54 protein-coding genes and 1 pseudogene are annotated in these 56,347 nt (G+C 70.6%); 22 read left to right on the top strand and 33 right to left on the bottom strand.

Features of this window, described 5'->3' with window-relative positions; genetic code table 11:
• The first annotated feature begins 43 nt into the window (after positions 1-43).
• The 4 genes from KLK06_RS41795 to KLK06_RS41780 all read left to right on the top strand — a co-directional run bounded on the left by KLK06_RS41795 (position 44) and on the right by KLK06_RS41780 (position 2,809).
• Positions 44-922, top strand: coding sequence for an alpha/beta fold hydrolase (locus KLK06_RS41795; RefSeq protein ID WP_214641242.1), 879 nt, complete (start codon positions 44-46; stop codon positions 920-922).
• A 48-nt stretch (positions 923-970) separates the two neighbouring features.
• The gene (locus KLK06_RS41790) at positions 971-1,282 is read left to right on the top strand and encodes a PadR family transcriptional regulator (RefSeq protein ID WP_214641355.1); all 312 of its coding nucleotides are present in this window, start codon (positions 971-973) and stop codon (positions 1,280-1,282) included.
• Entirely contained in the window at positions 1,279-2,136 is an 858-nt protein-coding gene (locus KLK06_RS41785) for a hypothetical protein (protein ID WP_214641241.1), read from the top strand. Before KLK06_RS41790 ends, KLK06_RS41785 begins: the two co-directional genes overlap by 4 nt.
• Positions 2,137-2,203: 67 nt before the next feature.
• Positions 2,204-2,809: a TetR/AcrR family transcriptional regulator gene (locus KLK06_RS41780; protein ID WP_308168695.1), complete on the top strand. Its 606-nt coding sequence runs from the start codon at positions 2,204-2,206 to the stop codon at positions 2,807-2,809.
• A gap of 8 nt (positions 2,810-2,817) precedes the next feature.
• On the opposite strand, the gene KLK06_RS41775 is transcribed toward KLK06_RS41780, so the two are convergent.
• Both KLK06_RS41775 and KLK06_RS41770 read right to left on the bottom strand, forming a co-directional pair.
• Positions 2,818-3,474, bottom strand: a complete 657-nt coding sequence (locus KLK06_RS41775) for a response regulator transcription factor (protein WP_214641240.1) — start codon at positions 3,472-3,474, stop codon at positions 2,818-2,820.
• Positions 3,471-4,655, bottom strand: coding sequence for a cell wall metabolism sensor histidine kinase WalK (locus KLK06_RS41770; protein ID WP_214641239.1), 1,185 nt, complete (start codon positions 4,653-4,655; stop codon positions 3,471-3,473). The genes KLK06_RS41775 and KLK06_RS41770 overlap by 4 nt, the downstream gene beginning before the upstream one ends.
• A gap of 109 nt (positions 4,656-4,764) precedes the next feature.
• Here KLK06_RS41770 and KLK06_RS41765 point away from each other — a divergent pair, with 109 nt between their 5' ends.
• The 3 genes from KLK06_RS41765 to KLK06_RS41755 are packed head-to-tail and all read left to right on the top strand — an operon-like array spanning position 4,765 to position 8,008.
• Positions 4,765-5,694, top strand: a complete 930-nt coding sequence (locus KLK06_RS41765; RefSeq protein WP_214641238.1) for an ATP-binding cassette domain-containing protein — start codon at positions 4,765-4,767, stop codon at positions 5,692-5,694.
• Entirely contained in the window at positions 5,691-7,235 is a 1,545-nt protein-coding gene (locus KLK06_RS41760; protein ID WP_214641237.1) for an ABC transporter permease subunit, read from the top strand. The genes KLK06_RS41765 and KLK06_RS41760 overlap by 4 nt, the downstream gene beginning before the upstream one ends.
• A complete protein-coding gene (locus KLK06_RS41755; RefSeq protein ID WP_214641236.1) occupies positions 7,232-8,008 on the top strand; it encodes an ABC transporter permease in 777 nt (258 codons plus the stop codon). The genes KLK06_RS41760 and KLK06_RS41755 overlap by 4 nt, the downstream gene beginning before the upstream one ends.
• Before the next feature lie 15 nt (positions 8,009-8,023).
• Here the strand turns inward: KLK06_RS41755 and KLK06_RS41750 are convergent, their stop codons facing one another.
• From KLK06_RS41750 to KLK06_RS41725, 6 genes are all read right to left on the bottom strand, one after another.
• Positions 8,024-9,115, bottom strand: a complete 1,092-nt coding sequence (locus KLK06_RS41750) for a hypothetical protein (RefSeq protein ID WP_214641235.1) — start codon at positions 9,113-9,115, stop codon at positions 8,024-8,026.
• The gene (locus KLK06_RS41745) at positions 9,112-9,630 is read right to left on the bottom strand and encodes a SigE family RNA polymerase sigma factor (protein WP_214641234.1); all 519 of its coding nucleotides are present in this window, start codon (positions 9,628-9,630) and stop codon (positions 9,112-9,114) included. Before KLK06_RS41745 ends, KLK06_RS41750 begins: the two co-directional genes overlap by 4 nt.
• Positions 9,631-9,726: 96 nt before the next feature.
• The gene (locus tag KLK06_RS41740; RefSeq protein ID WP_214641233.1) at positions 9,727-10,287 is read right to left on the bottom strand and encodes a GNAT family N-acetyltransferase; all 561 of its coding nucleotides are present in this window, start codon (positions 10,285-10,287) and stop codon (positions 9,727-9,729) included.
• A 24-nt stretch (positions 10,288-10,311) separates the two neighbouring features.
• Entirely contained in the window at positions 10,312-11,478 is a 1,167-nt protein-coding gene (locus KLK06_RS41735; RefSeq protein WP_308168694.1) for an alpha/beta hydrolase, read from the bottom strand.
• A gap of 75 nt (positions 11,479-11,553) precedes the next feature.
• On the bottom strand, positions 11,554-11,877 hold the full coding sequence (locus KLK06_RS41730) for a hypothetical protein (protein ID WP_214641232.1): 324 nt from the start codon (positions 11,875-11,877) through the stop codon (positions 11,554-11,556).
• 101 nt (positions 11,878-11,978) lie between these two features.
• Positions 11,979-12,596, bottom strand: a complete 618-nt coding sequence (locus KLK06_RS41725) for a TetR/AcrR family transcriptional regulator (protein WP_250906833.1) — start codon at positions 12,594-12,596, stop codon at positions 11,979-11,981.
• A gap of 156 nt (positions 12,597-12,752) precedes the next feature.
• On the opposite strand from KLK06_RS41725, the gene KLK06_RS41720 reads away from it, so the two are divergent.
• From KLK06_RS41720 to KLK06_RS41710, 3 genes are all read left to right on the top strand, one after another.
• Complete coding sequence (locus tag KLK06_RS41720) at positions 12,753-13,700, top strand: NAD(P)-dependent alcohol dehydrogenase (RefSeq protein ID WP_214641352.1); 948 nt, start codon at positions 12,753-12,755, stop codon at positions 13,698-13,700.
• 118 nt (positions 13,701-13,818) lie between these two features.
• Positions 13,819-14,664 (top strand): universal stress protein, encoded by an 846-nt coding sequence (locus KLK06_RS41715; protein ID WP_214641230.1) that lies wholly within the window; start codon positions 13,819-13,821, stop codon positions 14,662-14,664.
• The gene (locus KLK06_RS41710; RefSeq protein WP_250906832.1) at positions 14,661-15,134 is read left to right on the top strand and encodes an HPP family protein; all 474 of its coding nucleotides are present in this window, start codon (positions 14,661-14,663) and stop codon (positions 15,132-15,134) included. Before KLK06_RS41715 ends, KLK06_RS41710 begins: the two co-directional genes overlap by 4 nt.
• A 4-nt stretch (positions 15,135-15,138) precedes the next feature.
• Here the strand turns inward: KLK06_RS41710 and KLK06_RS41705 are convergent, their stop codons facing one another.
• Positions 15,139-16,179, bottom strand: a complete 1,041-nt coding sequence (locus KLK06_RS41705; protein ID WP_214641229.1) for an amidohydrolase family protein — start codon at positions 16,177-16,179, stop codon at positions 15,139-15,141.
• 86 nt (positions 16,180-16,265) lie between these two features.
• Between KLK06_RS41705 and KLK06_RS41700 the strand changes: the two genes are divergently transcribed.
• From KLK06_RS41700 to KLK06_RS60575, 3 genes and pseudogenes are all read left to right on the top strand, one after another.
• On the top strand, positions 16,266-16,994 hold the full coding sequence (locus KLK06_RS41700; protein ID WP_214641228.1) for a TetR/AcrR family transcriptional regulator: 729 nt from the start codon (positions 16,266-16,268) through the stop codon (positions 16,992-16,994).
• A gap of 100 nt (positions 16,995-17,094) precedes the next feature.
• A pseudogene (locus KLK06_RS60580) lies at positions 17,095-17,253 on the top strand (hypothetical protein); the annotation flags it as partial.
• Positions 17,228-17,620, top strand: coding sequence for a hypothetical protein (locus KLK06_RS60575; protein ID WP_374197187.1), 393 nt, complete (start codon positions 17,228-17,230; stop codon positions 17,618-17,620). The pseudogene KLK06_RS60580 and the gene KLK06_RS60575, both read left to right, overlap by 26 nt.
• 55 nt (positions 17,621-17,675) lie before the next feature.
• On the opposite strand, the gene KLK06_RS41690 is transcribed toward KLK06_RS60575, so the two are convergent.
• Positions 17,676-18,170: an FBP domain-containing protein gene (locus KLK06_RS41690; protein ID WP_214641226.1), complete on the bottom strand. Its 495-nt coding sequence runs from the start codon at positions 18,168-18,170 to the stop codon at positions 17,676-17,678.
• Between the two features lie 74 nt (positions 18,171-18,244).
• Between KLK06_RS41690 and KLK06_RS41685 the strand changes: the two genes are divergently transcribed.
• A complete protein-coding gene (locus KLK06_RS41685) occupies positions 18,245-18,820 on the top strand; it encodes a TetR/AcrR family transcriptional regulator (protein WP_214641225.1) in 576 nt (191 codons plus the stop codon).
• Between the two features lie 28 nt (positions 18,821-18,848).
• On the opposite strand, the gene KLK06_RS41680 is transcribed toward KLK06_RS41685, so the two are convergent.
• Complete coding sequence (locus KLK06_RS41680; protein WP_308168693.1) at positions 18,849-19,700, bottom strand: NAD-dependent protein deacetylase; 852 nt, start codon at positions 19,698-19,700, stop codon at positions 18,849-18,851.
• Between the two features lie 101 nt (positions 19,701-19,801).
• Between KLK06_RS41680 and KLK06_RS41675 the strand changes: the two genes are divergently transcribed.
• Entirely contained in the window at positions 19,802-21,361 is a 1,560-nt protein-coding gene (locus tag KLK06_RS41675) for a PucR family transcriptional regulator (RefSeq protein WP_214641223.1), read from the top strand.
• Between the two features lie 2 nt (positions 21,362-21,363).
• Here KLK06_RS41675 and KLK06_RS41670 read toward each other — a convergent pair whose 3' ends face one another.
• From KLK06_RS41670 to KLK06_RS41585, 18 genes are all read right to left on the bottom strand, one after another.
• Positions 21,364-22,494, bottom strand: coding sequence for a tRNA-dihydrouridine synthase (locus KLK06_RS41670; protein ID WP_214641222.1), 1,131 nt, complete (start codon positions 22,492-22,494; stop codon positions 21,364-21,366).
• Positions 22,495-22,501: 7 nt separating this feature from the next.
• Complete coding sequence (locus tag KLK06_RS41665; RefSeq protein ID WP_250906831.1) at positions 22,502-23,095, bottom strand: DUF1989 domain-containing protein; 594 nt, start codon at positions 23,093-23,095, stop codon at positions 22,502-22,504.
• Positions 23,096-23,238: 143 nt separating this feature from the next.
• The gene (locus tag KLK06_RS62660; RefSeq protein ID WP_214641221.1) at positions 23,239-24,774 is read right to left on the bottom strand and encodes a GMC family oxidoreductase; all 1,536 of its coding nucleotides are present in this window, start codon (positions 24,772-24,774) and stop codon (positions 23,239-23,241) included.
• Complete coding sequence (locus KLK06_RS41655; RefSeq protein ID WP_214641220.1) at positions 24,771-26,267, bottom strand: aldehyde dehydrogenase; 1,497 nt, start codon at positions 26,265-26,267, stop codon at positions 24,771-24,773. The genes KLK06_RS62660 and KLK06_RS41655 overlap by 4 nt, the downstream gene beginning before the upstream one ends.
• Positions 26,268-26,299: 32 nt before the next feature.
• The gene (locus tag KLK06_RS41650; RefSeq protein WP_214641219.1) at positions 26,300-27,733 is read right to left on the bottom strand and encodes an aldehyde dehydrogenase; all 1,434 of its coding nucleotides are present in this window, start codon (positions 27,731-27,733) and stop codon (positions 26,300-26,302) included.
• Positions 27,730-28,632, bottom strand: coding sequence for an NAD(P)-dependent oxidoreductase (locus KLK06_RS41645; protein ID WP_308168692.1), 903 nt, complete (start codon positions 28,630-28,632; stop codon positions 27,730-27,732). Before KLK06_RS41645 ends, KLK06_RS41650 begins: the two co-directional genes overlap by 4 nt.
• Positions 28,629-29,012 (bottom strand): carboxymuconolactone decarboxylase family protein, encoded by a 384-nt coding sequence (locus KLK06_RS41640; protein ID WP_214641217.1) that lies wholly within the window; start codon positions 29,010-29,012, stop codon positions 28,629-28,631. The genes KLK06_RS41645 and KLK06_RS41640 overlap by 4 nt, the downstream gene beginning before the upstream one ends.
• A 27-nt stretch (positions 29,013-29,039) precedes the next feature.
• Complete coding sequence (locus KLK06_RS41635) at positions 29,040-29,954, bottom strand: MBL fold metallo-hydrolase (RefSeq protein WP_308168691.1); 915 nt, start codon at positions 29,952-29,954, stop codon at positions 29,040-29,042.
• A complete protein-coding gene (locus KLK06_RS41630; RefSeq protein WP_214641216.1) occupies positions 29,948-31,108 on the bottom strand; it encodes an NAD(P)/FAD-dependent oxidoreductase in 1,161 nt (386 codons plus the stop codon). The genes KLK06_RS41635 and KLK06_RS41630 overlap by 7 nt, the downstream gene beginning before the upstream one ends.
• Positions 31,109-31,137: 29 nt before the next feature.
• Positions 31,138-31,665 carry a YbhB/YbcL family Raf kinase inhibitor-like protein gene (locus tag KLK06_RS41625; RefSeq protein WP_214641215.1) on the bottom strand — a complete coding sequence of 176 codons (528 nt, stop codon included), beginning with the start codon at positions 31,663-31,665 and terminating at the stop codon, positions 31,138-31,140.
• Positions 31,662-32,423: a cupin domain-containing protein gene (locus KLK06_RS41620; RefSeq protein WP_214641214.1), complete on the bottom strand. Its 762-nt coding sequence runs from the start codon at positions 32,421-32,423 to the stop codon at positions 31,662-31,664. The genes KLK06_RS41625 and KLK06_RS41620 overlap by 4 nt, the downstream gene beginning before the upstream one ends.
• Positions 32,420-33,319 (bottom strand): amidohydrolase family protein, encoded by a 900-nt coding sequence (locus KLK06_RS41615; RefSeq protein WP_214641213.1) that lies wholly within the window; start codon positions 33,317-33,319, stop codon positions 32,420-32,422. Before KLK06_RS41615 ends, KLK06_RS41620 begins: the two co-directional genes overlap by 4 nt.
• 5 nt (positions 33,320-33,324) lie before the next feature.
• A complete protein-coding gene (locus KLK06_RS41610; RefSeq protein WP_214641212.1) occupies positions 33,325-34,425 on the bottom strand; it encodes an ABC transporter permease in 1,101 nt (366 codons plus the stop codon).
• 1 nt (position 34,426) lies between these two features.
• Positions 34,427-35,521, bottom strand: coding sequence for an ABC transporter permease (locus KLK06_RS41605; protein ID WP_214641211.1), 1,095 nt, complete (start codon positions 35,519-35,521; stop codon positions 34,427-34,429).
• Positions 35,518-37,077 carry an ABC transporter ATP-binding protein gene (locus KLK06_RS41600; protein ID WP_214641210.1) on the bottom strand — a complete coding sequence of 520 codons (1,560 nt, stop codon included), beginning with the start codon at positions 37,075-37,077 and terminating at the stop codon, positions 35,518-35,520. The genes KLK06_RS41605 and KLK06_RS41600 overlap by 4 nt, the downstream gene beginning before the upstream one ends.
• A gap of 10 nt (positions 37,078-37,087) precedes the next feature.
• On the bottom strand, positions 37,088-38,143 hold the full coding sequence (locus KLK06_RS41595; RefSeq protein WP_214641209.1) for a BMP family protein: 1,056 nt from the start codon (positions 38,141-38,143) through the stop codon (positions 37,088-37,090).
• Positions 38,144-38,551: 408 nt separating this feature from the next.
• Positions 38,552-39,196 carry a GntR family transcriptional regulator gene (locus KLK06_RS41590; protein ID WP_214641208.1) on the bottom strand — a complete coding sequence of 215 codons (645 nt, stop codon included), beginning with the start codon at positions 39,194-39,196 and terminating at the stop codon, positions 38,552-38,554.
• A 249-nt stretch (positions 39,197-39,445) separates the two neighbouring features.
• Positions 39,446-40,402 (bottom strand): hypothetical protein, encoded by a 957-nt coding sequence (locus tag KLK06_RS41585; protein WP_214641207.1) that lies wholly within the window; start codon positions 40,400-40,402, stop codon positions 39,446-39,448.
• Between the two features lie 234 nt (positions 40,403-40,636).
• Between KLK06_RS41585 and KLK06_RS41580 the strand changes: the two genes are divergently transcribed.
• Positions 40,637-42,844, top strand: a complete 2,208-nt coding sequence (locus KLK06_RS41580) for an NACHT domain-containing NTPase (RefSeq protein ID WP_214641206.1) — start codon at positions 40,637-40,639, stop codon at positions 42,842-42,844.
• 8 nt (positions 42,845-42,852) lie between these two features.
• On the opposite strand, the gene KLK06_RS41575 is transcribed toward KLK06_RS41580, so the two are convergent.
• A complete protein-coding gene (locus tag KLK06_RS41575; protein WP_214641205.1) occupies positions 42,853-43,713 on the bottom strand; it encodes a hypothetical protein in 861 nt (286 codons plus the stop codon).
• Positions 43,714-44,357: 644 nt separating this feature from the next.
• Here KLK06_RS41575 and KLK06_RS41570 point away from each other — a divergent pair.
• On the top strand, positions 44,358-44,906 hold the full coding sequence (locus tag KLK06_RS41570; protein ID WP_214641204.1) for a MerR family transcriptional regulator: 549 nt from the start codon (positions 44,358-44,360) through the stop codon (positions 44,904-44,906).
• Between the two features lie 12 nt (positions 44,907-44,918).
• On the opposite strand, the gene KLK06_RS41565 is transcribed toward KLK06_RS41570, so the two are convergent.
• A complete protein-coding gene (locus tag KLK06_RS41565) occupies positions 44,919-45,950 on the bottom strand; it encodes a trans-acting enoyl reductase family protein (protein ID WP_214641203.1) in 1,032 nt (343 codons plus the stop codon).
• Positions 45,951-46,051: 101 nt separating this feature from the next.
• Between KLK06_RS41565 and KLK06_RS41560 the strand changes: the two genes are divergently transcribed.
• Entirely contained in the window at positions 46,052-47,035 is a 984-nt protein-coding gene (locus tag KLK06_RS41560; protein WP_214641202.1) for a helix-turn-helix domain-containing protein, read from the top strand.
• A 21-nt stretch (positions 47,036-47,056) separates the two neighbouring features.
• Here KLK06_RS41560 and KLK06_RS61940 read toward each other — a convergent pair whose 3' ends face one another.
• On the bottom strand, positions 47,057-47,401 hold the full coding sequence (locus tag KLK06_RS61940) for an SDR family oxidoreductase (RefSeq protein ID WP_214641201.1): 345 nt from the start codon (positions 47,399-47,401) through the stop codon (positions 47,057-47,059).
• A gap of 316 nt (positions 47,402-47,717) precedes the next feature.
• Between KLK06_RS61940 and KLK06_RS41550 the strand changes: the two genes are divergently transcribed.
• Positions 47,718-53,207 (top strand): biotin carboxylase N-terminal domain-containing protein, encoded by a 5,490-nt coding sequence (locus KLK06_RS41550; RefSeq protein ID WP_214641200.1) that lies wholly within the window; start codon positions 47,718-47,720, stop codon positions 53,205-53,207.
• 33 nt (positions 53,208-53,240) lie between these two features.
• Here the strand turns inward: KLK06_RS41550 and KLK06_RS41545 are convergent, their stop codons facing one another.
• Complete coding sequence (locus tag KLK06_RS41545; protein WP_214641199.1) at positions 53,241-54,245, bottom strand: hypothetical protein; 1,005 nt, start codon at positions 54,243-54,245, stop codon at positions 53,241-53,243.
• On the opposite strand from KLK06_RS41545, the gene KLK06_RS41540 reads away from it, so the two are divergent.
• The 3 genes from KLK06_RS41540 to KLK06_RS41530 all read left to right on the top strand — a co-directional run bounded on the left by KLK06_RS41540 (position 54,244) and on the right by KLK06_RS41530 (position 56,271).
• Positions 54,244-54,447: a hypothetical protein gene (locus KLK06_RS41540; RefSeq protein WP_214641198.1), complete on the top strand. Its 204-nt coding sequence runs from the start codon at positions 54,244-54,246 to the stop codon at positions 54,445-54,447. The genes KLK06_RS41545 and KLK06_RS41540 overlap by 2 nt on opposite strands.
• 136 nt (positions 54,448-54,583) lie before the next feature.
• Complete coding sequence (locus KLK06_RS41535) at positions 54,584-55,135, top strand: I66 family serine proteinase inhibitor (RefSeq protein ID WP_214641197.1); 552 nt, start codon at positions 54,584-54,586, stop codon at positions 55,133-55,135.
• Between the two features lie 311 nt (positions 55,136-55,446).
• Positions 55,447-56,271 (top strand): hypothetical protein, encoded by an 825-nt coding sequence (locus tag KLK06_RS41530; protein WP_250906829.1) that lies wholly within the window; start codon positions 55,447-55,449, stop codon positions 56,269-56,271.
• Positions 56,272-56,347 lie beyond the last annotated feature (76 nt).

Genomic DNA, 56,347 nt, shown 5'->3' with positions numbered 1-56,347 from the left:
GGCAGTCTGGGGACACCCGCTCACCTACGGAAAGGGCTCGACCATGACGCCTGCCATCGCCGGCTTCGACTACCGGCGCGTCCCCGTCGCCGACGGCGTGGCCCTGAACGCGGCCGTCGCCGGCTCGGGCACGCCGATCGTACTGCTGCACGGCTTCCCGCAGACCCACCTGATGTGGCGGCACGTCGCCGCCGACCTCGCGGCCGACCACACCGTGATCTGCCCCGACCTGCGCGGCTACGGCGCCAGCGACAAACCCGCCGAGACCGACGGCACCACCTACGCCAAGCGGACCATGGCCGCCGACGTCGTCGCCCTGGCCCGCGCGCTGGGACATGAGCGCTTCGCGCTGGCCGGGCACGACCGCGGCGCCCTGGTCGCCTTCCGCGCCGCCCTCGATCACCCCGAGGCGATCACGCACCTGGCCTGCCTCGACGTCCTGCCGACCCTGGACATGTGGGACGTGATGCACGGCACCAGTGCCGCCGTCGGCTTCCACCTCTACCTGATGGCCCAGCCGCCGGGCCTGCCCGAGAAGCTGATCGCCGCCGGCTCGGACGCCTTCTTCGGCCACTTCCTCGACATCTGGGCCACCGACCCGCGGGCGATCCCCGCCGAGGTCCGGGCCGCCTACCTGGCCGCCTGCCGCGACGCGGTCCCCTCGATCGTGGCCGACTACCGCGCCTCCGCCGGCATCGACGTCATCCACGACCAGGCCGACCGGGACGCCGGCCACCGGCTGCGGATGCCGGTCACCGTGGTCCAGCAGGACTGGGGCGCCGCCCTCGGCTTCGACGCGGCCGCCCGGTGGCGCGCCTGGGCGCCCGACCTGCGACATGACACGGTCACCTGCGGTCACTTCATGGCCGAAGAAGCCCCCGCCGACATCACCAAGGTCCTCCGCGACCTCCTCCTCCGCTAAACGGCCGATATATTTCGACGCTCGATATATGCTGTCCGCGTGACCAAGATGACAGAGGCGACGTATTTCATCCTCGCCGCACTGCTGGAGAAGCCGCTCCACGGCTACGGGATCATCAAGCGCGCGGGCGAGCAGTCCTCGGGACGCATGAAGCTCGCCGTCGGCACCCTGTACGGCGCGCTCGATCGGCTCGCCGAGGCCGGACTGGTGGTGATCGACCGCGAGGAGATCGTCGACGGGCGGGCCAGACGCTACTACCGGATCACCGAAGAGGGCACCGCCGCGGTGCGCGCGGAGGCCGTGCGGCTCCAGAGCGCCGCGGCCGTCGTGACCAGCCAGATCATGGTGATGGGCACGTGAACGACTCCGCCACGCTCGAACAACGCTACCGCCGCCTGCTGAGGGCCTATCCCCGGACCTACCGGGAGCAGCACGGCGAGGAACTCCTCAGCACGCTGATGGAGGCAGCCGACCCGGAGACCCGCCGGCCGGCGATCCGCGAAGCGCTCCCGCTCCTGGCCGGCGGCTTCGCCGCCCACGCCAGAGACGCCAGGTCCCGCGCGCCCTGGTGGGTGGACGGCCTGCATCTCGGTGTGCTGGCCGTGGCGACGACCACCTACGCCATGAAGGTCGACGTCCTGCCCCACCTGATCCGGCCGATCTGGATCGCGCTCGCGATCCTGCTGCTGGTGGCGCTCACCCGAGGCTGGCTGCGGCTGGCGCTGCCGCTCGCGATCGTGGCCGTCGTCCAGGCCAGCGGCCTCGCGGCCCGGATGGGCGTCCCCCGTTTCGGGCCGGCCTACGTCGAGACGTCGAACGTGGTCCCCCACGTGGTGATCGTGGCCGGGCTGGCCATCCTCGCCATAGGACGGCGTGGGAAGGCGCTGCCCGCGCGGTCGTGGTTGTGGCTGCTCATCCCGGTGTCCTGCTGGATGCTGCAGTTCGTGGACTTCTCCTTCGAGGAGGAACTGCCCTGGTTGCTGTTCCGCTCGGGCGTGGAGGTGCTGGCGCTGAGCGCCGTGCTCTGGGCCACCGTGGCGGCCAAGGACGCCAGGTGGTCTCTCGCCGCCGCCATCTATATGATCCCGGGCCTGGCCTATTTGGCGGAGAACCTGCCCGCGCACGGCAGGAAGGGCTTCGCCTACTGGGGGCTGCTCACCCTGCTGGTGGTCGCTTCGGCGGTGGCGGCCCGCCGTACCAGACGCAGGATCTGACAGCGGTCCCGCACCTGTCTGCGCGGCAGGGGGTGGACCTTGCCGCCCAGCGCCTATAGTTAGTTAGGTGACTGACTCGAAAAACTCCCGGGTGCAGGCCGCGTCCGCCAAGCGGCAGCGGCTGATGGCCGCCGCCGCCCGGGTCGTGCACCAGCAGGGCGCGGAACGCACCACCATCGCCGACATCGCCCACGCCGCCGACGTCCCGGTGGGCAACGTGTACTACTACTTCAAGACCAAGGACGATCTGGTCGCGGCCGCGCTCACCGAGCACGTCCGGCAACTGGGCCTGCTCACCGGCCACCTGGACAATCTTGGCGACCCGAGGGAGCGGCTCAAGGGGCTCGTGGAGGCATGGGCCGGTCAGCGCGAGCTCGCGGCCCGCTACGGCTGCCCGACCGGGACGCTGGCCGCCGAGCTGGACAAGCGCACCGAGGGCGGCCTGGACGTGGCGGCGGGCAAGGCCATCCGGGTGCTGCTGGACTGGGCCGAACGCCAGTTCCGCGAGCTCGGGCTGCCTGATCCCGACGGGCTCGCCCTGACCCTGGTGGGCGCCTACCAGGGCATGTCGTTGCTGGCCAACGCCCTGCGCGACCCCGACATCATGACGCGGCAGTGCGCCCGCCTGGTCGGCTGGCTGGACTCCCTGTCCGCCGACGGCTCCCAAGGGTGAAGCGACGCCTAACCGATGCGGTAACCCACGCCGGGGGTGGTGGTGATGATCGGGGGGTTGCCGAGTTTGCGGCGCAGGCGGCCGATGGTGACGGTCACGGTGTTGGTGAACGGGTCGGCGTGCTCGTCCCACACCTGTTCCAGCAGGTCCTCGGTGCTGAGGAAGGCCGGGGTGGCGCGCAGGAGGGCTTCGAGGAGGGCGAACTCCTTGACCGACAGGTCGAGCCGGTTGCCGTCGCGGGTGGCCGTACGGCGCAGGGGGTCGAGTTCGAGGCCCGCCGCGCGCAGGACGCGGGCGCGGGCGGCGGGCCGGCGGCGGGCCAGGGAGCGGATGCGCAGGACCAGTTCGGGGAAGTGGAACGGCTTGGCGAGGTAGTCGTCGGCGCCCAGGGTCAGGCCGCTGACCCGGTCGCCGGGCGCGCCGGCCGCGGTCAGCATGAGGACCATGACGCGGTCGTCGCGTTCGGTGATCATCTGGCAGAGGGTGTCGCCGTGGATCCCCGGCAGGTCCCGGTCGAGCACGACCACGTCGTAGGTGTTGAGGTCGAGTTTGGCCGCCGCCTCCAGCCCGTCGTACGCCACGTCCACGGCCATGCCCTGATCACCCAGGCCCTCGACCAGGACGGCGGCGAGGGAGCGCGCGTCCTCGACCACCAGCACCCTCACGCCGCGACCCCCGCCCGCGCGGATGCCAGAGGCAGGGAGATGGCGACCCGGAGGCCGCCCTCGGGCCGGGCACGCAGGTCCAGGCCGCCGCCGTGGGCCGCGGCGATGGCCGCGACGATCGACAGCCCCAGCCCGGAGCCGTTGCTGGAGCCGGTCCGGTCCGTGCCGAGCCGCTGGAACGGCTGGGCCAGCCGCGCGACCTGCTCCTGATCGAGCACCGGACCGCCCGTCTCCACCACCAGCAGCGCGGTCGCGCCGTCGGCCGTGGTGGTCAGCCGGATCCAGCCGCCGTCGTGGTTGTGGGTGATCGCGTTGTCGATCACGTTGTCGGCCATGCGGGTCAGGAGTGTCCGGCTGCCTTGCGTCCAGGCGCCGTCATGGACGTCGTCGTCGTGGACGGTCAGGTTCTTGGCCGTGATGTCGGCGGCCCGGGCGATCAGGGCCGCGGCCACCACCCGGCCGAGCGAGAGCCTCGCCCGGTCGGACAGGGCGCCGTGCTGGGTGCGGGCGAGCATGAGGAAGCCTTCCAGAAGCCGGTCCACCTGGTCGAGTTCGGTGCGGATCCGGCCGGCCAGCGCGATCGTCTGCGCCGGTACGGGCTCCGGCTTGGCCACGGCCACGTCCAGCGAGGCCCGCATGGTCGCCAGCGGGGTGCGCAGCTCGTGGGAGGCGTTGGCGACGAAGCGGCGCTGCGCGGCGAAGGAGCCCTCCAAGCGCTCCAGCAGCCCGTCGATGGTGTCGGCCAGGTCCTTCACCTCGTCGTCGGGGCCCGGCGCGGCCAGCCGCTCGTGCAGGTTGTCGGCGGAGATCCGCCGCGTGGTCGCGGTGATCGTCCGCAGCGGGCGCAGCACCCGGCCCGCGACGATCCGGCCCAGCACGACCGACACCACGGCCATGACGGCGAGCGCGACCGCCGAGCCGATCAGGAGCTGGCGCGCCTGGAGCGCTTCGATCTCCGACAGCTGGGTCTGGAGCCGGCCGATGAGCTCCTGGGCGGTCCCGAGCGTCAGCGGCTCGCCCGGCGGAATCTGGGCGGGGGAGCTGATCCGCGACCCGAGGCCCACGAGGTTGGTGATGACCAGCAGCCCGACGCCGGACAGCAGGAACAGGGCACCGTACAGGGCGGTGAAGCGCAGTCGTACGGTGCGGTCGGCCAGTGCCAGGCGTCGCAGCTTCCTCATCGATCCTCTCCCGTTCCATACCGGCCTCCAGGATGCCGCGCCGGACCTAACAACGACATGACAGCCTCCGTTCGGCCCACGTTATGGCCACCTCCGTAGAACCGAACCCATGCAAGCAACCATCGAAGTCGCCGGGCTGCGTAAGCGGTTCGGTCACACCATGGCGCTGGACGGGATGTCCTTCACCGTGACGCCGGGGCAGGTCACCGGTTTCGTCGGCCCCAACGGCGCGGGCAAGTCCACCACGATGCGGGTGATCCTCGGCCTGGACACGGCCGACGAGGGCACCGCGCTGGTGGGCGGGCGGCCGTACACCAGCCTGCGCAGGCCGCTGCATCACGTCGGCGCGCTGCTGGACGCCTCGGCCCTGCAGCCCAGCCGCACCGCCCGCAACCACCTGCTGTGGCTGGCCCACTCCCAGGGCCTGGGCGCCGGCCGCGTCGATGAGGTGATCGAGCAGGTCGGGCTCGGCTCGGCGGCCCAGCGCAAGGCGGGCGGCTTCTCCCTGGGCATGCGGCAGCGGCTCGGCATCGCCGCGGCGCTGCTCGGTGACCCGCCGGTGCTCATGCTCGACGAACCCTCCAACGGCCTCGATCCCGAGGGCATCATCTGGATGCGCGGTTTCCTGCGGTCGCTGGCCGCCGAGGGGCGCGCCGTCCTGGTCTCCAGCCATCTGATGAGCGAACTTGAGGACACCGCCGACCACCTCGTGGTGGTGGGCCGCGGCCGGGTGGTCGCCGACACCAGCGTGGCCGGCCTGATCGCGACCGCCTCCGGCGGCCGGGTCACCCTGCGTACCTCGGCGCCGCCTGCGGCGATGGCGGCGCTCACGCACGCCGGCGCCACCGTGACCGCCACCGGCCGCGACACCCTGACCGTGATCGGCCTGGCGGGCGAGCACATCGTGTCGCTCCTCAACCGGTACGCCGTGCCGTTCTCGGAGGTGTCGGCGCATCGCGCGACGCTCGAGGAGGCGTACATGGAGCTGACCCGGGACGCCGTCGAGTTCCGCGCCGCCGGGCAGGAGGCGGCACGATGAGCGCCACCGCCCCGCACCGGGCCGTGCGTGGCGGCTTCGCGCTGCTGCTGCGCGCCGAATGGACCAAGTTCCGGACGGTCCGCGGCTGGGTGGTCGCCACGGCGGCCGCGGCGCTGGTCACCGTCCTGCTCGGACTGCTGTCCGCCTCGGGCAGCCACCAGTCGTGCGACGGTGTATGCCCCGCGGTCCCGGTGGGGCCGGGCGGCGAAGCGGTGGAGGACAAGTTCTACTTCGTCCACCGGCCGCTGGAGGGGGACGGCAGCATCACCGTCCGCGTGACCTCCATGACCGGCCAGATCCGCCTGCCCGACCTCACCCCGGGGAACCGGCGCGTCATCTCCGGGGTCGTGCCGTGGGCGAAGGCCGGAATCATGATCAAGGAGAGCATGAAGCAGGGCTCCGCCTACGCGGCGGTGATGGTCACCGGTAAGCACGGGGTGCGGATGCAGCACAACTTCACCCAGGATGTGGCCGGCAGCCCGGGCGGCGTCTCGAAGCAGTCCCCGCGCTGGCTGCGGCTGACCCGCTCCGGCGAGGAGCTCACCGGCTACGAGTCCGCCGACGGCCGGCAGTGGACCAAGGTCGGCACCGCGCACCTGACCGGGCTGCCGGCCGCGGTGCAGGTCGGGCTCTTCTCCGCCTCTCCCGGCGATCTGACGGTGACGCCGGGCGATTTCGGCGGGTCCAGCGCGGCATCGCGCTTCGCCGAGGCCACCGCGGTCTTCGACCAGGTCAGCCTCCAGGGGCCGGTCGGCGGCGGCACGTGGCGGCCCGACGATGTCGGAGTCACCCTGAATCCCGATGGGTCGGCGCACCATCCGGGCGGGTTCAAGGAGTCCGGCAGCACGTACACCGTGACCGGGGTCGGCGACATCGCGCCCCTGTCGGACGGCCAGCAGATCGAGAACACCCTCACCGGCGTGCTGACCGGGCTGATCGTGGTGATCGTGGTGGCGGTCATGTTCATCACCGCCGAATACCGGCGCGGCCTGATCCGCACCACCCTGCTCGCCGGGCCGCGGCGCGGCCGGACGCTCGCGGCCAAGGCCCTCGCGATCGGCCTGGTCACCTTCGTCGCCGGACTGGCCGCCACCACGGCCGCGGTGGCGTTCGGTGAGCAGGTCCTGCGCGCCAACGGCAACTACATCCTCCCGGTGACCGTGTTCACCGAACTGCGCGTCATCGTCGGCACGGCGGTGCTGTTCGCGGCCGCCGCCGTCCTCGCCCTCGCCGTGGGCACGCTGTTCCGGCGCAGCGTCGCCGCGGTCATCGTCGCCATCGTGGTGATCGTCGTCCCCTACATCCTCGCGACCGCCTCCGTCCTGCCCGCGAGCGCGGCGCAGTGGCTGCTGCGGCTCACCCCGGCCGCCGGCTTCGCGATCCAGCAGAGCATTCCCGAGTACGCGCACGTGCTCGGCAACTACGCCCCGTCGGCCGGCTACTACCCGCTGGCACCCTGGGCCGGCCTCGCCGTGCTCTGCGGATACGCCGCGCTGGCTCTCGGCCTGGCCATCTTCCAACTCCGTCGGAGGGACGCATGAGACAACAGCTGTATGCGGAGTGGACGAAACTCCGTACCGTGGCGGGCACCGGCTGGCTGCTGGCCGGGCTCATCACGCTCACCGTCACCGTGAGCGTCGTGGCGGCCGCCGCCGTGTCCTGCACGTCGGCCGGTTGTAACTACGACCCGGCCAAGATCAGTCTTTTCGGGGTCCAGGTAGGCCAGGCGATGGTCGCCATCCTGGCCGTACTGGCGATCAGCGGCGAATACAGCACCGGCATGATCCGCACCACGCTGGCGGCGATGCCGCGCCGGGTCACCGTCCTGGCCGCCAAGGCGGCCGTCGTCACCGGGCTGACGCTGGCCGCGGGCACCGTCTCCGTGCTCGCCTCGATGATGGTCGGGCGGCGGATCCTGCTCGACAACGGCTTCACCCGCGGCCCCGGCACCCCGATGCTGTCCCTGGCCGAAGGGCCGATGCTGCGCGCCGCCTTCGGCTCGGTCCTCTACCTCGCGCTGATCGCCCTGCTCAGCCTCGGCATCGCCGCCGCCGTACGGGACTCGGCGACGGCCATCGGAGCCGTGCTCGGCCTGCTCTACATCCTCTCGATCCTGCCCTTCATGATCGCCGACCCGGTCTGGCAGAAGCTCCTCTGGCAGCTCTCGCCGATGAACGCCGGGCTCGCCATCCAGGCCACCACCCACCTGTCCACCCTGCCCCTCAGCCCATGGGCGGGGCTCGGCGTACTCGCCGCCTGGGCCGCCGCCGCGCTCCTGGGCGGCGGGCTGCTGCTACGGCTGCGCGACGCGTGACCTCCCAACCGGCGACTAACCTGCGGCGCCCGGCAAGGCCACTTGCAAGGACTTGCCGGGGTGGCGGGCCAACTGCCGGCTCTGCCCCGTGCGGACATCGACGGCGTAGGTGATCATGGAACTCTTGTCTCGGGTGGCGATGGTGACCTCGGATCCGCTCTCCCAGATCGAGGTGCCGGCGATGGCGCCGGTCTTCGGCAGGCCGCGGATGGCCACCTTCCGCAGGGTCCGCCCGCTCTTGGCGTCGAGAAGGGTGAGCGTGCGCTTCTTCATGTCCCGAAACTCGATGGCGGCCACCGTATGGCCGTCCGGGGCGAGCTCGCTGAACATGATGAACGTGCCATGGAAGCGCACCGGCGCGCCTCCGCCGGTGACGGGCATCAGCCACAAGTCGGTCTTGATGTACCGGACCAGCTCGGCGACGCCGCCCTTGACGCTGACCGGCTCGTACTTGCCGGGCACCGGCACCGTCTTGCCCGTCTGCATGTCGATCAGCAGCCCGGGCTCCTTGCTTCCCTCACGCGGGTCGAAGGACAGGTAGCGGCCGTCGTCGGAGACCACGAGCATGGAGCCGATGCCGATCCGTTCCTCCTTCACCTTGACCGGGGAGGTCACCTCGGATCCGGTCATCAGGTCGCGGACCACATGCGCCTGGGCCTGATGGCTGTAGTAGGCGAGCTTGCGCCCGTCCCGGCTGATCGCGATGGGTACGCGCCGCAGCTTGGTGGTGTTGGCGAGCGCCTGCGGCACCCGGTAGGTCGTGCCGGCGCGGGTGACCACCCGCCACTCGACGGTGCCGCAGTCGATTCGCCGCTGCGCGTCGACCTCGCAGGATGTCTGGTACGCGCTGCCGATCAACCCCACCTTGCCGTCGGGCAGGTCGGGCACCGTGTCGGTGGCCCGCGGCGTGGCCGTGCGGTCGGCCCACGACCACGGCAGCGTCGCGGCGGTGATCCCCACACCCAGCAGCACCCCGACGGCGGCGACCGCGGCCACCGCCCGGGTGGTGCGCTGCCTGCGCCGGTGGCCCGCGATGGCCCCGTTGACCAGGCTCACCATGGGAGCCTCGTCAGCGAGGTCGTTCAGCGCCTCACGCAGCCTCGTCATCGGATCACCTCCTCGATCTCGGAATCGGACAGCAGATGCGCCAACTCGGGCGCGACCATGCGCAGGCGGGCCAGCGCGTGATGGGCCTGGCTTTTCACGGTGCCGACCGCGCAGCCGAGCACCTCGGCCGTCTGCGCCTCGGTGAGGTCCTCCCAGAAACGCAGCACGATCACGGCACGCTGCTTGGGCGTCAACTTGGCCAGCGCCTGGCGCAGCACGATCCGGTCGAGCGCGGCTCCGTCGTAGGAGACGCCGTGCTCGGGCGGGTCGGCGCTCGGTGACTCGCGACGTGGCCGGCGCCTCCAGGAGATGTACTGGTTGACCAGTGCCTTGCGCGTGTAGGCCTCGGGGTTGCCGCCTTTGGACAGCTTGGACCACTGCCCGAGAACCTTGATGAGGACGCTCTGCAGCAGGTCCTCGGCGAGGTGGGCGTCTCCCGTGAGCAGGTACGCGTTCCGCATCAGCGCTTGCTCGCGGGCGAGTACGAACTCGCGGAAGCCGACGTGACGATCCAATGTGATCTCCTCTCGCTCATGCCAACGCGATGCGTCGGGCGAAAGGTTGCAGTCCCTCCTCGTTTTTCGCCAGCTACGGCCTCTAGCGCTGAGCCTCTAAGACGCCGGGCGGCCCGCCCGCCACTCCGGCGCGAGCACCGACCAGACCTCGATGTCGTGCCGCTTCCCCCGGTACGAGTAGCTCTCCCGCAGCACGCCGTCCTTGGTCATCCCGAGCCGCCGGGCCACCGCGATGCTGGCCGCATTCGCCGCCGAGACCTGCCATTCCACGCGGTGGATGCCCCGCTCCTCGATGGCCCAGTCGATGATCACGCGGATGGCCCTGGTCACCAGGCCCTTGCCCGCCGCCGACGGCTCCAGCCAGCAGCCCGCCTCCGCGGTGCCGTGCTCGAGGTCCATCGTCCGGAAGATGACTCCGCCGACCAGCGTGCCGTCCGCCCAGATGCCGTGGATCCGCCCGGCGTCGGCCGCGGCCTTCTCCGCGTACGCCCGCAGGAACGAGCGGCTCGACTCCAGGTCCGTGACCGCGTCCGGCATCGCGACGTACTGCCCGATGAACTCCCGTCCCCGATCGATGTGGGTCAGGAACTCCTCGGCCTGCCACGGCTCAAGCGGCCGCAACTCCGCGCCGTCGTCACCCAGGGATATCGCGTACATGGCCCTCTTCCGCCATCGAAACCATCACATATCGCCACGGATCTTCTCACGGGATAGGCGGGCGGCGGTCGCCCGCCAGATGTCGGAGGCGGGGTCGATGACGGCGAAGTGGTCGCCTCGCTGCTCGACATGGACCAGCTCGTCGCCGGCCCGCTGCCCCCTGGCGGCGTAGCGGCGGTTGAAGTCGACGAGGTCGAGGTCGTCGTCCAGCCCTTGCACGATCAACTGCGGCACGCCCAGCGGGAGCCGGGTCAGCGGGTCAGAGGCCGCGTACACCTCGGGAATCTCCTCCGGAGCGCCGCCCAGGGCAGCCGGGACGGCGCCCGAGCTGATCCGCCGCAGGGCGCCTTCGCCGAGGTCCAGCACCCCGGCCAGCGAGACCGCCAGCGCGATCCCGGCCACGTCGGTGGCCGGCCGCGGGGCGAGCTGCCCGCCGATCCCGGCCACGTCGGCGGCCAGTCGCAGGGCGAGCTGCCCGCCCGCCGAGTGGCCGATCACCGCGGTCCGGCCGAGGTCGAGCGGGTGCTCGCGGGCCGCGGTGGCCAGCGCGGCGAATCCGGTGGCGACGTCCGCGGTGGTCGCGTCCCAGCCATGCCGGTCCGGGCGGCGGTATTCGAGGTTCCAGGCGGCGTAGCCGCGCCCGGCCAGATCGATGCTCAGCGCGTCCATCAGGTCGGCGCCCCAGATCGAGCGCCAGTATCCGCCGTGCAGCAGAACGGCGACCGGCAGCGGCCGGGCGTCATGATCGGCCGGCAGGCGGAGCTCGGCCCACTGGTCGGCGTGCGGGCCGTAGGAGATCCTGCGCGCCGGGTGGCGCAGCCGGTGTATGGCGTGCCGGATCGCCCAGGTCAGCCCCCCGATCCCACGGCCGAACAGGTGAACGGAGCCGGCGGCGACCTCGGCCGGCCCGGTGTCGCTCACGTCGTACCACACGGTCCGGGAGGTGTGGGATCCGGGCCGCGTGAGCATCGACCGGCCGGCGGGGTCGGCTCCCGGCAGCGCCACGATCGCGCAGGTGTCGTCAAGGCCGCCGTCGAGGAGCAGTTTCCCCAGTGCCTCGCCGTCGGCGGCGGCCTCCAGACGGCCGGGCAGCCCGAGCGCGTCGCATTCGGTCGCCACGATCTGCCGGAGCAGCCCCGGGTCGGCGACGAGCCGCGGGCCGGTGACGACCACGAGATGAAGGTCCGTCACGATTTCTCCAGATGAAGCGCAGCGTGTTGCCAGACACCAGTCTGCCGCGCCGGGGGAGGCGACGGCAGGTGGGGTTCAGGACCAGAGATAGCTGAGTCTGACCCGCAGCGCCCCGTTGAACTCGATGCTGACCCGGGTGTCGACGCCGCCCTCGAAGGCGCGCACGTTGTGCACGGTCATACGGGCGCCGCCGATGAAGGGGTGACCGTTGGCGTCGACCTCCGTGATCGACACGGTGACCGGGGTGAATGGTGTGACACCGGCCAGCGCGGCCCGGAGGATGACCTCGCCGCCGGCGCTGAACAGGACGTTCCGGCCGTTGGCCCAGTCGGTGGCTGTGGCGGGCGGGTCGGTGTCGGCTTCGATGGTGGGGATGACGCCGACGGCTTCCGTGGACATGGGGACCCCTTTCTGGACGAGCCCGTTCGGCTCCCTCCCATCGTCGGCAGCTTCCTGGTCTCCCACATCCCCCTTGATCTGGGGGGATAGGGGCGCCTGAGCTAGTGGCGGCGCGCGGGCTGATGGATCTGGTGCAGTTCCAGCGGTGCGGGCGGCGCCAGGGGTTCGGCGTGGCCGGCCCGGAAGGACTGCAGGAGGTAGGTGACCAGGCGCCGGGACGCGGCCGGCGAGACCTGCTGGGACCCTTCGACGACGCCGCAGTTGGCGAGGAGCAGGAGGGTGATGTCGGTGGGGTCGAAGTCCTCGCGCAACTGCCCGGTGTCTTTGGCACGCCGTACCAGCTCGGCGATGCCATCCTCGGCGCGGGTGCGTTCGCTGTCATAGTCGATGGCGTCGGGGAACTGGGTGAGGAACGCACCGGTGAAGCCCCGGTCGGTGGCCTGCATGGCGCACACCTTTTCGATGACGGAGCAGAAGCCGCGCCAGGGATCGGGGTCCGCCAGCGCCTCGTCGAGGGCCGCGACGCAGTGGGCGAACTGTTCGGCGAAGGCCTCATTGATGAGCGCGGCGCGGGTGGGGAAGTGCCGGTAGAGGGTGGCCGCGGCCACGCCGGCCCGGCGGGCGATCGTGGTGACGGGCACGTCGATTCCCCGGACGGCGTACGCCTCGCGGGCGGCTCGGAGGATGCGCTCGCGGTTGTGCCTCGCGTCGGCACGCATGGCCGCAGGGGGCTTTTGAGAGAGCTGAGCAGGCATATCTCTCACTTTACCGTAAATGGAATGTGTCATCCGTTTAACGCCTTAGCTTGGGCGAGCGAGCGGAACATCCCTTTGCTCGCGGCTCCGGTGACAGAACAGGACGAGATCGTGAACGAGATGCGCGCGGCCCTCTACGACCGGTACGGGCCCCCGGAGGTGCTGTACGAGGGCAAGGTCCCCGTGCCGGCCGTCAAGCCCGACCAGGTGCTGGTCCGCGTCCACGCGGCCAGCGTCAACGGCGGCGAGCTGCACGGCCGGGCCGGGCGAATGCGGCTGGTGACCGGGCGCCGCTTCCCCCAGCGCACCGGGATCGACTTCGCCGGCGAGATCGCCGAGGTCGGCTCCTCGGTGACCGGACCACGGGAAGGGGAACGGGTGTGGGGCAGCCTGCCGCGGCGGTTCGGCAGCGCGGCGGAGTACGTGGCCGTCCACCCACGGCAGATCTCCCTCGCCCCCGCCAACCTCACTCCGGTGCAGGCGGTCTCCCTCCCGGCGGGCGGAACGACCGCGATCACCGCCCTGCGCGCCAAAGCCCGGCTCAAGCCCGGCGAACGCCTTCTGGTCCGCGGCGCCAGCGGCGGGGTCGGCAGCGTCGCGGTCCAGATCGGCAAGCTCCTCGGCGCTCACGTGACCGCTCTGGCGGGTTCGAAGAACCTGGACTTCGTCCACGGGCTGGGTGCCGACGAGGTGCTCGACTACCGGACGGCCCACCCGTCGGAGCTGGGCAGGTTCGACGTCATCATGGACACCGTCGGCACCCAGCACTCCGTCTACCGCGGGCTGCTGGCTCCGGGCGGACGCATGGTGGCCATCGCCTTCGACATCGAGAACGTCCTGGCCAGCCTCTCCTACGTCCTCGCCTCGACCGTCCACGGCTCCCGGCGGGTGCGTTTCTTCAGCGGCAACCCCCGGCACGAGCTGTTCGCCGAGCTGACCCGGCACACCGAGAACGGCGACCTCCGCCCCGTCGTCGACACCGTCCACCCCCTCGCCGACATCGCCGCGGCCCACCGCGCCTTGGAGGCCGGTGGCGTACGCGGAAAGCACATCATCCAGATCGTGTGACAGAGCGGATCCCCCTTGGGACCAATGGCACCCGAATTCGGGACTTCGTCCTCCGGTGGCCGGGCGCCTGTTCGGCGAGGCTGGAGGTGGAGGGCGAGCTTGTGAAGGGAGACCGGTGATGAACGCACGGATCGTGGCCGGGGTGGACGGCTCCGCGCCGGCGACGGCGGCGGCGGAGTGGGCCGCCGCCGACGCGCGGCGTCGGGGGCTGGATCTGCGGATCGTGCACATCTGTGAGCAGTGGCCGCACGGAGTCGGTGACTTCAGCACGGAGTACTGCGCGGGCGCGCTGGAGGCCGCCGCCGATCGGGCGCGCGAGCTGGCCGGTGAGGTCGAGGTGACGACGGACCTGCGCGCGGGGAACGTGATCGACGAGCTGATCGGCGAGTCCGCGTCGGCTGACAGCCTGGTGCTGGGCAGCCGGGGGCTCGGCGGTTTCGAGGGTATGGTGCTCGGCTCGGTCAGCATGGCCGTCGCGGGCCATGCGCGGGGTCCGGTGGTGATCGTACGCGGGGCCAGGCGGGAGGAGTACGGCCGGATCGTCGTCGGCTACGACGGGTCGGCGCATTCCGAGGCGGCCATGCAGTACGCCATCGAGCAGGCCCGCGCGTGCCATACGCGGCTGCACGTCCTGTACGCCTGGCGGCCGCCGGTCTTCTCGCCGTACGCGGCCGCCTACGACAGCGTGCTGGAGAAGGCCTTCCAGCAGGAGGTCCATGCGGCGGGCGAGCGGGTGGTGCCTTGGCGGGAGAAGAACCCGGATGTCGAGATCACCGACGAGCACCTGTGCGACGACCCGGCCGGCGCCCTGATCAGGGCCGCGGCCACGGCCGACCTGGTCGTGGTCGGGTCGCGGGGGCTGGGCGGCTTCGCCTCGGCGGTGCTCGGCTCGGTCGGTCACGCCGTGCTGCACCATGTGACCTGCCCGGTCGCGGTCGTACGGCCCCGTCAGGAGGGGCCATGAACCTGAGCATCGAGTCGCTGACCGCCGAGCGGGTGATGAGCCGCATCCTGGTGGCGGTCAAGGCGGATGAGTCGCCGCTGATGGCCTGGGAACTGATGCGCCGCGCCGACGTACGCCATCTTCCAGTGGTCGAGGGGCAGCACGTCCTGGGCATCCTGTCGCGCGAGCAACTGGCGGCGTCCTGGTCGGGCGGTCCGCAGGAACAGTCGAACCGCCGGGTGGGCGAGCTGCTGGCCGGCGAACGCAGGCCGCGCGTGCAGCCGGACGACCTGTTGACCCGGGTCGCGGCCGTCATGACCGACGCCGGCTGTGACGCCGTACCCGTGGTGTCCGACCGGGGACTGGTCGGGATGATCACCGCCCGCGATGTCGTGCTGGCGGTGGCGGGCCGTACCCAGCACCCGAAGGAGCACGGCGAGGTGGTGACCGGCATGTTCCACCTCGAGCCCGTCATACCGACGCGGAGCTGAGTCCTCAGTGCTGCCTGCGCGCCGCTGCGACATGCCCGGTGAGCCGCTCCCAGTTGCCGGACCCGATCGCGGCCTTCTGCTCCTCGGTGAACGGCGCTCGCTCCAGGAAGGACCGCGCGACCCCGCCGCTGGTGTCGAGGTACGGGAAGCCGCCGGGCCGCGTGCCGTAGGTGTAGGGGTAGTCGGTGGAGTACAGCATGCGTTCGGTCCCGACGACCTCCGCGGTCCACCGCAGGTAGCGCTCGCTCACCGTGCCGCTGCCCGCTACCCAGAAGTTCTGGCGGAAGTAGTCGGCCAGGGGCCGCTCCAGCTTCGCGTTGTGCGCCAGGATGCCCGTGTGGTCGAGGTAGAAGAGGATGACCTCGCCCCAGTGCCCGGCGATCACCTGCAGCTCGGGGTGGCGGTCGAACACCCCGGAGAAGATCATCCGTAGGTACTGGACGCCCAGGTCGTAGTACCAGCCCAGCCCCGCGGTGGCCAGCCCCATGCCGACGCCGCCCAGCCCCGAGTAGTACGCGTCCAGGACCGGCTGCGCGGGGGTCTGCGGGTGGAAGTGCAGGGGTACCCGGAGCCGCGCGGCGGCCGCGTAGAGGTCGTCGAACTCCGGCGCGTCGGCCAGCCTGTCCCCGGTGCGCCCGTACAGCATCGCGCCGCGGAAGCCGAGCCGCGTGACCGCGCGTTCCAGCTCCTCGACGGCGGCTTCGGGCGCCGGCGTCGGGATGGCCGCGAGCGCCTGGAGCCGCTCCGGGTTACCGGCGACGACCTCGGCGAGCGCGTCGTTGGCCGCGCGCGCGACGCTCACGGCGTCCGCCGCCGCGAGGTTCTGTACGCCCGGTGTGGCCAGGGACAGCACCGCGACGTCCACGCCCTGATCGTCCATGTCGGCCAGGCGCCGATCGGAGACGTCGCGCAGCCGCCGCGCGATCGGCTCATCGCCGTAGCCGAGCTGCGGAATCTGCGGCACCCCCGCCCGCGTCCAGGCGTCGAGCACTACCGGCAAGGCGACGTGTTCCTCGAGCCCGACGATACGCATTTTCGCTGACATTCCATGCTCCCTGCGTTTCCATTGGCAACACTTGAACGGTATCAGTGATACTAGCGGCAGTACAGCGATGGCCGTATCATTGATTCATGCCTCGTGGGACGAAGGACGACGTGACTTCCGCGGCCGGCGGGCGCGAGCTCATTCGCCGGCGCGTGATCGAGGCCGCCGCGGACCTGCTCGCGCGTGAGGGCCGCGACGCGGTCACCACCCGCGCGGTCGCGGCGGCGGCCGGGTTGCAGCCCCCGGCGATCTATCGCCACTTCGCCGACATGGACGCGCTGCTCGAGGCGGTGGCCGAGCACGGCTACGTCACGTTCCTGGCGGCCAAGCGCGTCGATCCCCACCCGTCCGACCCGATCGAGGATCTGCGCGCGGGCTGGGACCTCGCCGTCGAGTTCGGCCTCGCCAACCCCGCGCTGTACGTGCTCATGTACGGCGAGCCCAGACGCGGCACGACGTCGGCCGCTTTCCAGGCCGGCATGGAGATCCTGCTGGGGCGCATCCGGCGCCTCGCCGCCGGCGGCTGGCTGCGCGTCGACGAACGGCTCGCGGCCGCCCTCATCCACGCGACGGCGCGCGGCGCCGTGCTCACCTGGCTGTCACTGCCCGCCGATCAACGCGACCCGGCCCTGCTGACCGCCATGCGGGAGTCGATGGTCACGGCCGTAACCAACGAGAAGCCCGCCGTGCAGGACGCGGGCCCGGCCGGCGCGGCCCGAGCCTTGCGTGCCGCACTGCCCGAGCAGACCGCGCTGAGCGGCGCGGAGCGGCACCTCCTCGGCGAATGGCTCGACCGCCTGGCCGCCGACGGGTAGCTCGAGCCCGGTGCCCATACGGAGATCGCGCGCGTATGGGGGTGCGACAGGGCCCCTCCCACTCCTGCCCCGCAGGTCATGGCCCTGTAAGACTGAAGGCATGACGAGTGAGCAGCACAGCGGCGGCGGCACCGAGCTGGGGTGTTTCCTGCGCGCCCGCCGTACCCAGGTGACTCCCGAAGAGGCCGGTCTCAAGGTCGGTCCCGGCCTGCGCCGCACGCCCGGGCTGCGCCGTGAGGAGCTGGCCACTCTCGCCGGGGTCAGCATCGACTACTACATCCGGCTGGAACGCGGCAAAGAGGCGCGCCCTGGCCGGCATCGACCCGGACGCCCCCGACCTGGCCGAACTCATCGGCGAGCTCATGCTCAAGAGCCCGGAGTTCGCGCGCCTGTGGGAGCGCTACGACGTCAAGGCGCACTCCCACGGCCTCAAGACCTTCCACCACCCCGACGTCGGCGACCTCACGCTCGGCTACCAGTCCATGCAGCTCGAGGGCACCCCGGGGCACCGCCTGGTCGCGTACTACGCCGAACCCGGTACCCCTGAGCACGACGCGATGGTCCTGCTCGACCTGGCCGCACACGAGCAGCCTTCGAAGCTTTCGCCACGTACCGACGCGGCCTGACTCGCCTCCGGCCGCGCCGGCGAGGCGAACGGGTGGCCATGGGTCTTTCGCGTGGTCACCCGACCACCTTGTCCAGGAACCCGGCCAGGTTGGCCGCGGTCCGCTCGATCTGCTCCTCCAGCGTGAGCGACTCGTGAAGCCGCCCGCCGGGCCCGACCTCCTTCTTCCCGCGCAGGTAGAGCGAGCAGGCCAGATCGGTGCAGATGTAGGCGCCCACCGAGTTGCCCTGCTGTCCGGTCCGTCCCGCTCTGCGTGCGGTCATCAGCGATACGCCGTCTCCCGTGTGCATGGTCAGGCAGAACGAGCACATGCTGCGCCTTACATGCCCGGCATGCGGCGTGGCCCGGCGCAGCGCCACCCCCACGAACCCGTCGCCGGACTCGGCGACCAGATAGGCCCGTTCCGGTGAGGCGGGGTCCTGCCACCCGAGGAAGTCCAGGTCGTCCCACGGCCGCGCGGCCAGATCCCTGGGCACGGCCAGCCGCTTCGCCTCGCCCTTGGTGCAATTGACCATTGACGCGCGGATGTCGCTCTCGGAAACCACTCTCATAGGTGGGGAAACTAGCTTCCCTAGGAGTATTATGCAAATACTTAATACCTCTAGGTAAGCGAGGAGGGCGGCACATGGCACGCGCGGGGGTGACCGCCGAACGCCTGACCCAGGCGGCGGCGGAACTGGCCGACGAGGTCGGCTTCGAGAACGTGACCGTCTCGGCGCTCGCGCGCAGATTCGGCGTCACGGACCCGAGCCTGTACTCCCACATCAAGAACGCGCAGGACCTGAGGATGAGGCTGGCGGCACTGGCCCTGACGGAGCTCGCCGACAGGGTCGCCGCCGCACTGGCCGGCCGCGCGGGCAAGGACGCGCTGGCAGCCTTCGCGGGCGCGTACCGGGACTATGCGAAGGAGCATCCGGGCAGGTACGCCGCGGCGCAGATCGAGCTCGACCCGGAGTCGGCGGCCGCCGGCCCCGCGCGCCGGCACGCGGAGATGACGCGGGCGATACTGCGCGCCTATGAGCTCCAGGAGCCCGACCAGACAGACGCGGTACGACTGCTGCACAGCACGTTCCACGGCTATGTGAGTCTGGAGAGGGCGGGCGGGTTCAGCCACCACCCGCGCGACGCGGATGCCTCGTGGTCCAGGGCCCTGGACGCCCTCGACTCCGTTCTCAGAAACTGGCCGCCGGCTGACGTGTGACCGTCCTGGGCCGCGTTCGCCGGGTGTTTCAGAGCTGGGCGGCGAGGTGGGTCAGTGTCGCGCCGAGGGGTGCGTCCAGGGTGAGCACGGCTTCGGCGTCACCGCCGGTCGGCCCCTGGTTCACGATGGCGATCGGGATGCCGAGCGCGGCGGCCTTGGTGACGAACCGCAGACCGGATCGGACCGTCAGCGACGATCCGAGGATCAGCAGCGTCCGCGCCCCCGCGACGAGCGCGAAGCACTCGTCCACCCGGGTCCTGGGCACGTTCTCGCCGAAGAACACCACGTCGGGCTTGAGCAGCCCGCCGCACGTCGCGCAGTCCACCACCCGAAACCGCTCGACCTGCTCGTCGGCGAGCACGGCGTCACCGTCAGGGTTGATCTGCCCGCTCGCCTCCCAACCGGGATTGGCTGAGCGCAGGCGGTCCTCCAGCTCCGTACGGGGGGTCCGCTCCCGGCAGGTCAGGCACACGACCCGGTCGAGCCCGCCGTGCAACTCGATCACCCGCCGCGCGCCGGCCGCCTGGTGCAGGCCGTCCACGTTCTGGGTGACGATCCCCTCGATGAGCCCACGCCGCTCCAACTCGGCCACCGCCCGATGCCCCGCGTTGGGCGCGGCCAGGCCGATCTGCCGCCACCCGACGTGACTGCGCGCCCAGTAGCGCCGCCGCGCCTCCGCGCTGCCGACGAACCGCTGGTACGTCATGGGCTCCGCCCGCCGGGCCCGGCCCGTCGGCCCCCGGTAGTCAGGGATCCCCGACTCCGTCGACAGCCCCGCCCCGCTGAGCACCGCCACGCCGCCCCCGGCCACCAACTCGGCCAGCGACGCGAGCGGAGAACGGCCGAGCACACTCCCGCGGCCTCCCGCACTTTCGGTCACAGCACCATGGTGCCCGACGCGCCACGCCGATCCGCGCACCGGCTCAAGAAGCGGTGGACGAAGTTTCATGAAAACAGCTCTCTGCTGTATAGAGTCACATCGTGTTCACGCTCCAATCCCTGGTCGATCGCTCCTCGCTCGAACTCGGCGTGCTGGTGCCGGGCCGTCCGGGCGCGCTGGACGAGCCCATCGCCTGGGTGCACAACACCGAGCTGCCCGACCCGTCGGCCTACGTACGGGAAGGCGAGCTCGTGCTGACGAACGGCGTGTGGCTCGACCGGGTGCATCCGGCGCAGTTCGTCCGCCACGTCAAGAAGGCCGGGGCCGGCGGCATCGTGTTCGGCCTGCGCGCCGAGCTGCCCGCCACTCCGCCCGCGCTGGTCGAGGCCTGCCGCGAGGAGGAGCTGCCGCTGCTGGAGATCTCCATCGCGGTGCCGTTCACGGCGGTCTCGGCGGCCGTCGCCGACCTGCTGGCCGAAGAGCGCAAGCAGTCGCTGGTCGGCATGGTGCGCCGGGGAGACGCCCTGGCCACGGCGATCTCCCGGGGCGCCGGCGCCTCCGGTGTGCTCGACGTCCTGCGGCGCGACCACGACCTGCCACTCGCGGTGGTCGACAGGATGGCTCGCTCGCTCGCGGTGGCCGGCGCCGACCTCGCAGCGGACCAACTCCACGCCGTGGCCGCGGGGCTGGCCAGGCATCCACCGGCCCTGGAGGTGGACCTGGGGGACGCCGGACGCGTGGCGCTGTTCCCGGTGGGCGCCGTCGGCGACATCGACGCGGCCCTCATCTGCCTGCGCCCCTTGCGCGAGCTCGCGGCGGACGAGCGGGAGGCGCTGGAGCAGACGGCCCGGTTCCTGAGCCTGGAGGTCGCCAAGCAGCAGGCGGTCCAGGCGATCGAGATGCGCTTCGCGAGCGAGCTCCTGGAGATGATCCTTTCGGGCGGCCGGCGCGCCACGGAGGTCCCCGGCCGGCTGCGCGCCTTCGGCGTCGATCCGGGCGGCCCGCTGGCCGTGTGCGCCGTGGCGTTCGCGCAGGGCGAGGCCGCCACGATGCACGGGCTCGCCGAGGTGATCGGGGAGTTCTTCGCGGCCGAAGGCGTGCCGGCGGTCGTCGCCGGCGGCACGCAGGACGTCGTCGCCGTGCTGCCCTGGCGCCATCCCGAACGCGAGCTGCCGCTGCTCGCCCAGCGCCTGGTGCGCGGCGTCGAGCGGCGCTTTCCCGGCCTCCGCCCGGTCGCGGGGCTGAGCGGCATCGCCTCTCAGGCGGCCGAGCTGCGACCCCGGCTCCTGCAGTCCAGGGAGGCCTGCCGCGTGCTGCGGCGCACCTCCACGGGACCTTCCGTACGGGCCTTCGCCGAGCTGGGGACGCACCGGTTGCTCCTTGGATCGCTCGACGTGGAGACTTCGCGGCAGTTCGCCGGCGAGCTCCTCGGGCCGATGAAGAACCATGACGCGCGGCGGGGCGGTGAGCTCGAGCTGACGCTACGGACGTTCCTCGATCACGATGGGCAGTGGGGGGCGACGGCCGGAGCGCTGCACGTCCACGTCAACACGCTGCGCAACCGGCTGGCCAAGATCACCGAGCTCACCGGCCGGGACGTGGGCCGCACCGAGGACCGGGTGGACCTGTTCCTGGCGCTGACCATCGACGCGATGGACTGAGCTCAGGTGGCGGTCGCCTCGGTGCCCCGCCGCCACTGGCGGGCGTTGCTCAGTGTCGCCATTGGCTGGAGCATCTGGTCATCGAAGCGCGTCATGGGCAGCCCTTGGGCCAGGCGTCGCGGGAAGTCCGGGTTGGCGAGTGCCCCCCGGCCGACGGCCAGGACGTCGGCGTGGCCATCCTCCAGCACCGTGGCCGCCTGGGCCGGGTCGTGCATGCCGCCGTTGGCCAGCACGGGCAGCCCGGTGACCTTCCGGGCCAGGCCCGTGATCGTCATCGCTCCGTCCAGGGTCGCCGTCTCCACCCAGTCCCGGCCTTCGCTGGCGATGTGCAGGTAGCTCGCGCCTGCCTCGGCGAGCGCGGCGAAGATGGTCTCGGCGTCCCTGGAGCCGCCCGCCCATCGGTGCGTGAAGTCGTTGACCTTGCCCTGCGACAGCCGGATGCCCACGCAGAAGTCCGGGCTGAGCTCCGCGCGGATGGCGGAGACGATCTCCGCCGCCAGCCGTACCCGGTGGGCGACCGCGCCGCCGTAGCGGTCGTCGCGCCTGTTGGTGTAGTCGGTCAGGAACTGGTCGACCAGGTAGCCGTTGGCGCCGTGCACCTCGACCCCGTCGAAGCCGGCCCGCCTGGCGCGGACGGCCGCGGCCACGAAGCCCCGCACCGCGCGGTCGATGTCGTCCTGGTCCATCGCCCGGGGCGTGGGCCACGGGCCGTGCCCGCCGTATTCGGGCATCTTCTCGCCGCGCGGCCGGACGGCCGACGGGGCGACGGTGTCGTCGCGGTAGCGGTTGCCCTGCGACAGCGCTCCGGCGTGCATGAGCTGGAGGACGAAGGCCGCGCCGGCCGCGCGCACCTGGCCGGCGATCTCCCGCCAGGCGGCCTCGTGGCCGTCGGTGACGATGCCGGGCTGGTTGGCGTACCCCTGGCTGTGCCAGGTGTCGGTGTAGGTTCCCTCGGTCACGACGAGGGAGAAGCCGCCGCGGGCGTACTCCGCGTAGTAGCCGGCCATCTCGCCGGTCGGCGTGCCGTCGGCGGCGGCGGACACCCTGGTCATGGGGGAGACCGCCAGCCGGTTGGCCAGGCTGAGACCGCCGATGCGCTCCGGGCGCAGAGCGGGGTGCAGAAGGTCGTTCATCGTTCACTCATTTCTCTGATGTGAGCAGGTCGGTCGCCAACGCCGTCGGGTGGTGCCCGTTGATCCCCACCAGGTCCTGCGGGCAGGCCGAGACCACGAGAACGCAGTCCATCGCCGCCTCGAACGTGATCGCGTCACCGGGACGGCTGATCGAGCTCAGCCAGCTCAGCCGGCCGTCGCCGGCCACCGGGATCCGCATGAACACGTTGACGGGCTGCGGGATGACCGGCACGGACAGGCCGAGCGCGGCCAGGCTCGTACGCAGGTTGTCCGCGCACGAGGCGTGGCCGGGCACGCCCAGGGCGCGATAGCGCTCCGCGTCGCAGGCCGCGATGAGCATGTCGTGACAGCCGGGGGAGGTGTCCTCCACCAGGGTGAGGATGGGCCTGCGCCGGCTGGTGACGAACTGCTCGCCGGCCACCGGGAACAGGCGGCTGGTGGCGGCCCGCGTGTGCGACGCGCTGAGGTGCTCGTCGACGTCGTCCGCGGCGACCGCGAACACGTCGCCGACCTGGCCTCCTTCGAGGTCCGTGACGCGTACGCGCCGGCCGGCGCCGACCCTTACCGCCCGTCCTTCGGTGGCGGGCACGATGACTCGCATGCCCACAGCCAACCAACCGGGACACGAGCCGGACCATGGAGATTGCTACGGCATCCGGAGCTGCTGGTAGAGGAATCTCCATGGGCCTCATGGCGGACGCGGGCGATGGCGTCGCACCCGTCGTACGCCGACAGGGCGCGGAGTTACTCCGCGCCGGTCAGCCCCCGCAGGAGATCGGCGGCCTTTTCGGCGATCATCACGGTCGCCGCATTGGTGTTGGTGGAGACGATCTCCGGCATGACGGAGGCGTCGGCCACCCTCAGGCCCGCGAGGCCCTGAACGCGAAGCCGCGGATCGACGACCGACAACGCGTCGACTCCCATCCGGCACGAGCCGGCGGCATGACCGTAGGACTGCACCGCGGTGCGGACGAAGGCGGCGATCGTCTCGTCGTCCGCGCCGACGAGCGGATGCCCGCCACCCCGCCATTCGTCGAACGCCGCCATGTCGCTGATCTCAAGCGCGTGGCGCACGCCTGAGACGAGAGCGCGCAGATCGTGGATCTCGTCGAGGTAGCGGAAGTCGATCAGCGGCGAGACCTTCGGATCGGGGCTCGCGAGGGTCAGCGACCCTCTGCTCGCCGGGCGCATGTGCCCGACGCCGAAGGTGTAACCGTGCTCCGGGGCCGCCTGCCAGGGGTTGGTGAAGGGCACATGGATGAACACGATCTGCAGGTCGATCGAGGCGCGCCCCGGCTCGCTGTCGAGCAGCAGGGTCACCTCCCCGAGATTGCCGGACGGCGGGGGCAGGGCTCCGCGCGCGGGAACGGTCAGACCGGCCAGGATGATGTGATCCTGTAGGTTCCGTCCCACGCCGGGCAGGTCGTGCAGCACCTTCACCCCCACCCGCTCGAGTTCGTCGGCCGGGCCTATGCCGGAGCACAGGAGGATGTGCGGAGTGCCGATGGCTCCGGCGCAGAGCACGACCTCCGCGCTCGCCGTACAGTGGATCAGCTCGCCGTCGACGACCACGTCGACGCCGGTGCAGCGGTCGCCGTCCAAGGTGAGGCGATCGACGAAGGCTCCCGGCAGCAGTTCGAGATTGGCGCGGCTCAGCGCCGGTTCGAGGTAGGCCGTCGCGGTGCTCTGCCGGCGCCCGTCCACGATGAGGAGATCATGGCTGCTCACACCCCGCAGCCGCGCGCCGTTCAGGTCGGCGGTCAGCGGATGCCCGGCCTGCTGCGCCGCGGCCAGGTAGGCCTGGGACAGCGGATGCAACCGGCCAGCCGGGGCCGGGCGAAGCGGACCGGTCCTGCCCCGGTAACGCTGATCGCCGTTCGGCACGGACTCTGCCCGTCGAAAATACGGCAGGACGGATGCGTAGTCCCATCCTGTGCAACCCGCGTACGCCCAGGTGTCGAAATCGAGGCGGTCGCCGCGCAGGAAGGCCATCGCGTTCGTGCTTCCGCTGCCGCCCACCGTCCGGCCCCGGGGAATGTCGTGCACTCGGCCCGTCTTCGGCTGGGGCACTGTCTGGTACGCCCAATCGAGGTCGGTCTTGTACAGGGCGGGCCAGGCGTGGGGGGTCGTGATCCGGTCGCTCGTCTCGGCGCGACCGGCTTCGATCAGCAGTACGCTGCGGGACGGATCTTCGCTGAGACGGGCCGCCACCACACAGCCGGCGGTGCCCGCTCCGACGACGATGTAGTCGTAGACCCGGTCACCCTCGCCCCGTGTCACAGCGACACCACCACGGTCTTGGTCTCGAGATACTCGTCAAGGTTCTCCCGGCACGTCTCGCGGCCCCAGCCGGACTCCTTCGTCCCGCCGAACGGAAGGGCGGAGTCCGCCGCCTGGTAGCAGTTCACCCACACCTGCCCCGACTCGATGGCCGCCGCCATCCGGTGCGCGCGCGAGATGTCCTTGGTCCACACCGCGGCGCCCAGCCCGAACCGCGTGTTGTTGGCCAATGCCAGCACCTCCGCCTCGGTGTCGAACGGGACCGCGCAGACGACCGGCCCGAAGATCTCTTCGTGCATGATGCGCGAGTCGGGCTGGGCATTCACCAGCACGGTGGGCTCGGCGAAGAACCCCTCGCCCTCCAGGGCGCGGCCACCGGTGACGACCTTGGCGCCCTCGGCAACGCCGATCTTGACGTAGCCGAGCACCTTGTCGCGGTGCTCGGCGGAGATGAGCGGGCCCATCTGGGTGGTGGGATCGATGCCACGCCCGAGCTTGAGCGAGGCCGCGTGGTCGGCGAGGCGCTGCACGACCTCGTCGAAGACGGCGCGCTGCACGTAGAGCCTGGATCCGGCGATGCAGCTCTCGCCCTGGGTGGCGAACGCGCCGGCCGCCGCGCCCGCGACGACGGCGTCGAGGTCGGCGTCCTCGAACACGATGTTCGGGGACTTGCCGCCGAGCTCCAGCGACACCCGCTTGAGGTCCTGGGCCGCCGAGCGGACGATCGCCTTACCGGTCTCGACCGACCCGGTGAACGTCACCTTGTCGACGCCGCGGTGCTCGACAAGGGCCGCACCCGCGCTCTCCCCGAACCCGGTGACGTAGTTGACCACCCCGGCGGGGATGCCGGCCTCGATGGTGAGCTGGGCCAGCAGCGCGATGGAGATCGGCGTCTGCTCGGCCGGCTTGAGGACGATGGTGCAGCCGGTCGCCAAGGCCGGCGCCAGCTTCTTGATCGCCATGAGCAACGGCAGGTTCCAGGGCACGATCGCGCCGACGACGCCGACCGGCTCCTTGAGGGTGTACGCGTGAAAGCGGCCACCGGAACTGGCCGGGTAGGAGATCGGGATGGTGTCACCGGTGATCTTCGTCGGCCAGCCCGCGTAGTAGCGCAGGACGTCCGCCGAGAACGGGATGTCGAAGTACCGCATCTCGTTGATCGGCTTACCACTGTCGATCGAGTCGAGCATCGACAGCCGTTCGGCGTTCTGCTCGACGAGATCGGCCAGCTTCCAGATCAGCCGCCCGCGCGTCTGCGGCGTCATCGACCGCCAGGTGCTCCCCGGCGCGAGCGCGGCGCGTGCCGCCGCCACCGCACGATCGACGTCCGCCGCCGCACCGGCCGGAACCTCGACGATCAGCTGCCCGTCGGCGGGGTCGTACACCGGGAACGTCTTGCCACTGATCGCGCCGACCCACTCGCCGCCGATGAGCATCTTCTGCGCGAGCCGGATGTCATCGCTGACGGTGGGGGCGAAGCGCGCCTCGGCCATGTCTGTGCCTTCCTCATGAATAAGCAAAATGTCTACCGGCCCGTCAGGCGGATGCTGATGCTCTTGACGTGGGAGTAGTGGTTCAGGGCTTCGATGCCCTTCTCGCGCCCATAGCCGCTGTGCTTGTGCCCGCCGAAGGGCATCTGCACCGACTGGGTCGACCACGAGTTTATGTACACCTGTCCGGCTTCGAGGGACTCCGCCACCCGAATGGCCCGGGACATGTCCGCGGTGAACACCCCGCCGACCAGGCCGAAGTCCGAATCGTTGGCCAGCGCCACCGCTTCGTCCTCCGTCTCGAACGGGATGACGACGAGAACCGGGCCGAAGATCTCCTCGCGGGCGATGCGCATCTCGTTGGTCACGCCGGAATAGATGGTGGGCTCGACGTAGAACCCCGCGGTGAGTTCGGGGTCGAGGGGCGCGCCGCCGCCGATCTCCGCGGTGGCGCCTTCCTCTTCGGCGATCTGGAAGTACTTCTGTACGGTCTCCCACTGGCCACGGGTGATCATCGGGCCTACCTCGTGGCCGGGACGCAGCCTGCCGGTAGCGGCCACCACAGCCGCGGTGAACCGCTCCTGGACCTCACGCTGCACGAGCAGGCGCGTGCCCGAGGAGCAGACCTGACCGGCGTTGGTGGTGAACGCACGCACCGCCTCGGACGCGGCGAACTCCAGGTCGGCGTCGGCGAAGACGATGTTCGCCGACTTGCCGCCGAGTTCCAGGGTCAGCGGCAGGATGCGATCGGCGGCGATCCGGCCGATCTCCTGCCCGACCGGCACCGAACCCGTGAACGCGACCTTGCGCACCAGCGGGTGCCGCACGATGGCCGTGCCCACCTCGGTACCCCGGCCGAGCACCACGTTGAACACGCCCGGCGGCAGCCCTTCTTCGCTGCCGATCCGCGCGAGCGCGACGGTGGTGCGCGACGTCGACTCCGCGGGCTTGGCCACGATGGTGTTGCCGGCGGCCAGGGCCGGTGCGCAGGCGCGTGCCGCCTGGTTGAGCGGCAGGTTCCACGGGGTGATCACGCCCACCACGCCCAGCGGTTCCCGCAGCGTGTACACGTGCAGGTTCGGTTGGATGTCGAGGACCTCGCCGACCGGCAGGTTCACCAGGGCGGCGTAGAACTCGAAATACTCGGCGGCGCCGCGGATCTCGGCCGTCGACAGGGCGAGGGGCTTGCCGGTGTCGGCGCTCTCCATCGCGGCGAGTTCGTCGATGTCGGCCAGCAGCCGGCGGCTGATGGCCGCGAGGACGCGGCCACGGTCGAGTGAGTTCAGGTGCCGCCAGCCCTTGGCGGAGCCGTGCGCGGCTCGCACGGCGGAGTCCACGTCGGCCGCGGTGCCCAGGCTCACCTCGGCTCCCGGGCCGCCGGTCGACGGATTGGTGCCGACGCGCGTCGTGCCGCCGGTGGACGGCACCGCCTTGCCGTCGATCCAGTGCAGCAGCGGTGTGCTCATCATGCGGACTCCGCCTCGCTCATCGACGTACCCGCGCCCAGCAGCGCGTACATCTCGGTGTGGTCGGTCTGAGCCGGCGCGGCGCCGGCGATGCGCCGCCACTGGCGCGCCACCCCGTCGGCGATCTCGGCGGGCCGGCTGAGGGCCCGCGCCAGGGCGACCGCGATGTCCACGTCCTTGGACATCAGCCGCAGCGAGAAGCCGGAGTCGAAGCTGCCGCTCGTCATGAACTGGGACACCTTGTTCTCGCTGGTGTTGCTCCGGCCCGACGAGCTGTTGAGCACGTGCGTCATCGTTTCGGGGGAGATGCCGAAGGACTCGGCCAGTGCCAGCGCCTCGACGGTGATCGAGATGGTGGCCGCCGAGACGAGGTTGTTCAGCGCCTTCGCCGTGTGGCCCGATCCGATGTCGCCGACGGGGATGACGGTGCGGGCCATGGCCTGCAGCACCGGGGTCGCCCGCACCAGCTCGTGCGGGGACCCGCCGACGAGTACGGAGAGCGTGCGCGCTTTCGCGCCGCGGACACCGCCGGACACCGGCGCGTCCAGCATGGAGAGACCTTTGGCGGCCAGGCGGGCGGCGAGCGCGCGGGTGCGCAGCGGTTCGGAGGAGCTCATGTCGATGACGAGAGACCCGGGCCGCAGAGCGTCGGCCACCCCGTCGCGCTCGAGTACCTCCTCCACGACCGCCGAGTTCGGCAGCATGAGGATCAGGATCTGAACCGCCGCGAACGACTCGGGCCCCTTCGCCACCGCCGCGGCCGGGTGTTCGGTGACGAAGGCGGCGGCCACGCCGGGTGCCGCGTCCGCGACCGTCAGCCGGTGGCCGGCGTCGGCGAGGTGCGCCGCCATCGGCGCTCCCATGTTCCCGAGGCCGATGAAACCAACGTGGTCGAGTCTCACCGTTCGGCGTCCATCGTCTCGAAGACCTCGGCGGCCAGGCGGAACGCCTCCAGTGCCGCCGGTCCGCCGCAGTAGAAGGCGCTCTGCATCAGCACCTCCTTGATCTTCTCGCGCGGCACGCCGTTGTTGAGAGCGCCGCGCACATGCGCCTTGAACTCGTGCGAACGGTTGAGGGCGGTGATCATGGCGAGGTTGATGAGGCTGCGTTCCTGCAGGCTGAGTCCCGGCCGGTTCCACAGATCGCCCCAGCAGTACTGGGTGACGTACTCCTGGATGTCACGGGAGAAGTCGGTGGCGGCCGCGAGGGAGGCGTCGACGTGGGCGTCGCCGAGCACCTGGCGCCGCACGGCGAGCCCGGCGTCGTACAGGTCCTTGTTCATGGTGTGCTCCTGGTAGAGAGTCGGTGGTCAGATTCGGGCGAAGTCGGCCCAGTCACGAATGACGAAGACGTCCGTACCGCTGTGATCCACCCGGCAGGCCGAGTGGCCGCCGAAGTGCCCGGGGAAGACGAGCAGGTCGCGGTCCGCCGCCTCGGCGAGCAGCCGGCGGCGCGTGGCCCGCGCCATGGCCGGGTCCTCGCAGAAACAGCTGTTGACGTCGGGAGAGACGATCTGCACCGGTGAATGGAGCACGTCGCCCACGAAGAGCGCGCCGGCTCCTTTCGAGTCCAGCCGCAGGACGGCGGACCCTGGCGTGTGGCCCGGAGCCTCCCGCAGGACGAGCTCCGAGTTGATCCGGTGCTCGCCGTTCCACAGGTCGATCAGCCCGGCCCGGCGCACCGGCATGACGCTGTCCTCGAAGACGTTCTGGTTGCCGTCGCCCGGCGGGCGGGGCGTGCGAACGGGATCCCAGTACAGGAAGTCCGGCTCCGGGATGAGATAGCGGGCGTTGGGAAACGTGGGCACCCACGCGCGCCCGTCCAGCCGGGTGTTCCACCCGACGTGATCGACGTGCAGGTGCGTGTTGATCACGATGTCGACGTCCTCCGGCGCCACCCCGGCGGCCAGGAGATTCTCCAGATACGGGGTGTCGTGATGCCCGTACACGGGTGCGTACGGACGCTCCTTGCCGTTACCGGCGCCGGTGTCGACGAGGATCACCATCCCCTGACTGCGGATCAGCCAGGTGTGCAGCACCGAACGCAAGGTGCCGCTCCGCGCGTCGTAGAAGGCGGGGTCGAGCCAGCCCGCGTTGTCGGCCCAGTAGCCGGGGTCGCCGTCGGGGAAGATGAACGACGGCGTGGCGGGACTGGGACCCGCGTACTCCTGCACCCGCGTGACCTCGACGTCGCCGAGGACGACGCGGGATGGGGAGGTCACCACGACCGGTTCGCCTCAGGCACCGGATACCGCGCCGCCAGCTCCGGCGAGACGGCGGCCGAGACGAAGTTCGCCGTCTCCAGCAGTTGCGGTGTGAAGCCGTTTCCCTTGGCCAGGGTGCGGGTTTCGGCCATGTGGGCGCTGCGCGCCTGCGCGTCGTCGGTCATCCGGCGTTCGCGCTGCTCCCACGCGGCGAGGGCCTCGCCGATGTCGTCGTACTGGTCGAGGGCGTGGGCCAGATCGACGGCGTTGACGATGCCCACGCTGGCTCCCTGACCCAGCGCGGGGCACATGGAGTGTGCCGAATCGCCCACGAGCACCGCGCGCCCGGCCGACCATGGCGCGACGCGGGTGGTCTGGTAGCTGTCGTGCCGCCCACCCTCGGCCTTGCCGGCCAGCTCGATGATCGGCGCCAGGTGCGGAAAGCGCTCCGACCAGACCTCGACGTCGATCGGAATCCGCGACGCGCGCTCGTTGCTCGTCTCCGCCATCATCCCGAGGTAGAGCGTCTCCGGCCCGGTCGCGATGAACAGGATGCGCATCGCGTCCGGCTTGAGCGTCCAGAAGTCGACCACCCGGTCCCACCGCTCGCCGCGGAACTCCTCCGGACGTGGAATCAGCACCCGGCACACGCCGTCGGAGTACTTCTTGCGCTCCTGAACGGGGTTGCCGAGGGAGCTCCGGACCGCCGACCCGGCGCCGTCGGCGCCGATGACGAGATCCGCGGTCAGCCTGCTGCCGTCCTCCAGGAGCAGCTCGCCCGCCGGATCGGCGCCGACGGCCCGCGATCCGGTGACGATCTCGACGCCCGCCGCTCGCGCGGCCCCGGCCAGCAGGGAATGCAGCTTCGGCCGGGTGATCGCCCAGTAGGGGTAGCCGGGCAACTCGGCTGAGACCGAGACGCCGTCCAGGTTCGTCTCGTAGTAGTGCGGCCGCACGCCGTTGTCCCGGATCGCCTCGGCGACGCCGATGACCTCGAGCGCGAGCATCGCGTTGCGCCACAGCAGGATGCCGGCCCCGAAGTCGCGGACGTCCTCGTTCTGCTCGTGCAGGCGCACGCTCCAGCCCCGCTGCGCCAGCGCGGTGCTCACGGTCAGACCGGCGAAGCCGGCCCCGGCGACCTCGACGTGACGGGCCGGCGTCTGTGGTGTTGTCATATCAGTGCCTCCCGGAGGCTGAGAAACGTTCAGCCGACCGCGTCTGTCCAGACGGTCATGCTGCCGCGGGCCAGGGTGTGGAAGTGCAGGTTGAAGCCGAGCACGACCGGGGTCATGTCAGGGTCGATGTCCAGATGGGGGACGTCGACCGCGTGGACGATGAAGACGTAGCGGTGACGACCGGAACCGGGTGGCGGGTTGGGCCCGATGTACTGACGCATCCGCAGGTCGTTCGGCAGCGTCAGGGATCCGGCGGGCAGCGGGCCGTCGAGGGCCCCGGCACCGGCCGGCAACGACGTCACCTCGGCGGGGATGTTGGCCACCGCCCAGTGCATGAAACCGGTTCCGGTCGGCGCGTCAGGGTCGTAGCAGTTCACCGCGAAGCTCTTCGTCTCCGGCGGGAACCCGCTCCACGCGAGGTGCGGTGAGGTGTTGGCGCCGCCGATCTGCGGGTCGCGGAAGGCCAGCGGCATCTCCTCTCCGCGACGGAGGTCATCGCTGCGTACGTCCAGCGCCGGCACCGGGGTGACCGCGGCGTAAGGGTCGTCGTTGATCATGTGGTGTCCTGTCGAGGTTGGTCGGAGGAGGGTGTGCTGTGGACGTACACCTTGCGGATGGTCCGGTGGATGTCCCAGGTGCCCACCCAGCCGTAAGGGAGCGCGATCACGCTGCCGGCCGTCAGCTCGTGCGACGTGCCGTCGCGGTCGGTGATCGTGGCCTCGCCGGAGATGATGTACATGAACGATCCGCGCTGGTCCTTGACCCGCGGATATACCCCCGGCTCGCACTCCCAGACGGCGCAGTGGCCGTCCGGGCCGTCGAAGACCACGGCCTCTTTCGCGGTGCGCGCGCCGCGGGTCACCGGTTCCATCGGCACCTCGATCGGCAGCGCCCCTTCGAGCACCTGGGTCGCGGGCATGAACGCGGACGCGACGATCGCGTCCGGCAGCGGGGGAACCGGGCTGGTGTGCAGATAGACCTTGCGGATCGTCTCCCGGATGTGCCACGTGCCCACCCAGCCGAACGGCAGCACCAGCACGCTGCCGGCCGTCAGCTCGTGCGACGTGCCGTCGTCGTCGGTGATCGTGGCCTCGCCGGAGATGATGTACATGAACGATCCGCGCCGGTCCTTGACCCGGGGAAACACCCCCGCGTCGCAGGCCCAGACCGCGAAGAAGCCGTCGGCGCCGTCGAAGAGCGTCTTCTCGTACGCGAAGGGCACCCCCTCGATGATGGGCTCCATCGACACCTCTTCGGGCAGTGGTCCTGCCAGCACCTGATGGGCGTCGAGAAAAACGGACGGTGTCCCGGTCATGGGCGCATTCCTTGTTGGACGGAAGGGACGAGCTCGAGTTCGGCGGGTGTGGGGATCCCGAGCAGCTCGAAGGAGGGGCGGTGCATCAGCGCGTGCAGCTCCTCGTCCGTGATGGGCGTGTGGGCGATGTGCTGCATGCGAGTCACGATGCGGGTGAGCGCGGTGGCCGCGCTCTCGGCCGAGACCATGGGCGAGTCGCTGCCGAACAGCACCTTGTCGAGCACGCCGTACTCCTTGGCCGCCGACAGCGCGGTGGCCAGCACGGTCGGCCGGCTCGCGATCGCGGAGGTGTCGGCGTACACGTTCGGGTTCCGCCGCATGACGATGGCGGTCTCGTACACCCACGGGTGACCCATGTGGGCGATGACCACGCGCAGGTCCGGGAACGCGATCGCGACGTCGTCCATCAGCAACGGGTTGGCGTCGGCGAGCCGGCCGGCGTTGGCGAAGATCGCACCCTGGTGGATCATCACGGGCAGGCCGAGCCGCTCGGCGGCCGAGAAGACGCGCATCGTCAACGGGTTCAGCGGCGAGGTCCCCTGATAGATCGGACCGAGTTTGATACCGCACAACCCGAGGTCGGCATGACACCGCTCGATCTCGTCCACCGCGTCGTGCCGCAGGGGGTCCACCGACATGAACCCGACGGTCTGGCCGCCGACTTCGCGTACGAAGGCGGCCACGGCGTCGTTCGGGACCATGATCCCCGACGCCTGAGCTTGCAGGCCGAACACGATGGTCCGTTCCGCGGGGGCGACCCGCCGCCGGTAGGACTCGACGGTGACACGGTTGATGGAGTCCGCGGCCAGGCGGGTGGAGACGCGGCCGAGGCCGTCGGTCCACGGCGGTCCCTGATGGTCCGGGACCCAGAAATGCGTATGTACATCGGTGATCACGGCCGCTAGACCTCACTTCGCAGATAGGGAATCGCCAGTGCTGTGGGGGCCCTGTGCCGCCGCTTTCCCTCGGTGCCGAGAGCGACCAGCGCCAGGAGGTAGGGCATGCCAAGCCACAGAGACACCGGCAACGTGATGGAGGGGGATATGAGGACGAGGGCGGAGAGGACGACGACGAGGGCGAGCCCGGCGACCTCGATGCCGGTGGGTCGCCCGGAGGCGAGCCACCGGGCACCTCCGCCGCGCCGCATCCGGCCGAGCACCATCCCGAGCACGACGAGGATCGTCGCGGCCACCCACACCTCGCGGGGGATGACACCGATGGCCTGCAGCCTGAGCTGCGTCGCGTCGGCGACCGCGAAGATCATCGCCGCGATCCCGAGCCCCGCCATCCGCCAGCCGCCGAAGAGCACCGCGGCGATGGCGAGGTAGCCCCGGCCGCCGGTCATGCCCTCGCGGAACACCCCGACGTCGCCGATGGAGAGGTAGGCGCCGGCCGCACCGGCGCAGAGGCCGGAGAAGAGCACGGCGGCCCATCGCATCCCGCGGACGCCCACCCCGGCCGCGTCGGCCGAGATGGGACTTTCGCCGACCGCCTTGAGGTTGATGCCCCAGGTGGTACGGCTGAGCGCGAGCACGACGAGGACGAGCAGGATCGCCGTGGCGTAGATGAACACGTCCTGGTGGAACAGGACCGGGCCGATCACCGGGATGTCGCTCAGCAACGGGATCGCGAGCCGGGGCAGCGGTTCGAAGGTCCGCGACGGGACGAGGAAGCGTTCGTTGAGGAACGCGGTGAGGCCGTAGCCGAGCAGGGTCAGCGCGATGCCCGACACGATCTGGTCGACCTTCGCCTCGATCGAGAGCAGGGCCATGATGGCGCCGAACAGCAGGCCGGCGATCATGCCGCCGAGGAACCCGAGGACGAGCGAGCCGGTTCCCCACATCACGAGGTAACCCCCGAACGCGCCGGTCAGCATGACGCCTTCCAGGCCCACGTTCAGCACACCGGCGCGTTCGGAGACGAGCTCGCCGGTCGCGGCCAGCAGGATCGGCGCGGCGATTGTCACCGCCGAGACGAGAAACGCGACATCGAAGATTCCCATGTCAGACCTCCTCGGTGCCCACGAGCGCGAGGCTCTTCGTGGCGGCGGCCGGTTGGGTCGCCGGCGTCCGTCCCCTACGTCGTCCGGCCAGAACGGCGGCCAGCAGCACGAGCACGATCACCGCGCCCTGCAACACCTCGGCCAGCGACGACGGCACGTCGAGGGTGGCCTGCAAGGCCGTTCCGCCGACGTTCAACGACGCGAACACGATGGCCGTGAGGATCGCGAAGATCGGTGAGTTGCCCGCCAGCAGCGCGACCGCGATGCCGTTGAAGCCGACCCCGGCCTCGAAGCCGTCGCTCATCCAGGGAGCGGTCCCGGCGAAGAGCAGGGCCGCTCCGGCCAGACCGGCGAAGCCTCCGGAGATGACGATGGCGGCCACTCCGCCGCGCTTGGGGTCGATGCCCGACCAGCGAGCCGCCTCTCCGTTGCCGCCGGAGGCGCGCAGCCCGAACCCGAAGACGGTCCGGGACAGCAGCAGCACCACGATGACGGCGCAGATCGGCAGCAGCACGACGTCGTAGGACAGGGTCTGACCGGGGACGCCGGGAAAGCTCGGCCAGATCGTGGACAGCGGGAAGTTGTCCGTCTGGGGATCCTGGCTCGCCGAGCCCTGCAAGGGGCCGCGAACGAGCCAGGCCGCCACCTGCACCGCGACCAGGTTGAGCAGCAGCGAGGAAATGATCTCCAGCACGCCGCGCGAGGCCCACAGCCAGGCGGTCAGTCCCGCCCACAGCGCGCCGCCGGCGATTCCGGCGAGCGCGGTGGCCAGCACGGCCAGGGGACCGGGCAGGCCACCGCAGTGCAGGCCGATCGCCGTCGCCAGCGCGCCGCCAGCGATCACCTGCCCGGGGTAGCCGACGTGCAGGCGGCCGGCGCGGGTCGCCACGATCCAGCCGAGCGCGACCAGCAACAACGGCACGGCCTGGGTGAGGGTCGTCCCGGCATTGGCGCTGTTGCCGAAGGTGCCCTCCCAGAAGGCGGAGACGGCGGCCGCGGGCGCGACTCCGCTCGCGAGCAGGATCAGCGAGGCGATCAGCGCCGCAGCGACGATCACTCCCGCGGTGATCAGCACGCGCGGAAGTTGCTGTCTCATGAGCATGGCGTGTCCTCCGCTGAGGTCATGAGGGCGCCGATGCGCGTTCTCGTCGCGTCGTCCGCGTCCACCACGCCGGTGATCCGCCCATGGGCCAGGACGGCGATCCGGTCCGACATGGCGATGATCTCGTCGAGATCCATGGAGATGAGCAGGACCGCTCCGCCGCGCGCCCGATGTTCGCTGAGCTGCCGGTAGACGAAGTCGGTCGCACGCACGTCGAGGCCGCGCACCGGCTGCACGGCGATGAGCAGCGCCGGGTGGTCGGAGAACTCTCGCGCCAGCACGGCCTTCTGCTGGTTTCCACCGGACAGCCGGCCGATCGGGGTCTTCTCCGTGTCGGCTCGGATGTCGAACTCGGTCATCAGCCGCCGCGTCTCGGCGCGTGCCGCGGAGACGTTCAGGATGCCCCGGCGGCTCAGTGGCGGTCGCCGGAGCGCCCGCATCGTGACGTTCTCCCAGAGGGTCATGCCCGAGACGATCGCGACGTGGTGGCGGTCCTCGGGGATGAGCGCGCCGCCGGACTCGTAGAAGCGCCTCGGCGTACGATCCTCGAACGGCTCGCCGTCGAGCTCGATCCGGCCGGACAACGCCGGCCGGATTCCCATCACCGCCTCGACCAGCTCGTTCTGACCACTGCCTGCCACGCCGGCGATGCCGAGGATCTCCCCGGCACGGACCTCGAGGTCGATCCCGCTCAAGGCCGGCGGGCTCTTGGGGTCGAGCGGGTCACGGGCCACCGCCAGCCCTCGGATGCTCAGCACCGGCGGGCCCGGCTCGATGGGCGCCCGCGCCGGCCGCTCCGTGACCAGGCCGCCCACCATCATCGTCACCAGCTCGTCCGAGGTGACGTCCGCGACGAGCCCGGTCCCGACGACGGCTCCGGCCCGAAGGACGGTGAAGCGGTCGGCGACGGCGAACACTTCCGTGAGCTTGTGGGAGATGAGCACGATGGCGTGCCCCTCCGCCGCCAGCTTTCGCATCAGTGCGGCCAGCTCGTCCCATTCGCCGGGGCTCAACGCGGCGCTCGGTTCGTCGAAGATCAGAATCCGGGCGCCTCGGCACAGCAGCTTGACGATCTCCAGCCGCTGACGCTCGCCGATGGAGGCGTCGGCCACCAGGCGGTCGGGATCGATCCGCAGGCCCGTCGTGGCCGCGATCTGCTCCGAGCGCCGGCGTACGTCAGCCGTCGCGTTGCGCCACGGGAAGCGCGCCGGGCGCATCGCCAGGTTCTGCAGCTCCGTGAGCGTCGGCACGAGTGTGAAGTGCTGGTGCACCATGCCGATTCCGGCGCGCAGGGCGTGCTCCGGCTTTCTGAACCGGGTCGTCTCGTCGTCCAGCCGCATCTCGCCCTCGTCGGGCTGGTACAAGCCGGTGACGATACGCATCAGGGTCGTCTTCCCGGCGCCGTTCTCCCCGAGCAGCGCGTGGATCTCGCCCCGGTTGATGTCGAGGTCGACGCGATCGTTCGCGGTGAAGGCGCCGAAGCGTTTGGTGACTCCGCGGAGGCGGAGGGCCGGCGGGCGTACGACGGTGGAATCCGTTCGGTTGGACATCGCCAGCGGCCTAGCGCTGCGCGAAGGCGTACGACGGCTTCGGCAGCAGGACGTTCGCCGCCGGGGTGATCTCGTTGCCGATCAGCTGCTTGGTCACCTTGTCAGCGAGCTCCTTGGCCGCCGGCGTCGCCTTGCCCGGACAGAACTCGAACTTCACCGCGCCCTTGGCCAGGCCATAGCTGATCGCCCCGGCGGGAAGGTTTCCGGCCGCCGCGGCGGTCACCGAGTCCTGCAGGATCGCCGACCAGTTGACCACGCCGGAGCCGATGATGTTCTTGCCGGCCTTACAGTCCAGGCCGAAGACCTGATAGACGTCCACTGTCGAGCTCGCGGCGTCGGAGGCCTGGTAGACGCCCTGAGAACCGCTGTCCAGGTCGGACAGGATCGAGTCGACGCCAGTCGCGATCATCGCTTCGGCGGCCTGCTTCGCCTTGCCGACGTCGTTGTAGTCGCCTGTGTAGGTCTGCACCACCTTGGCGCCCGAGGTGTCGAGCCCGGCGCCCTGAACCATGCCGTAATACCAACTGGCGGAGGCCGGAACCTGCAGTCCCGCCAGCATCCCGAGCTTCTTCGACTTCGACAGCGTCGAGGCGACGGCACCGACGACGATGGCGTCGTAGCCGACGGCGGCGTCGACCGAGGTCACATTGTCGGCGAACGACTCCGTGTGCGCCGCGACCAGAATGAACCTGACCTTCGGGTACTTGGGCGCGACGACCTGCACGGCCTTGTTGAGTGACGCCCCGTCGGCCACGACGATCGAGTTGCCCGCGGCCAGTGTCTGCAGGCCCTTGATCTGTTCCTGGGAGTTGGAGACGTTGTCGACGATGGAGGAGAGCTTCAGGTTCTTCTGCGCGGCGATGGCCGCGTTCACCCCGGCCAGGCCGTACTGGGTGAATCCGCTGTCGTTGCGGGGGGCCTGGGAGATGAAGCCGATCGACACCGTCTGACTGGCCGGGCCGGTGCTGTCACTGGCCGTTGCGCTGCTCCCCGACGAAGTGCCACACGCGGCGAGCGTGAGCGTCAGGGCAGCGGCGGCTGAGGTAAGAGGAATCCTGGTGCGCATGGTGACCCTTTCCAACGCCCGGTACGCCGGGCGGGGCATGAGCTAGATATGGGAGGGCATGCTGGAAAACTGGTATGCCAGTTTGGGAGTTACCAGCACCATGTGGCCTGCATGGTGTCGTCAGATTTCCATCTACCATACTAGTTGTCAAGAGCTAGGAGCTGTCGCGTTGTCCTCGGGGTGTGGTGCGAAATGTGGCGACGTGAAGAGCTCGGGGCTCGCGCCTGATACCTATCTGACATGTCAGATGTGGTTCGGGCGCGTAACATTCCAGATGGTGCACCAAGCGCGCGCCTGCTCGGCGGGAGGCCGTGGGCGGTTAGCCGCGAGAGCTGTGGTCCCGGGGCGGCGGGACGCGTCCTCTAGCGGCACATGCGAAGGCGCCGTAAGCCGCGCCGCCCCGGAAGATCAGAGAGCGAACTTGACGCTGACCTCATCGGCCAGCTCCAGACGTCCCTGTTGAACGTGCGCCCTCATGGCGCGCTCCGCCGCGTCGGCGTCGTGGGCCCGGATCGCCTGGACGATGGCCCAGTGCTCGGCCAGCGACCGCTCCATACGCCCTTCGCGGCGGGTGACGATGGACGACAGAAGCCCCCGATGGAGCTGGTGGACGAGCAGGCGGTAGTGATCCGTCAGGCGCTCGTTGCTCGCCCCCTTGACGATCAGCTCGTGTAAACGCTCATCCGTCGCGCTGTAACCGTCGGTGTCGCCCGCCTGTGCGACCGTCGTCATCTCCACCATCGCCTCGTCGATCAGCGCGACGATCTCGTTGTTGGCGCGGTTGGCGCACAATCTGGCCGCCATGCCTTCCACGGCCTCGCGTACCTCGAACAGGTCGAGTATCTCGTGGCGGCTGGGGCGCCTGACGAACGTGCCGCGTCGGCGTTCGATGGTGACGAAGCCGGCGGTCTCGAGCTCTTTGAACGCCTCCCGTACGGGCATCCGGCTGACGCCGAACCGCTGTGCCAGGCGCGCCTCGGACAGTTTCTCGCCGTAAGCGATCGTTCCTGAGGCGATGTCCTGCCGGAGCTGTCTGACGATCGCGTCTTTCATCGAGCCGCCGTCGAGATCGTCGGCAGACAACGAACTCGCCGACGCGGGGGCTGTGCTTCGCGGCTTCTCGCCCGACGTGGCACCGCCGCCACTCGCCTGCGACCTCGCCATTCGACTGAGCCCCGTCCCCTCGTTGCGGCTGATAGCGGACTGAAGGCTACCATACCAGTTGGTCCGCCATGATCGAAGACCTGTCGCGCCGGGTATCAACGCGCGGCGGTACTGGGGCTGAGCGGGACATCGAAAGCGTCAGGGGCAATCCGCGAGTTCGGTCACCGTGAGGGCGCGCAGCAGGTGCGGGCGCAGGAGTTCCGCCCGCTGCCTGCGCACCCCGGCGGCGAGGGCGGCGTCGGTGAGCGCGGCCCCGATCCACTCGGCATCCACGCTCCGCCCGTCGCCCCGGCAGATCAGCGGCTCCCCAGCGGCCCGGCTGCCGCACAGCGCGCGCAACAGGTGGCGGACCTCCGGCGACACCGGGAACGCGACGATGCCGTCACGGCCGCCGCGCAGGGTGATCAGCGTGAGCTGGTCGTCGCTCGTCATGGGATGGACATCGTGGGCGGTCAGAGCGGCCAGCGCCTCCACGGAGGCGCCGGTGGCCTCCAGCAGCGCGACGGCGAGAGCCTCGGCCCACCGGCCGTCGTCGGCCAGCCGCATGACCCCCTTTCGCAGCAGGCGCCGCTCCGCCGGGGTCGGCGGAGGCGTGCCGGTCACGTCGCGGCGCGGCCGCACCGCGCCGTATCGCCAGGCGAAGGCGTAGAAGGAGGCCAGCGTGGCGCGCCGCCTGATCACCGTCGCCCTGGCCAAGGGCTTGCCGGGCGTGCTCACGCCGGTGATGAGGGCGGCATAGCAGTACGCGTCCAACTGGGCGTCAGATGCCGCGAGCAGTTCGAGGGCTGGTTCGGCCGCGTACAGCCAGCGCAGGTACGAGGCCAGGACCCGCAGGCGGGTCTGTCGCTGGGAAGCGGAGGAGTTGTCGCGCAGCCAGGCCGTCACCACATGTCGCGTCAGCGGATCCAGCGCGTCCACGAGGTCGACGTCGGCTCCGGGGACGTCACCCCCGTCACGAGGGCGCAGGCGCGGCCGCAATCCCGCGATCTGCCCGACGCTCGCCGGTTCGGGATCGCTCGCGGGCCTCATAGGGGCGGAGACGAGGTCGCCTCCGGACGTGCGGGGGACCCGCTTGGCGGTGTCTGCTTCGACCATGCTCAGCACGCGACCGACGCAGCGACCAGGGCGGCGTCGAACGTCGCGGAAGCCCCGCCGGCCGACCCGGAGGCGTGCGGGACGCGGCGGCCCAAACCTGACAGACCCATCATGATCTAGATGATCTCATGAAGCGTCACCAACAATCCTCGCTACCGGAGTCATCGACCCCGTCGATGACCCAGCGCATCGGCTCGATTACCCAGAGCGTGCGGAGTGCGGCATCCTGGTCCCGTGCGAAGTCGACGTCTTCGTCCCAAGCGCTCGCGGTGGACCGTGACCGCGGTGGTGGTCGCGGCGGGCGGCGGGCTGCTCGGCCTGGGGTTGCTCCTCCACCTGGAAGGGCCGACGGCAGCCGACCAAGGGTCGAGCATGCTGTCGGCGTCCGTCGCCGTCCTGGCCGCGGCCGCATCGCTGATTGGGTGGCTGCGCCGGCGCGGCGAGGACCGCACCGCGACTGGAGCGCCGGACGACGACCACGGACTACTGAAGGAACGGCGCCTGCGGTTCCTGGCCGCCAAGGTGTCCGAGCAGTGCGACGCCGAGAAGCGGCAGCGACGGCTCCTGGACCCCCTTCCGATGCCGGTCTCCTGGCACACGGTCGGCCCGCCGGCCTGCGACCACTGGCGGGTCATCCGCCAAGGCGACGGCGATGCCCCGCTGCGGCTGGATGGCACCCTGGACGACCTGCACCGCGTCGTGACCACGTCAGTGCCGACCCGGCGACTGGTCGTGCTCGGCGCACCCGGCTCAGGCAAGACCAGCTTGATCATCCGCTTCGCCCTGGCCTGCCTGGCCGCACCCGCCTCTGGAACGCGGCCAGTACCCGTGATCTTGAGACTGCCCACCTGGGACCCCACCGCGCAGACCCTGCGGCAATGGATCACGGAGCGGCTGGACCAGGACTACGGCGTCAGCGGATTCACCTGGATCGAGTCGCTGCTCCCGGTGCTGGACGGACTCGACGAGATGCCCGCCAGGGTCCGCGGGACGGCCCTGCGCGCCATCAACGCCGCGTTCACGCCCGGCGCTCCGCTGATCGTCACCAGCAGGAGCGGCGAATACCACGAGGCGGTACGAGACGCCGATGTGATCACAGGGGCCGCGGTGATCGAACTCGATCCGCTCTCCCCCGAGGAGATCTGTGCCTACTTGAGTGACGCGACGCGACCTGACCGGGTCGCGCGGTGGGAGAAGGTGTTCACCCGCATACGCCGCGAGCCTCGCGGCGAACTGGCGGCGACACTGTCGGTGCCGCTGAACCTGTCGCTGGCCCGCCTGGCCTACGCCGACGGCCAGGGCGATCCCGATCAGCTGCTGACCCTGCCCAGCGCCGCCGCCCTGCGGTCGTATCTGCTCGACCAGCTCCTCGGCGTCCTCTATCCCGACCTGCCCGAGGCCACTGCCGACGAACGCCCCTGGAACGGCCGGGACGCGCACCGCTGGCTCGCCTTCCTCGCCCGTCACCTGCACCGCCGCGACATCCACGACCTGGCCTGGTGGGAGCTGGCCCACGCCGTCCCCCGACGGGCCCGCGTCCTGATCTGGGCCGTCGCGGCCGGGATCGTGCTCGCGCTCGCCAACACGCTCGTGGGACTCCCCTGGAGCCTGACAGCCGAAGACCCCGCCACGAGAGCAGGGCAGGACCTGTTATGGGGTCTCGGGGGTGGGCTCGTGGTCGGAGCGGTGAACAGCCTTTGGACGCCGTTGTTCCCGAAAATCCCGAAGTTCCGCCGATTCGCCATCCGCCGAACGGGCCGGTCAGCGGGCCTGCGCATCTGCCTGGGTCTCGGCTCCGGGCTCCGGCGCGGGTTGAGGGGCGGGGTGGAGAGCGGTGTCCCCACCATGCTCATCATCACCCTGATCACCTGCTTGACCAGGCGCCCGCCCGGCGTATCGAGTGTGTCCGGCTACGTGCAGTACTCCGTTTCCCTGCTGCTGATCGCCTTCGCCTTCGGTTTCTGCTGTGGCTTCTTCTACAGCTTCGTCACCGGGCTCGGCGCTGAGTTCGTCACGGTCTTCGATGACATCGACACCGAGCGCGGGGCGACGCCCGCCGAGGTTCTCCGCTCGGACCGGAGCTGGACCACGACCGCCGCGCTCTTCGGCGCCGTCATCACCGCGTTCATGACCGCCATGTTCATCCCGTTCATGGACGGGGAGCCGCACGATGCGTGGCAGCTCGCCGACCGGGCCGTTCACGTCGGGGTGGCGGGTGGCCTCTGCGCGTGGCTGTGCACGGCGTACACCCAGTTCCTGCTCGCGCTGCTGTCTCTCGCGGCAGCCGGAAGGCTGCCTTGGCGGCCGATGGCGTTCTTGCAGGACGCCGCGCGGCGGGGGGCGCTGCGCCAGGTGGGCGGAGTGTTCCAGTTCCGCCACGCCCTGCTGCGAGACCGCCTGGCTCTCGGCGGTCCCGGCAGCGGGGGAGGGGCGGACCGGTGAAGGGCGCCCTACGTGACGATCTCCGTGGTCTCGCAGCCGATGAAGGTGTCCGCCTGCGCCGGCAGCCCCACGAGGTTGGAGGTGCAGTGGTCGGTGTCGGCGCCCCCGTCGACGGTGCCGCCGCCCCTGCCGGTGAGCTGGTCGTTGCCGCCCAGGCCCTGGATCTGGTCGTGGCCGCCCGAACCGTTGATGACGTTCGGGCCCGCGTTGCCGATGAGCACGTCGTCGGTGTTGGTGCCTTCCAGGTTCTCCACGTCCGCGGCGATGGTGTCGCGGGCCCCCGCGGGGCCGTCTTCGGAGCTGCCGTCGTCGCCGGTCGCGCCGTCGAGGTCGGCCCGGACGCTGAGCCGGTTCGATATCCCGGAGTAGGTGGCGGTGTCGGAACCGCCGCCGCCCTGCAGCACGTCGCTGCCGAACCCGCCGTTCAGCGTGTCGTCGCCGGAGCCGCCGACGAGCCGGTCGTCGCCGTTGTCGCCCATCAGGCGCGCGGCGAGGGCCGTGGTGTTCGTGATCACGTCGTTGCCGTCCAACCCGCGGATGGCCATGAACCCGGCGGGCGCGGGCGCGCAGCGTGCCTCGTGCGGGGTCACCAGGGTGCATCCGGGGCCCACGGTGAGCGTGGCGGCGGGGTCGGCGACGGTGAGGAACCCGTCGCCGGCGCTGATGGTGATCTGGTCGTCCACTCCCACGGGGGCGTCGTACTTGAGGACGCCCGCGGAACGCACCACACCGGGTTGGCAGTCGCCGTAGCAGGGCGCCGCCATCGCGGGCTGCATGGACAGAATGGCCGGCAGGGTGGCCAGCGCCGCCGCGCCCCCGAGCACCCGCAGCATGCCGCGCGGAACGCGGCCTGATCGACGTTCTGACATGTACGCCCCTTTTCTCGGGTGAGACGGTGCCTCATGAGCACTCACCCGGAAGGCGTTCCATCGAGTTCCAGCCGATGTTCGGCGACAGCTCCCGATGCCGTGCACCTGCGCCGGTTGCTGGCGCGGGTGCACGGAGGCCTCTATGGATCGTCCTGAGGGCGTTACTGCGCGCCTTGGCCGGCAGGGAGCTTTTCAGCGTGTGGCTCAGGGGCGGGCTCGGGGCTGGAGCCGTGTCCTTGGCAGAAGCCGTTGGTCACGATGAGCCGCCCACGAGTGGGCGTATAGGAGTCGGCTTGGGAGGAGACGATCACGCCCTGGCAGGTCGGGCAGACGAACGGAGGGTTGGCTGACATGAAAGCCCTTTCGGCACCATGGTAAGAGCGCTGAGTACGCGTTCCCGGGGGGAGGCTTCTATCCTGGAAACGAGTGTTCACACGCCTCACAGGACACCTTGCGATGTCCCCGGCGCGGGCCGCCGAGATCATCGTGTCCCTCGCGCACGGTGCGGGGGTGCCGCTGCGGCTGCCACTCGGGCGCGAGAACGCTGAGCATATCTCGGGTACGACGTAGGGGCGTGGTCAGGAGGCGATCGCCCGCGGTGCCGGATTCGAGGGCATCGGTCCGGCCCATCTAGGCTGGCTGTCATGGCCACCGACGATCTGATGTCCAGGGCGCTCGAAACGCTCGGGGACGACGGCCCGCTGTCGGTCGAGGCGATCCATCGTCTCGCCGACCTGGCCGACACGCCCGAGTCGATGATGATCAACGAGGTCGCCGACCTTCTCGACGTCTCGCCTCACACGCTGCGCTATTACGAGCGGGCCGGGCTGGTCGAGGTGCCCCGCGACGGCAACGGTCATCGCGTCTACGACGCCGGAGCGGTGCGGCGCCTGGTGTTCGTCACCAGGATGCGGCTGTCCGGCATGCCGATGCGTGACCTGCAGCACTACGTCTCGCTCGTCGACGCAGGGGAGCGCACGGTGCCCGAGCGGCTCGACATGCTGCTCGAACACCGCGACACCATCCGCCGCCGGATCCGTGAGCTGACCCTCTCCCTCACGGCGACCGAGTACAAGATCGCCACGTACGGGGGCTCGACCGGGTCGCACGTCGAGCACCTCGACCCCGCCACCCGCATCGACCGCACGACGCTGCCGCACCAGCCGACGCGCCGGGCACTACCGGCGGAGTGAGGGACGCCGGCGCTACTGGCGCAGTTCGAGCGAAAGGTGCGCGGACAGCGCGCGGAGGAAGCCGGGCGCGTCGAAGATCTCCCCGGCGGAGGCGACCCCGGTCGTCGTGGTCTGACCGGTGAGGATGCGGTGGACCGCCTCCACCGCCAGCGGCGCGCTGACGGCGTAGATGTCCTGGCCGCTCGCCGTGGCGCGCCGTTCCGCGCCGCCGGAGCGTACGACGACATCGACGACGAACCTCTGGTCGGAGCGTCCGCGCTCGTCGGCCGCCGCCGGCGCCGGCGTGTCCGGGGCCGACAGGTCCTCGACCGCCTCGACCGTCATGTACGAGCGCACCTCGGGGACCGCCAGGTGGCTGGGGATCGTGACGACGTCGGCCATGCTGAACTCCCCGAAGACGGGCCGCACGCCCGTCGGATCGGGAAACGTCCACTTCAGGGACGGCAGCTCGTCCTGGTGATACTCCAGCTTCCCGTTGGTGAAGCGGACCCGCCGGCCGTCCCGCCGCTCCCGGGAGACCTTGCCCGCGTCGCGCGTCCCCGCGGTGGGGTGCCAACTGCTCAGCGCGTACGCGACGTGCGCCTCGTCGGCGACCGTCCAGTCGCCCATCGCGGCGGTGGCCAGCAGGTCACCGAGACCGCCGAAGAAGGCCATCGCCGGAACGATCACGGCTCCGGCGGCACGGGCGCGGTCGGCGAAGTGCGCGAACGTATCGACATTGGCCTCGATCTCGGCCGCCACATCCACGTACGGGATCCCGGCGCGCAGAGCCGCCTCGATCACCGGGGCGGCGGTCGTGGCGAAGGGCCCGGCACAGTTGATCACAGCCGCCGTGCCGGCCAGCGCACGGTCGAGCGAGGCCGGATCGTCGACCGACGCCGGCCGGACATCCAGCCCCGGATCGGACGCGGCCAGCGCCCGCAGCTTGCCGGCGTCGCGGCCGGAGAGAACCGGGACGAACCCACGATCCCGCAGCTCCGCCACCACAAAGCGCCCGGTGTGCCCGTACGCGCCGAACACCGCGACCGCGTGACCCGATTCCATCAGTTCTCCCACCGTCTTCGAATGATGCGCTGAGGACATCCTGTCGATGGCGGCTGCCCGGTACGAGTGTCTGGAACGCCGTTATGCGTACAATTTCGGACATGGGTACTGTCGCGATTCCCGTCACCGACGGGATGCTGCACTTCGAGCTGTCCCTGGCCTACGAGGTCTTCGGTTCCGACCTGTCCCACATAGCCGACCCCTGGTATCGCGTGGTCACCTGCGGGCCGGGCGTCATACGGGTCGGCCGCTTCCGGCTGGAGTCCGACTGCGGGCTTGACCAGCTCTCGCGCGCCGACACCGTGATCGTCCCCGCGTGGGCCGATGTCGACCAGGACCCGCCCGCCGAGCTGGTCGACGCCGTGCGCGCGGCCCATGAGGCGGGCGCGCGCGTGGCCGCTCTCTGCACGGGCGCGTTCGTGCTGGCCGCCGCCGGCCTGCTGGACGGGCGGCGCGCGACCACGCATTGGGCGCACGCCCAGGTCCTGGCCACGCGCTATCCCCGGGTGGAGGTCGATCCGGACGTGCTCTACGTGGACAACGGCAGCGTGCTCACCTCAGCGGGAAAGGCGGCCGCGATGGACCTGTGCCTGCACCTCGTCCGCCTTGACCACGGCTCGGCGATCGCCAACACGGTTGCCCGCCGCCTGGTCGTGCCGCCGCACCGGGCCGGCGGCCAGGCCCAGTTCGTCTCGTCCCCGGTGCCCGCCCAGGAGAACCACCCGCTGGCCGAGTTGTTCCCCTGGGCGATCGAACGGCTGGACCATCCGCTGACCGTGGAGGACCTGGCCCGCCAGGTGACGATGAGTTCGCGCAATCTGGGCCGGCACTTCAGGTCGGTGACCGGAACCACTCCGCTGCAGTGGCTGCTGACTCAGCGGATCCGCCGCGCCCAGGAACTGCTGGAGACCACCGACGACAGCGTCGACGCCATCGCGGAAGCCACCGGCATGGGCACCGCCACGACGCTGCGCCGACACTTCAACCGCACTGTCGGCGTGCCCCCGGACACCTACCGCCGCACCTTTCGCAGCTCGCGCCCCGGCCTGGGGTCGCCCCGACCGGACGTCGGTGCTCCTCGATGATGACCAGAAGCCTCAGGGGGGTCAGGCGCGCATGTTCGCGCCGCCGTCGATGGCCCACACCTGGCCGTTGATCCACTCGGCGTCGTCGGACAGCAGGAAGGTCACGACCGCGGCCAGGTCGCTCGGGCGGCCCAGCCGGGTGGTGGGGACGTGCTCCAGGAACATCTTCTGGAGCTGGACGTCGTTCTGCGCCTCCTGCGTCTCGCCCATGACCAGGCCCGGCATCACTCCGTTGCAGCGCACGCCCTTGGGGCCGAAGCTCCCGGTTTCCGCGCCGTCGTCGAGATCGACGACCTGATGCTCGCCATCTCCATGGGCGAGGGCGCCGTCACCACCAACGACGCCGCCCAGCGCGACAATCGTCACAAGCGCGTACGGGAAATGCTGCACCGCGCCCTTTTCGCCCGCTGACGCCCTCGAGCGTTGGACGGCACCCTGCCTGGGCGGCCAGGTCAAACCTGACCGTGCGGTGCTTTGTCGTAGACCTTACGTGCGATGGCGGCCGGGCGGTGTGGTCCGGATAGCATTTTGTAGGTTCCCTACAACGAAGCGGCTCCGGCACGCGTCATGCGGACCATTGGTTAACCACACGGTAATCAAGCAGGGTATAGAAATCAGGGTGCAGGCGACGCTCCGGGACCCGGACGTCGCCTTCTGTGCGGGTACTTGGGAGGCTCAGCCGGTGTTCAGTCGTGTCGCCATCGTCAACCGTGGAGAGGCCGCTATGCGGCTCATCCACGCCGTCCGGGATCTTTCTGCAGAAACCGGGACACGGATCGAGACGGTCGCCCTCTACACCGACGCCGACCGCAACGCGACCTTCGTCCGTGAAGCGGACGTCGCCTACTCGCTGGGCCCCGCCTCGGCCCGCCCGTACCTCGACCACGCCGTCCTGGAACGCGCGCTGGTGGAGACCGGGGCCGACGCCGCGTGGGTCGGCTGGGGATTCGTCGCCGAGGACCCGGCGTTCGCCGAGTTGTGCGAGAAGATCGGCGTCACCTTCGTCGGGCCGAGCGCGGAGGCGATGCGCAAGCTCGGCGACAAGATCGGTGCGAAGCTGATCGCCGAGGAGGTCGGCGTCCCGGTCGCGCCGTGGAGCCGCGGCGAGGTCGCCACCCTCGAGGACGCGCTGCGCGCCGGCGAGGCGATCGGCTACCCGCTGATGCTCAAGGCGACCGCGGGCGGCGGCGGGCGCGGCATCCGCATGGTCGCGTCGGAGGAGGAGCTGGCCGACGCCTACGAGCGCACCAGCCAGGAGGCGCTGCGCGCGTTCGGCTCCGGCGTGGTCTTCCTGGAGCGCCTGGTCACCGGCGCCCGGCACGTCGAGGTCCAGGTCATCGCCGACGGGCAGGGCACCGCGTGGGCGCTGGGCGTCCGGGACTGCTCGGTGCAGCGGCGCAACCAGAAGATCATCGAGGAGTCAGCCTCCCCGGTCCTGGCGATCGAGCAGATCGCCGAGCTGAAGGCGTCGGCCGAGCGGCTCGCCGTGGCCGTCGAATACCGCGGCGCGTGCACCGTCGAGTTCCTCTACCACCCCGGCGAGAAGCTGTTCGCCTTCCTCGAGGTCAACACCCGGCTGCAGGTCGAGCACCCGATCACCGAGATCACCACCGGCACCGACCTGGTCCGGCTGCAGTTGCACGTGGCGGACGGCGGGAAGCTCGAAGGCGCCCAGCCGGGCGAGGCCGGCCACGCCATCGAGGCCCGGCTCAACGCCGAGGACCCCGACCGCGACTTCGCACCCGCTCCGGGTCGCATCGCGCGCCTGGTGCTGCCCGCCGGGCCCGGCATCCGAGTGGACACCGGCGTCAGCGAGGGTGACGTCATTCCGGCCGACTTCGACTCGATGATCGCGAAGGTCATCGCCTACGGCCGCGACCGCCGGCAGGCACTGGGCCGGCTGCGCCGCGCGATGGCCGAGACCACGGTGATCATCGAGGGTGGCGCGACCAACAAGAGCTTCGTCCTCGACCTGCTCGACCAGCCCGAGGTGATCGACGCGAGCGCCGACACCGGCTGGATCGACCGCGTACGCGCTGAGGGCCGCCTGGTCAGCCACCGGCACTCCGCGATCGCCCTGGCCGCCGCCGCGATCGAGGCGTACCAGGACGAGGAGGAGGTCAGCCGCCAGAAGCTGCTGGCCACCGCGCACGGCGGCCGTCCGCAGGTGCAGCACGACTCGAGCCGCCCCCTGAACCTCAAACTCCGCGGCGTCGGCTACCGGGTGAGCGTGGCCCGGGTCGGGCACAAGCGGTTCCGCGTCAGCGTCTCCGGCGGCGGTGACACCCCGGCGGACGTCGAGGTGGAGCGGTTCGACGCGCACAGCGGCCAGATCGCGGTCAACGGCCGCCGGTTCCGGCTGGTGTCGGCCACGCACGGTCCGATCCACCTGGTCGAGGTCGACGGCGTCACGCACCGGATCAGCCGCGACGAGGGCGGCGTCGTCCGTTCTCCCGCGCCCGCGCTGGTGGTCGCGACGCCGGTGTCGGCCGGCGACGAGGTCGAGTCGGGCGCGCCGCTCCTGGTGCTGGAGAGCATGAAGATGGAGACGGTGCTGCGCGCGCCGTTCCGCGCCCGCGTCCGTGAGTGCCCGGTGTCGGTGGGCAGCCAGGTCGAGACCGGCGCGCCGCTGATGCGACTGGAGCCGCTGCTCGACGAGGGCGCCGAGGAGGCGGAGTCCGCCACCGAGACCGTGGAGATCGAGCTGCCCGCCGAGCCCGCGGCGGCATCCGCGGCCGAGCGCGTCGAGCGCGGCCTGCAGGACCTGCGCAGCCTGCTGCTCGGCTTCGACGTCGACCCGCACGACCACAAGCGGGTGCTGTCCGCCTACCTGGCCGCGCGCGCCGAGCTGGGCGGCCGGCTGCTCGAGGGCGAGCTGGATCTGCTCACCGTGTTCGCCGACCTGTCCGAGCTGAGCCGCAACAAGCCGGGCGGCAAGCTCGACGTCGAGCCGGACAGCCAGGTGCACAGCCCGCGCGAGTTCTTCCACAGCTACCTGCAGAGCCTCGACGTCGAGCGCGCGGGCGTCAGCGAAAGCTTCCAGGCCAAGCTCACCAAGGTCCTGGCCCACTACGGCATCGCCGACCTCGACCGCACGCCGGAGCTGGAGGCCGCGGTCTTCCGGATCTTCCTGGCCCAGCAGCGGATGAGCACCGACGTCGCGATCGTGTCGGAGCTGCTGCGCCAGTGGCTGGCCGGCGCGCCGCCGCTCGAGTCGCTCAGTGAGCGCGCCGGGCTCACCCTCGAGCACCTGGTCGAGGCCACGCAGGTGCGCTTCCCCATGGTGTCCGACCTGGCCCGCGGCGTCGTGTTCCGCTGGTTCGCCCAGCCGTTGCTGCGCCGCAACCGCGCCAAGGTCTACGCCGCCGTACGCGACGACCTGCGTTACCTGGACCGCGAGCCGGACGCGCCGGACCGCGCCGAGCGGATCCAGGCCATGGTGGCCAGCGCCGAGCCGCTGGTCCGGCTGATCGGCCAGCGGATCGGCCGACCCGGGCGCGACCACGCGCCGCTGCTGGAGGTGCTGACCCGCCGCTACTACGGCAACCGCGGACTGTCCGAGGTCACCACGCGGGAGAGCGCGGGCTGCCGGTTCGTCACCGCCGAGCACACCGGCTCAGGCGGCGCGACACGCGTGGTCACCACCGCCGTCGACATCGCCGCCCTGCCCGACGCCATCGGCGCCGTCGCCGCGTTCGCCGCCGACGTCCCCGAGCGCGGGCTGGTCGCCGACCTCTACGTCACGTGGGAGGACCAGCCGGACGCCGACGCGATGGCGGTACGCCTCGGACAGCTTCTCGCCGAGTACCCGCCGCCCGCGGGCGTCCGCCGGATCACCACCACCGTCGCCGGCACCAGCGGCGCCGTGATGCACCACCACTTCACCTTCCGGCCCGACGGAGCCGGCGACGCGGGCTTCACCGAGGACCGGCTGATCCGCGGCCTGCACCCGCAGATCGCCCGGCGCCTGCAACTGCAGCGGCTGCGCGAGTTCGACCTGACCCGGCTGCCGTCCGCCGACGAGGAGATCTACCTGTTCAAGGCCGTGGCGCGGAGCAACCCGGCCGACGAGCGGCTCATCGCGATGGGCCAGGTCCGCGACCTCACGCCGCTACGCGAGGCGGACGGCAGGCTGGTCGCGCTGCCCGCGGTGGAGGACGCGATCACCGCGGGCCTGGACGCGATCCGCAACATCCAGTCGCAGCGACCCCAGAACAAGCGGTTCGACACCAACCGGATCATGATGTATGTCTGGCCGTCGACCGAGCTGTCCACCGACGAGCTCAACATGCTGGTCCAGCGCATCCTGCCGACCACCGCGGGCGCGGGGCTGGAGGAGGTCCTGTTCGTTGCCCGCCAGCGCACCTCCGCAGGTGAGCTGAGCGAGGTCGCCGTGCGGATCACCCTCGACCCGGGCCATGGCGCGCGCCTCTACGTCGACAAGCCGTCGACGGAGCCGGTGCAGCCGCTGGACGACTACCGCCAGAAGGTGCTGCGCGCGGCCCGGCGCGGGAACGTCTACCCGTACGAGCTGACCGGCCTGCTCACCGGGCCGGAGGGCGGCTTCGTCGAGCACGACCTCGACGAGCGCGGCGCGCTCGTGCCGGTGGACCGGCCGAAGGGGAAGAACTCCGCGGCGATCGTGGCCGGCGTCGTCACGACGCCGACCGAGCGGCACCCCGAAGGCGTCACCCGCGTCGTCCTGCTCGGCGACCCGACCAAGGCGCTGGGCGCGCTGTCGGAACCGGAGTGCTCGCGGGTGATCGCCGCGCTCGACCTCGCCGAGCGGATGCGGGTGCCGCTGGAGTGGTTCGCGCTGTCGGCGGGCGCGCGCATCTCGATGACCTCGGGCACCGAGAACATGGACTGGGTCGCGGCCGCGCTCAAGCGGATCGTCACGTTCACCCAGGCGGGCGGCGAGATCAACATCGTGGTCGCCGGGATCACCGTCGGCGCCCAGCCGTACTGGAACGCCGAAGCGACGATGCTCATGCACACCAAGGGCATCCTGGTGATGACGCCGGACTCGGCGATGGTGCTCACCGGCAAGCACTCGCTGGACTTCTCCGGCGGCGTGTCGGCCGAGGACAACTTCGGCATCGGCGGCTACGACCGCGTCATGGGGCCGAACGGCCAGGCGCAGTACTGGGCGCCCACCCTGCCGGCCGCCCGCGACGTGCTGATGGCGCACTACGACCACACCTACATCGTGCCCGGCGAGACGGCGCCGCGCCGGGCCTGCACCACCGACCCGGCCGACCGCGACGTCTCCGCGTTTCCGCACGCGATCGCCGGCAGCGACTTCACCACCGTCGGCCAGATCTTCTCGGCCGAGCACAACCCGGACCGCAAGAAGCCGTTCGACATCCGCACGGTGATGCGCGCCGTGTCCGACCAGGATCACCCGGTGCTGGAGCGCTGGGCGGGCATGGCTGACGCGGAGACGTCCGCGGTGCAGGACGCGCACATCGGCGGCTGGCCGGTCTGCCTGATCGGCATCGAGTCGCGGTCGGTGCCGCGGCGCGGCTTCCCGCCCACCGACGGGCCGGACACCTACACCGCGGGCACGCTGTTCCCGCGGTCGTCGAAGAAGACCGCGCGGGCGATCAACTCGGCCTCCGGCAACCGGCCGCTGGTGGTGCTGGCGAACCTGTCCGGGTTCGACGGCTCGCCGGAGTCGATGCGCAAGCTCCAGCTCGAGTACGGCGCGGAGATCGGCCGGGCGATCGTCAACTTCGACGGGCCGATCGTGTTCTGCGTGATCTCCCGCTACCACGGCGGCGCGTTCGTGGTGTTCTCCAAGGCGCTCAACCCGAACCTGACCGTGCTGGCGCTGGAGGGCTCGTTCGCCTCGGTGCTCGGCGGTGCTCCAGCGGCTGCCGTGGTGTTCGCCGGTGAGGTGAACAACCGCACCGCGACCGATCCGCGGGTGACCGAGCTGCAGAGGCAGGTTTCGGCGGCCAGCGGCGCCGCGCGGGCGGCGCTGAACGCCCAGCTCGCCGAGGTGCGCTCCGCCGTCCGGGCGGAGAAGCTCGGGGAGCTCGCCGCGGAGTTCGACCGGGTGCACAGCATTCAGCGCGCGGTCGAGGTCGGCTCGGTGGACGCGATCATCAGCGCCGCCGAGCTGCGACCGCGGATCATCGAGGCCATCGAGCACGGCATGAAGCGCTGACGCTTCCCGGCCCGGCCGGCCCGGCTCCGAGGGTCAGTAAGCCTCGTCCTGGGCGGGCCGGGCGGTGCTGTGGCGCAGCATCAGATCGGCGCAGAAGTAGCACTTGTAGATGATGGTCGCCACCTCCCGCCAGTCCCGGCGCAGCACCAGCAGTCGCAGCATGACGTACGGAATGCGCGCGTCCAGCTCGTCCAGCAGCACCGCCCACTCGTACCTGTCGGGCAGGGCCACCCGCTTGCGCGCCAGCGCCCGGAGCATGTCCGCGTCGATGCCGGGAAACTCCTGCGGTGCGGAGTCAGCCAGGGCGCCGATCTCCCGATCGCAACGCAGGTGAATGTCGTGGATCTCCTCGCGCAGGTCGTGGAGGCCGGAGAAGTAGAAGCGCAGGAGCTCTCCCGGCTGGTCGGAGTCCGGCATGGCGTCGTCCAGCAGTTCCGCCAGCGCGTCCGGCAGCGCCTGGAACCGGGCGACGCGGTCCGCCTCCGTCCCCTCGGGGTCGAGCCTGGGGACGTGCCCGAACGAGCGCCGGCGCGCGGGCGGGGAGGCGAAGAACATCACGAGGATCGCGGCGATGACCGCCAGCGAGATCACGACCACCGCGACGATGAGCCAGATCAGGACGGTCCCGGCGAACTGGAACGCCGACGAGACGATTCCGCCCACCGCCGAGTAGCGGATCGCCGCCCACACCAGGGCGGCGACCGCTCCGCAGAACGCCAGCAGCTTGGTCAGCCGCCACCCCGACTGCGAGCCGATGAACGCCAGCAACACCGCGAGCACGAGGGCGACCAGCGGCCGCTCCAGGAAGGACACCACCCCGTCCCATTTCAGCTCGCGCAGCAGCTGCCCCGGGGACTTGCCCAGGGACGCGTACGTGATGCCCGTCCACACCAGCTCCGCTATGGCGAGACCGAGCAGAACCACGCGCAGCAGGCATGATCTGCTGACTGACGCCAGCACCGTGAGGAGCACGACGACGACCACGGCTGTGAGCGGGTCGGCCAGCGCGTCCCACACCCCGGTAGCGGTCAGAGCCATGACGGCACCACCCCGTAGACGACTTGCTCGCATTCTCAGGTGGCCGGTACGCGCTGGCAAGCGACCCGAAGACGCCGATGGCGTCATCGAGGTCTTCGACGAGTTCTTCCCGGACGTACGGCCGCCGCGCTGCGTGAGCAAGCTGGGCGTCGACCGGCCGGGGATTCTGGTGTCGATCGCGATGGTGGCTGTCACAGACTGATCAGCGGCTTGGTCACGGCAACGTCACCATCCGACTACAGCTACGGAGAGTAATTGATCGCATGCTTTCTGTGATACGGCTGCCGGGCCGAAACCCGGTCAGCCGGCTCATCGCACCCGAAGGATAGGGAGAAGACATGCGGATGCTTCGCACCCGGCTGGCCGTCCTGGCCGCGACCCTGGCCGTTGCCCTGACCCCCTGGCTCGCTGACGCCTCCTGCGCCACCGCCCGTCAGGCCCCGTCGCCCATCAGTGGCGTGGTGATCCTCAAGATCGGCGGAGGGCACGTGGTGAACGTCGGCAACAAGCTCTTCGCGGCCCTGCTGCCCCACCCTCTGCCCACCAAGTTCCGTGTCGTCAACACCCCTGAGGGCGTCCGGTTCCGGGACGAGAGAACCGGTGGCGTGGTGTACGCCGACCCCAGCCTTGAGCCCTTCTCCCAACTCTCCGTGAGCGAGCCCGGCCAGATCCCGCCTTACTCGACCTGGATCCTCGAATCCCCGGAGGGCGACGCAGACGAAGGAGACGAGCTCTCCGCCGGCGCGAAGGTCGTCACCATCAAACTGGCGGGCACCGACCAGTACATCGGACGGCACTTCGCCGAGGACCGCAGCCTGCTGCCCAAGCGGGTCCTGCTGCTTCCTCCGGGGGTCCAGGCCCCGCTGTGGACCGTCGAGTCTGTCGGCTGATCTCGCGCGTCTTCACCAGAGGCGTGTTGCTCGCCCCTGCCGGTACGTCACGTCCGGCAGGGGCTGTTACTGGAGCACCGCGCGGCCATATCTTCTAACGCGGAAATGACCGGAGGTTCGGGCCGAAAACAAGCCCGACTTTCCGTGGATGTCGGCGTGGCAAAAAGGGGTCACACGCCTTGTCCGGCCGGGCTTATAGGAGCACAGTCGAGGCACCGTCTACAGAAATGGAGTCGTTTATGGACGGCACGGTCACGCCACATCGCCGCGCGAAAAACCTCGTACGACGTCTCTTATCGGCCGGCCTCGCAATGTTCGTCGTAGCCTTTCTCGTCGCGCCGCCCGCCCGGGCCCAGGTACTGCCGACGCCGAAGGAATTCGTGACGAACCTCGACCTGGAATGCTTCAGGACCACCCTGTACCAGCCGCCGGCCACCACGCTGCTGTTGCGGCACCTCAACCCCGTACTCGCCAATCAGCCGACCGTGCAGGTCACGCTCGGACAGCGCGAGCAACTGTGCGTCCCGGTGGCCAAGAACAACGTGATCCCGCCGCCGACCGCCCTCGATTTCATCAGGTTCGTCGACCTGTCCTGCTACAAGGTCACTGGTCCCTCGCTCAACCTGCCCCTGGCGCTGCGCCATCTCAACCCGGTCCTGCAGAATGTGCCGGGCATAGGGGTCACCCTGAACGTGCCTCAGCACCTGTGCGTCCCGGTGGCCAAGAACGGGGTGGTCCCCGCCCCGGACGTCGTGCGGCTCATCTCGCACATCGACCTGCTGTGCTACGCCCACACGCCGAACCCGGTCATGAACGTCGGCCTTTCCCTCACCCAGCTCAACCCGGTGCTGACCAACCAGATCCCGGCCGCGGACGTCCGGGTCGCCAATGCCCGCCAACTCTGCGTACCGGTGCAGAAGTCCGGTGACGACATCCCGGCGGACGTGCTGAACATCGTGCAATGGGTCGATCTGGAGAAGTTCGACATCCTCGCCCCGACCATCTCTGCGGTGGGGCTGACCCTCACCCACCTCAACCCGGTGCTGGCGAGGCTGCCGGCAGAGGACGCGAGACTGACCGGTGCCTTGCAGTTGGCCGTACCAGTCTCCAAAAACGGGCTGACCCCGCCGAGCTGAGCCATTCGTGATGGTGATCGGCTACTGCCGGGGGGGGGGGGGGGGGGGGGAGGCGCGAGGGCGGGCGCGCCCCGCG

Source organism: Nonomuraea sp. NEAU-A123 (assembly GCF_018603905.1).
Taxonomy (GTDB): Bacteria; Actinomycetota; Actinomycetes; order Streptosporangiales; family Streptosporangiaceae; genus Nonomuraea.
This window is presented reverse-complemented; position numbering and strand designations above follow the sequence as displayed.

Coding starts and splice junctions, on each gene's coding strand:
- KLK06_RS41795 (WP_214641242.1), top strand. CDS start 44: ATGACGCCTGCCATCGCCGGCTTCGACTACCGGCGCGTCCCCGTCGCC.
- KLK06_RS41790 (WP_214641355.1), top strand. CDS start 971: ATGACAGAGGCGACGTATTTCATCCTCGCCGCACTGCTGGAGAAGCCG.
- KLK06_RS41770 (WP_214641239.1), bottom strand. CDS start 4,655: ATGAGGAAGCTGCGACGCCTGGCACTGGCCGACCGCACCGTACGACTG.
- KLK06_RS41765 (WP_214641238.1), top strand. CDS start 4,765: ATGCAAGCAACCATCGAAGTCGCCGGGCTGCGTAAGCGGTTCGGTCAC.
- KLK06_RS41760 (WP_214641237.1), top strand. CDS start 5,691: ATGAGCGCCACCGCCCCGCACCGGGCCGTGCGTGGCGGCTTCGCGCTG.
- KLK06_RS41755 (WP_214641236.1), top strand. CDS start 7,232: ATGAGACAACAGCTGTATGCGGAGTGGACGAAACTCCGTACCGTGGCG.
- KLK06_RS41750 (WP_214641235.1), bottom strand. CDS start 9,115: ATGACGAGGCTGCGTGAGGCGCTGAACGACCTCGCTGACGAGGCTCCC.
- KLK06_RS41740 (WP_214641233.1), bottom strand. CDS start 10,287: ATGTACGCGATATCCCTGGGTGACGACGGCGCGGAGTTGCGGCCGCTT.
- KLK06_RS41730 (WP_214641232.1), bottom strand. CDS start 11,877: ATGTCCACGGAAGCCGTCGGCGTCATCCCCACCATCGAAGCCGACACC.
- KLK06_RS41725 (WP_250906833.1), bottom strand. CDS start 12,596: ATGCGTGCCGACGCGAGGCACAACCGCGAGCGCATCCTCCGAGCCGCC.
- KLK06_RS41720 (WP_214641352.1), top strand. CDS start 12,753: ATGCGCGCGGCCCTCTACGACCGGTACGGGCCCCCGGAGGTGCTGTAC.
- KLK06_RS41715 (WP_214641230.1), top strand. CDS start 13,819: ATGAACGCACGGATCGTGGCCGGGGTGGACGGCTCCGCGCCGGCGACG.
- KLK06_RS41710 (WP_250906832.1), top strand. CDS start 14,661: ATGAACCTGAGCATCGAGTCGCTGACCGCCGAGCGGGTGATGAGCCGC.
- KLK06_RS41705 (WP_214641229.1), bottom strand. CDS start 16,179: ATGTCAGCGAAAATGCGTATCGTCGGGCTCGAGGAACACGTCGCCTTG.
- KLK06_RS41700 (WP_214641228.1), top strand. CDS start 16,266: ATGCCTCGTGGGACGAAGGACGACGTGACTTCCGCGGCCGGCGGGCGC.
- KLK06_RS41690 (WP_214641226.1), bottom strand. CDS start 18,170: ATGAGAGTGGTTTCCGAGAGCGACATCCGCGCGTCAATGGTCAATTGC.
- KLK06_RS41685 (WP_214641225.1), top strand. CDS start 18,245: ATGGCACGCGCGGGGGTGACCGCCGAACGCCTGACCCAGGCGGCGGCG.
- KLK06_RS41670 (WP_214641222.1), bottom strand. CDS start 22,494: ATGAACGACCTTCTGCACCCCGCTCTGCGCCCGGAGCGCATCGGCGGT.
- KLK06_RS41665 (WP_250906831.1), bottom strand. CDS start 23,095: ATGCGAGTCATCGTGCCCGCCACCGAAGGACGGGCGGTAAGGGTCGGC.
- KLK06_RS41655 (WP_214641220.1), bottom strand. CDS start 26,267: ATGGCCGAGGCGCGCTTCGCCCCCACCGTCAGCGATGACATCCGGCTC.
- KLK06_RS41650 (WP_214641219.1), bottom strand. CDS start 27,733: ATGATGAGCACACCGCTGCTGCACTGGATCGACGGCAAGGCGGTGCCG.
- KLK06_RS41640 (WP_214641217.1), bottom strand. CDS start 29,012: ATGAACAAGGACCTGTACGACGCCGGGCTCGCCGTGCGGCGCCAGGTG.
- KLK06_RS41630 (WP_214641216.1), bottom strand. CDS start 31,108: ATGACAACACCACAGACGCCGGCCCGTCACGTCGAGGTCGCCGGGGCC.
- KLK06_RS41625 (WP_214641215.1), bottom strand. CDS start 31,665: ATGATCAACGACGACCCTTACGCCGCGGTCACCCCGGTGCCGGCGCTG.
- KLK06_RS41620 (WP_214641214.1), bottom strand. CDS start 32,423: ATGACCGGGACACCGTCCGTTTTTCTCGACGCCCATCAGGTGCTGGCA.
- KLK06_RS41610 (WP_214641212.1), bottom strand. CDS start 34,425: ATGGGAATCTTCGATGTCGCGTTTCTCGTCTCGGCGGTGACAATCGCC.
- KLK06_RS41605 (WP_214641211.1), bottom strand. CDS start 35,521: ATGAGACAGCAACTTCCGCGCGTGCTGATCACCGCGGGAGTGATCGTC.
- KLK06_RS41600 (WP_214641210.1), bottom strand. CDS start 37,077: ATGTCCAACCGAACGGATTCCACCGTCGTACGCCCGCCGGCCCTCCGC.
- KLK06_RS41595 (WP_214641209.1), bottom strand. CDS start 38,143: ATGCGCACCAGGATTCCTCTTACCTCAGCCGCCGCTGCCCTGACGCTC.
- KLK06_RS41590 (WP_214641208.1), bottom strand. CDS start 39,196: ATGAAAGACGCGATCGTCAGACAGCTCCGGCAGGACATCGCCTCAGGA.
- KLK06_RS41585 (WP_214641207.1), bottom strand. CDS start 40,402: ATGGTCGAAGCAGACACCGCCAAGCGGGTCCCCCGCACGTCCGGAGGC.
- KLK06_RS41575 (WP_214641205.1), bottom strand. CDS start 43,713: ATGTCAGAACGTCGATCAGGCCGCGTTCCGCGCGGCATGCTGCGGGTG.
- KLK06_RS41570 (WP_214641204.1), top strand. CDS start 44,358: ATGGCCACCGACGATCTGATGTCCAGGGCGCTCGAAACGCTCGGGGAC.
- KLK06_RS41565 (WP_214641203.1), bottom strand. CDS start 45,950: ATGGAATCGGGTCACGCGGTCGCGGTGTTCGGCGCGTACGGGCACACC.
- KLK06_RS41560 (WP_214641202.1), top strand. CDS start 46,052: ATGGGTACTGTCGCGATTCCCGTCACCGACGGGATGCTGCACTTCGAG.
- KLK06_RS41540 (WP_214641198.1), top strand. CDS start 54,244: ATGACGGCACCACCCCGTAGACGACTTGCTCGCATTCTCAGGTGGCCG.
- KLK06_RS41545 (WP_214641199.1), bottom strand. CDS start 54,245: ATGGCTCTGACCGCTACCGGGGTGTGGGACGCGCTGGCCGACCCGCTC.
- KLK06_RS41535 (WP_214641197.1), top strand. CDS start 54,584: ATGCGGATGCTTCGCACCCGGCTGGCCGTCCTGGCCGCGACCCTGGCC.
- KLK06_RS41530 (WP_250906829.1), top strand. CDS start 55,447: ATGTTCGTCGTAGCCTTTCTCGTCGCGCCGCCCGCCCGGGCCCAGGTA.